44 protein-coding genes and 1 pseudogene (2 of these 45 cut by a window edge) are annotated in these 57,671 nt (G+C 53.8%); 22 read left to right on the plus strand and 23 right to left on the minus strand.

Annotation, left to right across the window (positions count from 1 at the left end):
- From PH605_RS11365 to PH605_RS11385, 5 genes are all read left to right on the plus strand, one after another.
- Positions 1–2,974, plus strand: partial view of an ATP-dependent DNA helicase gene (locus PH605_RS11365; RefSeq protein WP_271040146.1) — the 3' portion only. 602 nt of this gene lie to the left of the window's left edge; 2,974 of the gene's 3,576 nt are visible here — the last part of the coding sequence; its start codon lies off the left edge, out of view; it ends in the stop codon at positions 2,972–2,974.
- Between the two features lie 1,065 nt (positions 2,975–4,039).
- Positions 4,040–4,768 (plus strand): isopentenyl transferase family protein, encoded by a 729-nt coding sequence (locus PH605_RS11370; RefSeq protein WP_077768184.1) that lies wholly within the window; start codon positions 4,040–4,042, stop codon positions 4,766–4,768.
- 38 nt (positions 4,769–4,806) lie between these two features.
- Positions 4,807–5,436, plus strand: a complete 630-nt coding sequence (gene idi / locus PH605_RS11375) for an isopentenyl-diphosphate Delta-isomerase (RefSeq protein WP_010900243.1) — start codon at positions 4,807–4,809, stop codon at positions 5,434–5,436.
- 94 nt (positions 5,437–5,530) lie between these two features.
- The gene (locus tag PH605_RS11380) at positions 5,531–6,121 is read left to right on the plus strand and encodes a TIGR00730 family Rossman fold protein (protein ID WP_142845014.1); all 591 of its coding nucleotides are present in this window, start codon (positions 5,531–5,533) and stop codon (positions 6,119–6,121) included.
- Positions 6,122–6,333: 212 nt separating this feature from the next.
- Positions 6,334–6,954 (plus strand): TetR/AcrR family transcriptional regulator, encoded by a 621-nt coding sequence (locus PH605_RS11385; protein ID WP_010900241.1) that lies wholly within the window; start codon positions 6,334–6,336, stop codon positions 6,952–6,954.
- 221 nt (positions 6,955–7,175) lie between these two features.
- Here the strand turns inward: PH605_RS11385 and PH605_RS11390 are convergent, their stop codons facing one another.
- From PH605_RS11390 to PH605_RS11405, 4 genes are all read right to left on the minus strand, one after another.
- Entirely contained in the window at positions 7,176–8,186 is a 1,011-nt protein-coding gene (locus PH605_RS11390; RefSeq protein WP_010900240.1) for an IS30 family transposase, read from the minus strand.
- 359 nt (positions 8,187–8,545) lie between these two features.
- Positions 8,546–9,001 carry a Rid family hydrolase gene (locus tag PH605_RS11395; RefSeq protein ID WP_111785186.1) on the minus strand — a complete coding sequence of 152 codons (456 nt, stop codon included), beginning with the start codon at positions 8,999–9,001 and terminating at the stop codon, positions 8,546–8,548.
- Between the two features lie 262 nt (positions 9,002–9,263).
- Positions 9,264–10,637, minus strand: coding sequence for an ISNCY family transposase (locus tag PH605_RS11400; RefSeq protein WP_142845015.1), 1,374 nt, complete (start codon positions 10,635–10,637; stop codon positions 9,264–9,266).
- A 127-nt stretch (positions 10,638–10,764) separates the two neighbouring features.
- Positions 10,765–11,766, minus strand: coding sequence for an IS30 family transposase (locus PH605_RS11405; protein ID WP_010900238.1), 1,002 nt, complete (start codon positions 11,764–11,766; stop codon positions 10,765–10,767).
- A gap of 314 nt (positions 11,767–12,080) precedes the next feature.
- On the opposite strand from PH605_RS11405, the gene PH605_RS11410 reads away from it, so the two are divergent.
- Positions 12,081–12,818: a hypothetical protein gene (locus PH605_RS11410; RefSeq protein ID WP_142845066.1), complete on the plus strand. Its 738-nt coding sequence runs from the start codon at positions 12,081–12,083 to the stop codon at positions 12,816–12,818.
- Between the two features lie 6 nt (positions 12,819–12,824).
- On the opposite strand, the gene PH605_RS11415 is transcribed toward PH605_RS11410, so the two are convergent.
- The 8 genes from PH605_RS11415 to hutI form a co-directional block, all read right to left on the minus strand.
- The gene (locus tag PH605_RS11415; RefSeq protein WP_010900236.1) at positions 12,825–14,252 is read right to left on the minus strand and encodes an ISNCY family transposase; all 1,428 of its coding nucleotides are present in this window, start codon (positions 14,250–14,252) and stop codon (positions 12,825–12,827) included.
- A 211-nt stretch (positions 14,253–14,463) separates the two neighbouring features.
- A complete protein-coding gene (locus PH605_RS11420; protein WP_142845017.1) occupies positions 14,464–15,660 on the minus strand; it encodes a DUF3422 domain-containing protein in 1,197 nt (398 codons plus the stop codon).
- A gap of 51 nt (positions 15,661–15,711) precedes the next feature.
- Complete coding sequence (locus PH605_RS11425; RefSeq protein WP_010900234.1) at positions 15,712–15,915, minus strand: hypothetical protein; 204 nt, start codon at positions 15,913–15,915, stop codon at positions 15,712–15,714.
- Between the two features lie 143 nt (positions 15,916–16,058).
- Positions 16,059–16,655, minus strand: a complete 597-nt coding sequence (locus tag PH605_RS11430; protein WP_010900233.1) for a HutD/Ves family protein — start codon at positions 16,653–16,655, stop codon at positions 16,059–16,061.
- Between the two features lie 60 nt (positions 16,656–16,715).
- Positions 16,716–18,401 carry a urocanate hydratase gene (hutU, locus tag PH605_RS11435; protein ID WP_010900232.1) on the minus strand — a complete coding sequence of 562 codons (1,686 nt, stop codon included), beginning with the start codon at positions 18,399–18,401 and terminating at the stop codon, positions 16,716–16,718.
- 16 nt (positions 18,402–18,417) lie between these two features.
- The gene (gene hutG, locus PH605_RS11440; protein WP_010900231.1) at positions 18,418–19,218 is read right to left on the minus strand and encodes an N-formylglutamate deformylase; all 801 of its coding nucleotides are present in this window, start codon (positions 19,216–19,218) and stop codon (positions 18,418–18,420) included.
- Positions 19,219–19,221: 3 nt separating this feature from the next.
- The gene (gene hutH / locus PH605_RS11445; protein WP_010900230.1) at positions 19,222–20,757 is read right to left on the minus strand and encodes a histidine ammonia-lyase; all 1,536 of its coding nucleotides are present in this window, start codon (positions 20,755–20,757) and stop codon (positions 19,222–19,224) included.
- Positions 20,754–21,977, minus strand: a complete 1,224-nt coding sequence (hutI, locus tag PH605_RS11450) for an imidazolonepropionase (protein ID WP_142845019.1) — start codon at positions 21,975–21,977, stop codon at positions 20,754–20,756. The genes hutH and hutI overlap by 4 nt, the downstream gene beginning before the upstream one ends.
- A gap of 86 nt (positions 21,978–22,063) precedes the next feature.
- On the opposite strand from hutI, the gene PH605_RS11455 reads away from it, so the two are divergent.
- The 5 genes from PH605_RS11455 to PH605_RS11475 all read left to right on the plus strand — a co-directional run bounded on the left by PH605_RS11455 (position 22,064) and on the right by PH605_RS11475 (position 27,386).
- On the plus strand, positions 22,064–23,416 hold the full coding sequence (locus PH605_RS11455; protein ID WP_010900228.1) for a formimidoylglutamate deiminase: 1,353 nt from the start codon (positions 22,064–22,066) through the stop codon (positions 23,414–23,416).
- A 190-nt stretch (positions 23,417–23,606) separates the two neighbouring features.
- Positions 23,607–24,602, plus strand: coding sequence for an ABC transporter substrate-binding protein (locus PH605_RS11460; protein WP_161987867.1), 996 nt, complete (start codon positions 23,607–23,609; stop codon positions 24,600–24,602).
- Between the two features lie 61 nt (positions 24,603–24,663).
- On the plus strand, positions 24,664–25,722 hold the full coding sequence (locus PH605_RS11465) for an ABC transporter ATP-binding protein (protein ID WP_010900226.1): 1,059 nt from the start codon (positions 24,664–24,666) through the stop codon (positions 25,720–25,722).
- Positions 25,719–26,570: an ABC transporter permease gene (locus PH605_RS11470; protein WP_010900225.1), complete on the plus strand. Its 852-nt coding sequence runs from the start codon at positions 25,719–25,721 to the stop codon at positions 26,568–26,570. The genes PH605_RS11465 and PH605_RS11470 overlap by 4 nt, the downstream gene beginning before the upstream one ends.
- Positions 26,571–26,585: 15 nt before the next feature.
- A complete protein-coding gene (locus tag PH605_RS11475) occupies positions 26,586–27,386 on the plus strand; it encodes an ABC transporter permease (RefSeq protein WP_010900224.1) in 801 nt (266 codons plus the stop codon).
- Between the two features lie 59 nt (positions 27,387–27,445).
- Here PH605_RS11475 and PH605_RS11480 read toward each other — a convergent pair whose 3' ends face one another.
- Together PH605_RS11480 and PH605_RS11485 are read right to left on the minus strand one after the other, a co-directional pair.
- Positions 27,446–28,354 carry a MurR/RpiR family transcriptional regulator gene (locus PH605_RS11480; RefSeq protein WP_205125157.1) on the minus strand — a complete coding sequence of 303 codons (909 nt, stop codon included), beginning with the start codon at positions 28,352–28,354 and terminating at the stop codon, positions 27,446–27,448.
- Between the two features lie 181 nt (positions 28,355–28,535).
- Positions 28,536–29,180, minus strand: a complete 645-nt coding sequence (locus PH605_RS11485; RefSeq protein WP_161987868.1) for a GntR family transcriptional regulator — start codon at positions 29,178–29,180, stop codon at positions 28,536–28,538.
- 85 nt (positions 29,181–29,265) lie between these two features.
- Between PH605_RS11485 and PH605_RS11490 the strand changes: the two genes are divergently transcribed.
- The 8 genes from PH605_RS11490 to PH605_RS11525 all read left to right on the plus strand — a co-directional run bounded on the left by PH605_RS11490 (position 29,266) and on the right by PH605_RS11525 (position 37,302).
- A complete protein-coding gene (locus PH605_RS11490; RefSeq protein ID WP_010900221.1) occupies positions 29,266–31,392 on the plus strand; it encodes a hydantoinase/oxoprolinase family protein in 2,127 nt (708 codons plus the stop codon).
- Between the two features lie 14 nt (positions 31,393–31,406).
- Positions 31,407–33,035, plus strand: a complete 1,629-nt coding sequence (locus tag PH605_RS11495; RefSeq protein ID WP_205125158.1) for a hydantoinase B/oxoprolinase family protein — start codon at positions 31,407–31,409, stop codon at positions 33,033–33,035.
- 276 nt (positions 33,036–33,311) lie between these two features.
- Entirely contained in the window at positions 33,312–33,560 is a 249-nt protein-coding gene (locus PH605_RS11500; RefSeq protein ID WP_142845021.1) for a hypothetical protein, read from the plus strand.
- Complete coding sequence (locus PH605_RS11505; protein WP_010900219.1) at positions 33,557–34,315, plus strand: ATP-binding cassette domain-containing protein; 759 nt, start codon at positions 33,557–33,559, stop codon at positions 34,313–34,315. The genes PH605_RS11500 and PH605_RS11505 overlap by 4 nt, the downstream gene beginning before the upstream one ends.
- A gap of 26 nt (positions 34,316–34,341) precedes the next feature.
- A complete protein-coding gene (locus tag PH605_RS11510; protein ID WP_010900218.1) occupies positions 34,342–35,181 on the plus strand; it encodes a transporter substrate-binding domain-containing protein in 840 nt (279 codons plus the stop codon).
- Positions 35,182–35,360: 179 nt separating this feature from the next.
- On the plus strand, positions 35,361–36,056 hold the full coding sequence (locus PH605_RS11515) for an ABC transporter permease subunit (protein WP_010900217.1): 696 nt from the start codon (positions 35,361–35,363) through the stop codon (positions 36,054–36,056).
- A gap of 9 nt (positions 36,057–36,065) precedes the next feature.
- On the plus strand, positions 36,066–36,728 hold the full coding sequence (locus PH605_RS11520; RefSeq protein ID WP_010900216.1) for an ABC transporter permease subunit: 663 nt from the start codon (positions 36,066–36,068) through the stop codon (positions 36,726–36,728).
- Positions 36,729–36,765: 37 nt separating this feature from the next.
- On the plus strand, positions 36,766–37,302 hold the full coding sequence (locus tag PH605_RS11525) for a hypothetical protein (RefSeq protein WP_010900215.1): 537 nt from the start codon (positions 36,766–36,768) through the stop codon (positions 37,300–37,302).
- 827 nt (positions 37,303–38,129) lie between these two features.
- Here the strand turns inward: PH605_RS11525 and PH605_RS11530 are convergent.
- Together PH605_RS11530 and PH605_RS11535 are read right to left on the minus strand one after the other, a co-directional pair.
- Complete coding sequence (locus tag PH605_RS11530) at positions 38,130–38,675, minus strand: hypothetical protein (protein WP_010900213.1); 546 nt, start codon at positions 38,673–38,675, stop codon at positions 38,130–38,132.
- A 2-nt stretch (positions 38,676–38,677) separates the two neighbouring features.
- Complete coding sequence (locus PH605_RS11535; RefSeq protein WP_010900212.1) at positions 38,678–39,097, minus strand: DUF3830 family protein; 420 nt, start codon at positions 39,095–39,097, stop codon at positions 38,678–38,680.
- Between the two features lie 1,133 nt (positions 39,098–40,230).
- Between PH605_RS11535 and PH605_RS11540 the strand changes: the two genes are divergently transcribed.
- Positions 40,231–41,022 carry a hypothetical protein gene (locus tag PH605_RS11540; protein WP_193559574.1) on the plus strand — a complete coding sequence of 264 codons (792 nt, stop codon included), beginning with the start codon at positions 40,231–40,233 and terminating at the stop codon, positions 41,020–41,022.
- Positions 41,023–41,396: 374 nt separating this feature from the next.
- On the opposite strand, the gene PH605_RS11545 is transcribed toward PH605_RS11540, so the two are convergent.
- The 3 genes from PH605_RS11545 to PH605_RS11555 form a co-directional block, all read right to left on the minus strand.
- Positions 41,397–41,957, minus strand: coding sequence for a RolB family protein (locus PH605_RS11545; RefSeq protein ID WP_161987869.1), 561 nt, complete (start codon positions 41,955–41,957; stop codon positions 41,397–41,399).
- A 1,352-nt stretch (positions 41,958–43,309) separates the two neighbouring features.
- A complete protein-coding gene (locus tag PH605_RS11550) occupies positions 43,310–43,906 on the minus strand; it encodes a RolB family protein (protein ID WP_010900207.1) in 597 nt (198 codons plus the stop codon).
- 695 nt (positions 43,907–44,601) lie between these two features.
- On the minus strand, positions 44,602–45,006 hold the full coding sequence (locus tag PH605_RS11555) for a RolB family protein (RefSeq protein WP_161987870.1): 405 nt from the start codon (positions 45,004–45,006) through the stop codon (positions 44,602–44,604).
- Between the two features lie 1,297 nt (positions 45,007–46,303).
- Here PH605_RS11555 and PH605_RS11560 point away from each other — a divergent pair.
- Positions 46,304–47,092 carry a RolB family protein gene (locus PH605_RS11560; protein WP_172690492.1) on the plus strand — a complete coding sequence of 263 codons (789 nt, stop codon included), beginning with the start codon at positions 46,304–46,306 and terminating at the stop codon, positions 47,090–47,092.
- Between the two features lie 1,529 nt (positions 47,093–48,621).
- Here PH605_RS11560 and PH605_RS11565 read toward each other — a convergent pair.
- Both PH605_RS11565 and PH605_RS11570 read right to left on the minus strand, forming a co-directional pair.
- Complete coding sequence (locus PH605_RS11565) at positions 48,622–50,910, minus strand: FAD-dependent oxidoreductase (RefSeq protein WP_142845023.1); 2,289 nt, start codon at positions 50,908–50,910, stop codon at positions 48,622–48,624.
- Between the two features lie 357 nt (positions 50,911–51,267).
- Positions 51,268–52,626, minus strand: a complete 1,359-nt coding sequence (locus PH605_RS11570; RefSeq protein ID WP_142845024.1) for a hypothetical protein — start codon at positions 52,624–52,626, stop codon at positions 51,268–51,270.
- 263 nt (positions 52,627–52,889) lie between these two features.
- Between PH605_RS11570 and PH605_RS11575 the strand changes: the two genes are divergently transcribed.
- Positions 52,890–53,714: a hypothetical protein gene (locus PH605_RS11575; RefSeq protein WP_010900201.1), complete on the plus strand. Its 825-nt coding sequence runs from the start codon at positions 52,890–52,892 to the stop codon at positions 53,712–53,714.
- Positions 53,715–55,085: 1,371 nt separating this feature from the next.
- On the opposite strand, the gene PH605_RS11580 is transcribed toward PH605_RS11575, so the two are convergent.
- Together PH605_RS11580 and PH605_RS11585 are read right to left on the minus strand one after the other, a co-directional pair.
- Positions 55,086–55,580: a tyrosine-type recombinase/integrase gene (locus PH605_RS11580; protein WP_010900199.1), complete on the minus strand. Its 495-nt coding sequence runs from the start codon at positions 55,578–55,580 to the stop codon at positions 55,086–55,088.
- Between the two features lie 190 nt (positions 55,581–55,770).
- Positions 55,771–57,671: pseudogene (locus PH605_RS11585) on the minus strand (Tn3 family transposase) (it continues 1,067 nt past the right edge of the window).

A 57,671-nucleotide genomic window follows, 5' to 3' on the forward strand; every position in this document is an offset into this window, starting at 1 on the left:
CGTACCCACCAACCGGGCGGCCCAGGAGCTTCGTGAGAAAGGTCTTCGCGACGTCGCGACGACTTTCAAGGCGAAAGACCGCACCATCGGAAAAAATACCATCGTCGTGATCGACGAAATGTCGATGGCCAAGACGCAGGAGATCGCGCAACTAATCGAGACAGTTGCAAATGCCACTTCCTATCACCCAACCGAAAGGCCGAAACTGATATGTGTGGGAGACGATCGGCAACTGCCCCCTGTTGGACCTGGTGATCTGCTTCCGATTATTATGGAGCAAGCCGGCTGCTATGAACTCGTCCAGCCGCTTCGACAGCTCGACGCGCGGTCGCGAATAGAAACAGAAAAGCTCGGACGTGACATACGACGCGATGCCAAGAGCGCCGTCGGGCACTATCTCACAGCGATCGAACAAATGGGCCTCGTCCATTTCGTATATGCTCCTCCTGGCGGCTCAAACGTCAGGGCGTCAGACCAGATCACTGACCGCATGCTGGAGGAGATGAATAGAGTTTGCGACCGATATCCGGTGGATGATCGTCTTGTGATGGCACACTCCAACAGGAGCGTTAATCGCGCCAATATCGCTCTTCATCAGAGGTTTGTTGACAAATCCGGATTGCAAGACCAGCAAATGAGTGTGTGGTCAAGCGTAATAGATAGTGGAAGTTCGGAATCTGGAATAGATGAGGGTTCGTCGAGACGCGTTCAGCAAAGGATTAATCTCGTCTTGGGAGACAGGATTATATTCAGCGAAAACCGTCTGCAAGCGGACATCCGCAATGGTACTTTTGCAACTGTAGTCGGACTTAATAGCACAGAACCTTCCCGAGCTGAGAATGGCACATCTGCTGGGGTTCGCATTACTGCAAGGCTAGACGGATCTGGACGAACCGTCACTTGGACCGATAGCGAGTTTAAGGGTTTTACCTACGGCTATGCTGCTACAATTTATAAGAGTCAGGGGGCCACAGTTGATCACGCCATTCTCCTCTGTGATGGTGCTCTTTCAGATAAGCTGACCTATGTCGGCCTGACGAGGCATCGCAGTCGTCTCGACGTCATTGCTTCTCCCCTCGTGGCAAACAATGTTGAGGCTCTCAGTGCAAAGCTCACTCAGCAAAGCGCGCCAAATAATTCCATTCAATTCCCGGCGCTCGAACCTGCTGCCTTCCAAGAGCGCTCGTCGGTTTCGAACGCGCACTTGCTAAGGCCGCTCGACCAGATGGAAATCTCTCCAACGACGCCGCTTTCCTTCCAAGGCAGACAAGAAAGCTCCTTCGGGGAGAACCAGCTGCACGAACCATCCACATCGGATGTGGAAATGCCGGAAAGCGCGGACCTTTACCCGAGCGCCATTGACTTCGAAGTTTTCCAGTCTTCTGTCATCACGACTGAAGAGCAAATGCAACCGGAATTCTGCGGGTCGGAATCGACGGCTAACACCTCAGCCCACGAAAGCCACCAAGTCACGATCGCAACGGTAACAAACCTGGGGATAGCGATCGAGAAACGGAAACGAGCGGCGGCAAAGGAAGAAATCGATTCTCGCAAAAAAATGGCCCGTCACTCAGTTAGTTCTGCCGAGGAAGTTGAAGATATCACTTCCCTATTCGAACGATTGAAACTGGCAACCTCGGTCACGAACACAGTTCAACCGACGTATGCGGACGTCGATCATATCATCGGTACTGATGGCCGAGTGGGTCCAATACCGCACCGGGAAGATGATCCGGGATCAAATTGGGAATTGTCGTCAACGAACGCCCCCTCAAACGTCTCAGAGAAACGATCGACCAAAGACTCAGGAGAAAAAAATATGGCTTCGAATGACCAGAAAATGCAAGGCGCTGACTCTGCAGGCAGCGAGCGTCATTTTTCGCAGACTTCCATTGTGGAAGCCCTGCAGGCTGGCGATCACAAGAAGCTCGTGGAAACGCTCGCCGCAACCGGCTCCCTTGTCGAGAAGGCGGACGCCGGGTCGGCGCTGAAAGCAATGGCGGATGCTTACGAAAGGGATATCAAGGCAGATCCCGAAAAGGTCCGCATGCTCTATGCCAATCGGCGCGTTGATGTAGATGCGCTGGCCAAGGAGATCGAAAAACAGGGCCTTGCATCCGGTCGCCTGAGTGGCGACCCTGTCAGCTTCAAGGCGTTCAACAACAAGGATATCCGTTTCAGGGTCGGCGACAGGCTCAGCGTCACCAGCAGCTACAGGAATCTCATTGCCGGTGAAGCCGGCCGGATCGAAAAGATCGAAGGCAAATCCGTTACCTTCAAACCCGATGGCAGCAGTCAGAGCAAGACCTTCGAGGCCAGCACCGGCGAGCCGGGTGACAGGGGCGTCAAGGGCTACAAAATCGAAGGCCCGATGACGGTCATCGGCTCCGCCTATGAACTTACGCGACATGATGACGGCAAACGTGTTGACCAAATCTATCTCTTGAACGACGCTGCCCATGGCATCAACGCCAATGGCGCCTTGCTGAGCAAGGCCGACGAGCGGACGCAGCTTTTCACTTCGCTCAAGGACACCGCCGACAGAGACATCTTGGCCAGGCAACTGGGAAAGCCGGGCAGCGAGCTCTACCAGGACAAATTCCCAGCCTTGCCGGACTACACAGCCGCCATCGATCGGATTGCAAAACGCCAGGAAGTTGTCGCGGCACGTGGCGAGATCAAGCCGATTGAGCGCACCGAAGCGCCCGAAATACCCCAGGTTCAAGCTACTATCGTTGGCGAGACCTCGATCATTCGGTTGCCCGATCGGATAAAAACCAATCGCGAGAAGCCCCAAGAACTTGATGTAGTCTCGAAAGAAGGGCACGAAACTACAGGTAGTCTGAGGCAGAGTGTCCAAGAGAGTAATGCAGCACCAAAACAGACTTCGCCGAAGGCGGCAAATGACGTGGATCGGCTGACACGGGATTTTGACGAGCGCATCCGCGTCCGCGGGGATGGACGTGGACTCTAAGTAAAAGAGGGTGCTCTGTCGCGAGAACGTCGATCACCTTTTCGGAACTCTTTCCAGATCTGCTTGAGGTTCCGTTGCCGGAGAAAGCATTGGCGAGGATTGCTGGGATCCGGCGGACGGCGATGCGATGTGCCGGTTCGGTGACCAATTCCATCAGAGACCGGCCGACGTATGGCCTGCCGAAGTGGAAACGGCTGATCAGCTTGCGAGGCCGAGCTACTTCCCCGGCAAGCGTCGGGTTCGGGGCATTGTTTTCCTCGACCATGGCGGTATTTTGCTGAGTTGCCCGGCTAGGCTTTGGCAGCCTGTTCTTTGAGGTCATGCCGTCACTGGCGATGTCATCGCGCGATCCGCACGCTCGGCGACACGAAACGGAAAGCGACCAGGCAGGGATGCTGCTGTCGTCGCCGAAGCACTCGTCAATATCCGAACTCCCTTATGCCGAAGGCGGCAAAGCAGGAGTTCTAAAAGAAAGTGCTATAACGATCCCGTCAACATCGAAAGCAGTGGGCCGTTCGTCGCGCAGACGGCCGATTTGCATCTGTTTGCCTGGCGCCGCCTCAAAGCGGACTATCGCCCGCCAATGCGCTTTTAGCTCTCCCCGTCAATCCTGAACTTGAAGCTAAACTGAACTCAGGCCGGTGCTGGTTCGATGCTCATTCGCCAGCTCCTGGCCAATCACAACCGCGCTGCCGTCATTCCGGAAAAAGCACACGTGTACCTATTCATCAAGCGCGGCTCTGACGCCAGGAGCCGTAGCACGCGAATTGATGTCAAATGAAACCAAACTGTCAAAGGCGGGAATTTGAATTTCGACATAAATATCAGTACTCATAAATTATTAAAGCACAAATTTAATGTTTCCCCTCATATTGCAAATGCCGAATGCGGTTTGATAAAGTTACTCCACGAACCAATACTATCATACGTCGAAAGCGTTAGCACTTTTACTTCGACATTTGTTCTTTTTGCAATGCGCGCGGCGCAGCCAATGCCGAATGAAGCGTCTTGATCATGAGACCGTGTCGCGTCACCCCCGCTGGTTTTGAAAGAAGCGAGATGCACATGCTTATCTATCTTATCTATGGACCCACCTGTAGCGGAAAAACCGACTTGGCAGTACAAGTGGCCCGAGAAACGGGTTGGCCGGTAATAGCGCTCGATCGGGTACAATGCTGCCCCCAAATCGCTACCGGCAGTGGACGTCCTTTGGAATCGGAACTGCAATCCACCGAGCGAATCTACCTGGATTCGCGCCCACTCGCTGAGGGTGTGATCGATGCAGAGGCGGCTCATCGTCAGCTCATCTCAGAAGTAGAGAATCGCCGGACCTCTCCTGGTCTCATCCTCGAAGGCGGTTCGATTTCCCTTCTGAACTGTATGGCCACGGACACTTATTGGGAAGCCGATTTTAGATGGCATGTAAGGCGACTGCGTCTTGCGGCTCCAGATGTTTTCCTGCCGCGAGCAAGACGCCGGGTGACGGAAATGTTTGCTGTCAAGGACGAGCGCCGATCTCTGCTGCAGGAACTGACGGATCTCTGGAAGCAGGAGGCGCTCCGGCCGATACTGGAGGACATCGACGGGTATCGCTGCGCAATCCGGTTCGCCAAGGAACATGATATCGGGATTCGCGATTTGTTGCGTCTCGATTTGACGCGACAGCAGGCGCTGATCTCGGCCATCGCCGACGAATATTTTGATCATGCGCAGTGGCAGGAGCGCGACTTCCCTGATTGGCAGGAGGGCGGAAACGTTCGCCTCACTCCTCGGGTGGCATCAAACGCTAACTGAGTGTCGGAAGTTAACGTCGCGAAACGAAGAGATTTGTGATGACCCTACCGGCCAATCAATCGCCTGAAATGGTCATATTGTGCAACGAACTCGGGGAGGCCACCGGCACTGCTCCAAAATCCGAGATTCATCATTCCGATACCCCACTGCATTTGGCCTTTTCGGTCTACATTTTCAACGGTGACAACAAGCTGCTAGTGACGCGCCGGGCATCTGATAAGATCACCTGGCCCGGTGTTCTTTCCAACAGTTGCTGTGGACACCCGCAACCTGGCGAACCGTTGACCGAGGCTATCGAGCGCCGGGTTCACGAGGAATTGCGGATACGTGCAGACGACATTCGTCTTGTGCTGCCGGAATTTTCCTATCGCGCTTCAATGACGAATGGGATCACCGAAAACGAGTTGTGCCCCGTATTCGCTGCACATTGCAAAACCTCCGGCGTCAACCCCGATTTGAATGAGGTGTCAGCGTGGGAATGGGTGCATTGGCAATGGTTTTTCGAAAGCGTACAGGCTGAGCGCTTGTTGGTGTCACCATGGTGTCGTGCACAAGTCGACCTGCTCGCACCACTTGGTGCGAACCCATCGCAATGGCCCGTAGCGGAGGAGCGGCGGCTACCAAAAGCTGCCAGAACGAAGATTGACGTTCAACTTAAGGTTTCTTAGCTAAGCCGCTCCCGGGCGTGGAGCTCGTAGGGAGTTTCTCAATTCGGGAAATAGCTGGCCTTCAAGAAGTTCGTTTTCTCAATTGGAGGAGCGTTTGAGATATTGCGTCTTTGCGGGTTCAAGCAACGGCCAAAATCCGGCCTATGTGAGCGCAGCAAACCAACTTGGCAAAGCGATGGCGAGATCGGGCATCGGATTGGTGTACGGCGGCGCTTCGATTGGTTTAATGGGTGCTATCGCGGACGCGGCCCGAAGCGATGGCGGAGAGGTTATCGGCGTCATTCCCCGCGCGCTGGCCGAGAAGGAGATCGCCCACACCGATCTTGCTGATCTACGCGTTGTCGAGACCATGCACGAGCGCAAAGCGCTGATGGCGGCGCTGTCGGATGGTTTTATCGCTTTACCAGGAGGATTGGGAACCCTCGAAGAGCTGTTCGAAGTATGGACATGGGCTCAGTTGGGTTACCACAATAAACCATGTGCACTGCTGGACATAGCGGGCTTTTACAAAAGGCTAGATTCCTTTCTTGATCATGTTGTTGGCGAAGCATTCTTGACAGCAAGTCATCGCAACATCCTCCTCGTCGAAGAGGACGCCGAGGTGCTCATTTCTGCCATGGCAAATGATAGTGCCACTTTAAAGTCACGTTCAGAAGAGAGCGATTTTAGGCGACTCCGACGCTAACTGCGCGCTTTGCAGGTTACCTGAAACGTGTTGTCCAAAAAGCGAGATGGCACTACGAGCGCTGGTTCCCCCTGTGTTGGCTCTGTTTATTTTGTAACGAAATTGCTGTGGCAAACCGTAGCCGATTTCATATTTCTTGTTTCTCGCGGAATGTCGAGCTGAAAAACGTTCATCGAGAGGACTGATGCGATAGGCCACAGGGGAGGTGATGCATGAGAAGGACGTCGGATGAGGCTGCAGCTACCCGGAGGCGGATTTTACGCTCTGCCGAGGCTGTGTTTATCGAAAAAGGATACGATGAAGCCTCCTTGCAGGAAATTGCCGCCGAAGCGGCCGTAACAACCGGCGCCATCCAGTGGCATTTCGGACAAAAAATGCACATTCTATTGGCCTTGCGCGATGAGTTATGCTGGCAGGCAAGAAAGCTCGGCAGGCTTCACGACGCAGGGATGGTTGAGAAGCCATTAAAGGCAGTCGCCGAGTTTGCCACATCAGCCATTAACTACTTTGCCGACAATGAAAACTGCAGGCGGATTTTCCAGATCTATGATAGGAAAGTCTCCGATACAGTGGCCTTCCATAATGAAGACCGCAAGTTTCAGCAGGAGGTGCGGGCTACGTTAGGGAACGTTTTTGGATCCGCAGAGACGAGGAAGGAATTACTAGCTCCTTGGACCTCCGACACTGCGGCATATACCTTTTGGTTTGCAATGCGAGGAACGTTTCAGACCTGGCTGGAGGACGATTCGACGTTTGACTTGAAGTCCGATGGCATGCGTATCGTTCAAACGATGCTTTCCTCGTACCAGCGCGCCGATTTGGTCACTGGATAAAACAATCGGAGTTCGCTCGCTTTTCCTCATCGCCCAAGCGTTTTCCGATACCGCGGTTCAGCACCGGTGACTTCATTATTTACAGCTTTGGACGTTGCGGTTGATAAGTCTCACGGATGAAGGTTCCGGCTGGGCCAGGTGTCACTAAACATCCTGGACCAGTCCAACAAGATGCAAAATCACCAATCGTAATGTTATAAGAACTTGCAGGGCATCCGAAGCTAACCGGCATGCCTCATCTGCGCGAGAACTTTCTTGCGGAAAACTTCTGCAGGCGTTCGATAGCCAAGGCATTTGCGCGGCGTTGCGTTGAGCCGGCTGCAAATTTCTATCAAGTCCGCGTCGGTGACCGTGAGTGGGTCGACTTCTCTTGAAAGCCATTTCCTCACCCGGCGGTTGGTGTTCTCGACAGTGCCTTTTTGCCACGGAGATTGTGGATCACAGAACCAGGTTTGCGTACCGATGCTTGCCTGAAGATAGGGCCAATCAGTGAACTCTGTTCCGCGGTCGAACGTGATCGATCGGCGGGCGAGGTGGGGCAGGGCTTGCAGAACACGAACAAGGCCATCCATGACGGGCCGGGATTGCCGGTCGTTGTTGCGTAGGAAGATTGCAAAGCGGCTGACCCTTTCTACGAGCGATGTCACGTTTGCCTTCCCAAACTTCTTCCGGAACTGGATGAGATCGCATTCCCAATGACCAAATTGTTTGCGCTGGGCAACAGCATCCGGCCGCCGCAAGATGTTGAGGTCTGGACTAAACCGTTGTCCGTGCTTGCGTCTTGCATGTCGTGGTCGCCGTCGAGCGCGATGCTCTGGAAGATGCCGCCACAGCTTGATCCCATGCCCATCGGACGAGTACGCAAACTTATAGATCGTCTCGTGACTGACCGAAATCGGATGGCGTTCCAGGCGCATACGGCCAGCGATCTGCTGCGGCGACCAGCCATGCATGATGCGTTCGATCACCGACTGCCGAACGTGCGAGAACCGCACCAGCTTGCGTAGTTTCGCACGTCGTTCGCACGACATAGCGTGCGCAGTCACGCAGTAATAGCCGGTTAGATCGGGCACGACCTTATCGACAAAAGTGTTGCGTTTGATCTCACGAAAGATCGTTGAGCGATGCCGGCCGAGCTGCTCTGCGATGACACTAACAGTCAGCCCGGCCGTTCGCCAGCGGGCTATCTTACGACGTTCATCAAGATCAATGTGGGAGTAGGTGTGTTCCATTGCATCTTCCTTGTGACTGATAACCCATTGGTATCATTCGCAAGTCGCACTTCAAGCTTGAACCCACCCCCCTACAAAGAATGTCAAAGCTGATTAGAGGCGCGACGTCTTCAGCCATTTAGAAATGCGACACTCAGCATCGCCGCTGGCGCTGACGGCAGCCCCCGATCCGACCGGCTGGGCCGGGTTGCGAGGGAGGAGCGGGGGCGGGTGAGGGACACCCCTTCGGCTTTAGCTTCCTTCGATCGTCACCCCAGAGGGAGACGATCGAGGAAGTAACCACGCTGCCGTATAAGGCATAGACTTGCGCGATCTTTTTGACAAACCGTGCTTTTCTATCTGAGAACCCGCACCGCCATTTAACGGTCCACGACCGCTCGGAACGTGATCTCAACGAGCTGTTGGGGAAAGGCGAGGCGCGTCACACCAATGATGTTGCTAGCCAGCTGAGGGAGATCGGAACCGTAGACTTTTTTCCGGATTTCCGAGGCGGGGCCGAAGGCTGCATCGACGTCCAGTACGTAAAGTGTCTCTTCAACCACGTCATCGAAGGTTGCGCCGAATTGTTGTAGGAGGACGCGGGCGTTCTCATAAGTTTGGCGAATCTGAGCTTCCATGGTGTCGAACGAAACTGGCTTTCCAGCGGCATCGATTTCGGCAGGTGCGACCAAATTCCCTTGGCTATCGTGGCTCAGCTGACCGGAAACATAGATCGTATCCTTAACCTTGACCGCTTGTGCGTAGCCAAATGCTTTTTCCCAGGCAACGCCGTGGTTTGCAGATTCAACGCGGGGTCTGTTTGCTTTGTTCGTCATCGTTGGCTCCTTCGAGAAATGTTTAGAACCCGAAACTGAACGAGTTTGACTGTCTCGTAAATTGCAATAAATCTGACGAGTGTATTGCGTTTGACGCAATGAACGGAGTCTTCTTTGTTGACCACGCGATATGGTGGGCGATGCGCTATTTCTGCGGATTGCTCGTCCGGCCAGATATGATGGTCTCTCCAACAATCTTGATTACGACGTCTTATGACAGCAATGGGCCAGCTGCAGTCTTCCGCTTTTGGCCGGAAGTGGATCATTCAGCCGCATCTATTTGAGCAAGAGCCTTTTGCCGTCTCGCAATGACGTCCGGATCATTCATGAAATCCGTGCGCGGACCGGGTTTGCGGCCTCTCGGCTTGTAGCCGATCTTCTCACTGTTGGTCTTTGGCGCAGGTGCGTGGTCTCGATCTTGCTGCTCTTTGATGTAGGCCAGCACTTCGCCGAGACGCTTGTTCTCGACCACAACCGCATGGGTCACGCGCTGGTCCTTATCGAATATCTTGTAAGGCAACGAGTGACCTTTCCATCGAATATCCAGTCGACCATCAGCGTAAGCGTATGTCTCGACATACTTTCCAACTACGCCGCGCGTGACGTCGTTCTCCTCAAGCATGATGCGTTTGCGCTCATAGGAGAATGAAAGCTGTGCGCCGACGTGTCTTTGCTCGCGTTTGCAAAGCACGTCATTCAGCCTGCTTGGCGCCAGATTGACAGGCCGATGGAGGTTGTCGGGGCGGGTAGGGGTCACCGCAAAGCGGTCATTGTATCGCTCGATGAAGGCTGGCAGAAACGCATTGCCGGTCTCCATGTCACTGATATTGGCAAGCCTCAATTCCTTGACCAGCCGATCCTGCAATGTCCTGTTCATACGCTCGACGCGTCCCTTGGCCTGGCTGGAATTGGCGCAAAGGATCTCGATGTGCAGCTCCGATAGCGCGCGACCAAACTGCGTCATGCCTTGCCCGCCCTTGGCGTCTTTCCGGGCGACACGAAAAACGGAATGTTTGTCGGAGTAAAAGGCGATAGGTGCGCCATGCTCTTCAAGGTAAAGCGAAAGCGCCTCGAAATATGTGAAAGCGCTCTCCGACCGAACAAACCGCAGCTGCATCAGCTTTCCGGTCGCATCGTCGACGAAGACCAATAGCGAGCAGGCGGGCCCACGATCCTCAAACCAACGATGCTCGGAGCCGTCTATCTGGACCAGTTCACCATAGGCCTCTCGTCGCAACCGCGGCTGATGAAACGTCCGCCGCTGCTTCCTCGAAAGCCATAGACCGGCATCCTGCATCCACTTGCGCAAGGTCTCGCGTGAAACCGTCACGCCGTGCTCTTCCTGGAGCTTCTCGGCCGCCAGCGTTGGCCCGAAATCAAGGTAGCGTTCTCGCACCAGCATCAAAACATAATCACGGACGCCGGTGGCTATTTTATTGTTTGACGGCCGACCGATCGCTTTATGCCTGATCGAGGCAGCGCCGGCAGCCTCAATACGACCAATCAATCTCTGAATATGCCGGACGCTGATTGCCAGTACATGCGCCGCTGCGACAATGGTCATGCGGCCATCAACGACTTTCGACAAAACCTCGATCCGCTGCAAATCGCGCTCGCTCATGGTGATCAATCCCATCTGCATCTCCCAGACGTCAATCAGGTCCGGGGAGTGTGACATTCCAACTTTGCAGAAACACGACACTTTAACTTTGCGGTGGAGAACCTAACCCAAGTGCATCATGGCCGTTTTGGAGGGTAGGGCATCAGCCACTTTCGCGCAAATAGGCAGCAAAGGCTTCGGCGGGGGTGCGGTATCCGAGGCATTTGCGCGGCTGTGAGTTTAAATGATGCGCCAACTCGGTCAGCTGTTGCTGGGTAACTTTGGCAATATCCGTGTCACCAGGCATGAAGCGTCGGATACGTTTGTTGGTGTTCTCAACGGCGCCTTTCTGCCATGGCGCGCTGGGATCGCAGAACCAGCTCCTTGCGCCGATGCCTTCCTCCAAAGCCCTGAAGCCGCTGAACTCCGTGCCGCGATCGAAGGTAAAACTCCGCCGCGCCAGTGCTGGCAACGGCGAGAAGGCATGAACGATCTTATCCATGATCGGTCGCGAATGACGGCTGTTGTTCTTGAGCATGACCGTATAGCGGCTCTTGCGTTCAACCAGTGAGGTGACATTGGTCGGCCCAAGCTCCCGCTTGAAGATCAGCAGATCGCCTTCCCAATGTCCGAACTCGGTTCTATTGCCAATAGAATCAGGTCTTTGGGATATCTTGCAATCGGCCGGGAAGACGTTGCCGCGCGGTCGGCGAGAGCCTCGAGGGCGACGCTTGCGACGTGCCTCCGGCAGGTAGCGATAGAGGCCCAGACCATAATCCTCCTTGCAGTAGACAAAGCGATAGATGGTCTCCGGGCAAATGCGAACGGGGTTTGCGCTGTCTTCGGCAAGGCGACCGGCAATCTGTTCCGGTGACCAATAGGCCTTTAGGCGGTCGATGACCAGCTCGCGCAATCTTGGGTGCCGCCTGAGCTTGCGCAGCCTTCGGCGCCGCTCCTTGGCGATGTCATCGGCGATCGTATCAAAGTAGCCGGTGTACTCGGGAAACTCGCGATCATGGAACGTGTTGCGCTTGAGCTCACGGTAGATCGTCGAGCGGTGACGTCCAAGCTGGCGAGCGATCTCGCCAACTGGCACCTTTCGCTCTCTGAGATGATAAAGACGGCGACGATCGGCGAGGGTGAACTGCTGATAGCAAAGCGACATGCCAAAACCTCCAAAATGAAGCCATTGAAATTACTGGCATGTCGCACTTGGAAATAGAATGTACCCGGCTACAAAGAATGTCAAAGCTGGATAGGGCTGCGACGTCGCCGGCCAGTTAGAAACGCGACACTCAGCATCGCCGCTGGCGCTGACGGCAGCCCCCGATCCGACCGGCTGGGCCGGGTTGCAAGGGCGGAGCGGGGGCGGGTGATAACATTCCCCTTTGGCTTTAGCTTTCTCACTAGCAATTGTTCTTTTGCCGCTCGATACTCGATGGCACCTGCATGGCGCAGGCGAGGGATCAAAGCCGTACGATGCTTCCGGAAATCAAGTTGCAGGGTGACGTCGACGTCGCCGCGCTGTCACCCCTTCTTCGCGGCATGCTTCTTTCTGTTGCCTATGCTGACGGTGAGGGTGGCATAGGATTGACGGCAACCGGCGCCATGAACCGCAAGTTCGTGCATTGGGCCGCTGTGCACTTCCTCTGGCCAGGATTCACAGCCGAAGACCTCTACAGCATGAACAAGGTGCTCAATGAAAGCGACATGCCGCCGCTTTGGGTCGTGCGCGACATGGCCCGGCATCTGAAGCTTCTTCGCCGGAAAAAGGATGTGCTGCTGCCAACCAGACGCGGCCGGGAGTTTCTGGTGAACCCGCAAGCCTTCTTCGATCTCATCGCCACGGATTATCTCTATTCGTATGTCCACACGACCGATCGCAAAGAGGAGGTGCGGGCGCGGTTGCGCTGGTGGCGCATGTTCCTCAATCTGCTCAATATCAAGGCCAGAGAAGGTTGCACGCCAATGGACGTTGTGAAGATCCTCTATCCAGACCTGGCGCCTCAGCCGGACACCGAAATGACCCTAGAAGCCTGGGAGTTGAAATCCGATCTCCAATATGGCGTCTTTCGACGCTTGTGCTGGCTCGGTTTGCTCTATGAGGCACGAGAGGGGCTCACGCTTCTCCAGGACGGATCCTTCTACAAGACACCCCTTTGGGCAGCTTGCCTGCAGTTGGAATCGGATACGCAAAGCGACATTGGCGTACATTGACGCTCTTTATTCCGCCGCTGGCTGCCTCATCAACGCCTTCTCCCGCTTTGCAATGACCTCCGGATCATTCATGAAATCCGTCCTCCGGCCCGGCTTGCGGCCCCGCTTCTGATAGCCATTGGCTGTGCTGCCGTCCCGAATGCCGAACATATGATCCGTCTGGCCGGTGCGCCTGGGACCGCTCCTGCTCCGCTGTTGTTCACGCTCTGCCTGCATCTCGGCGACGATCGACAGCATGTCGTCCAGTCGCTTGTTGTCGACGACCTCCGCACGATGCACCGAGCGCAACGTGTCGAAGATCCTGTAGGGCAGGGCAAAGCTCTCGTGCATGATCTCCAGTCGCCCGTCCGGATAATCGCAGACCACGACCTTCTGGCCCGCCAGTGGCCTAGAAATCTCGGTCGGATCGAGAATGAACAGCACCTTGTCGTAGCGTAGCGTCAGGGATTGCGACAGCGTGCGGACTTCCTTGCGGCACATGGCACCATCGAGGTTCTCATGCTCGGCCAGCGGCCGGTGCATATCCTTCGGATTGCGCGGTGGCTTGCCGAAACGAGTGTTGAAATCCGCAATGAACTCAGGTGCATAGGCATTGGCAGCCTCGATCGTATCGATGCCGCGAAGCCGCATCTCCTTGACCAGCCGATCCTGCAATGTCTGGTTCGCACGTTCCACACGGCCCTTGGCCTGCGGGGTGTTGGCGCAGATGATGTCGATGTTCAGTTCATAAAGCGCCCGGCCGAACTGCGTCAGACCGCTTGTCCTGTCCTTCTTCGAGGGATGCGTCGATCGAAAAACGCCGTGCTTGTCGCTGTAGAAAGCCAGCGGCTTGCCCCATTGCTGCAGATAGGCCTTCGTTGCATGCAGATAGTCGAACGTATTCTCCGATCCGGCAAAGCGCAGATGCAAAAGCTTGCCGGTGGCGTCATCGATATAGACGAGCAGGGCGCATTTGGGACCGCGATTCTCGAACCACCAGTGATGCGACCCATCGATCTGCACCAGTTCGCCAAAGCAGTCGCGCCGACCGCGCGGCTGGAAAACCCGTTTCTTGCGTTCCCGGCGCGAGACCCAGATGCCAGCCTCGGTCATCCATTGCCGCAGCGTCTCCTTGGCGACCGAGATCCGGTGCAGCTCGATCAGCTTCTCGCGCGCCAGTGTGGGACCGAAATCCAGATAGCGCTCGCGGATTAGATCCAGCGCCGCATTGCGAAACTCTTCGGTGTGGCGTCGGTTGCTCGGCTGCAATCGCTTCTTGGAAACGAGGCCGGCTGGACCATCCCGGTCATAGGCCTGCAACAACCTGTGGACCTGACTTCGACTGAGGCCGAGCAGTTCGGCAGCCTGGACAACGCTCAGGCGTTCGTCACGGATCTTCTGGATGACTTCGAGGCGATGCAATTCTTTCTGCGACATGGTGATCATAAAGGACATGACGACTCCGACTGCTCGTGGTCTTGACCAGGCTGAAGGTCGTCATCCTTGCTCCCAACGTTGGTTTTGACCAGTGCGTCGAGAGGCGAGACTGTCGCATCTCTAACTGGCCCAACTGTCGCATTACTAAATAGCCCTTACAAAGAACTGTCGCATAAGTTTAATTATGGAACTGAATGACATCGAATGACGCGTTTCCCATGGACCAGAGTCAAGGTCGCTCCGACAAAGCGTGCTTGATCCGGATGACCGCAATAGCTACCGCTGCAATTATAATCGGAAGAGACACGAGCATCACGACGGGACTTAGATGGTATCCAGCGTGGTCCAACGTCTCGAAGAATACCTTTATCAGGCTCAGTAGGTAGTAACTGATGGCTATAATCGAAAAGCCTTCGACGGCCCTCTGGATCCTCACCTGAGTTTCTGCCGTCTGGGCCATTGCTTGGATTTGCACAGCATTCTGATACTCGATCTCGACCTGGATCCGCGTTTGTAGAAGGTCGAGTAGATGCATGGCTGCATGCGACAGTTGATCGAGACGAATGGCCGTTGCCTCGCACGTTCTGACCGCCGGCTTGAAGCGGCGCGCAACAAACACGCCGAAGCGTTGGAAGCCTGAAACATGGGTCTCTCGCAGTTCAGAGATCCGCTCTTCCACGATCTTTGCATAGGCGGAGGTTGCGCCGAAGCGATTGCGGGTCCTTGCTGTCTCCGAAATAATTCTCGCCGATAACGTCGAAATGTCGTCGAGGAGTTGCTTGTGTTCGGTTGCGGGCAGGTCCTGGTTTCGGTTCGTCAACTCGACGAGCTTACTATCGAAATCCTTCAACTGAGGCGCAAGCCTGCGAGCTTCTGGAAAACCAAGGAGCACCATGGATCGATAGGTTTCAATTTCACAAATCCGTCGAACCATCCTTCCCAAGCGATATGCGTTCAGGTCATTGTTGAATAAGAGGACTCGACTCGAAAGGTCAGACCTGACCCGGAAATCAGAACAGACTTGCGCTGCGCCACCGCCGATTGATGAAGCGGCTGTATCCGCAAACTCAAACGTCGAAAGACTGGAGCCGAGCTCGGACGGAGGACTACCCAGAACAAGGATGCCGAGCCGGCAAATCAGTTGCGGCGACTCTATCGCAGCCAACGCAGATACCTCCGCAAGACCCAAAGTCAAGGTCGGCCAAGCCGAAAGGGTTTCCTCGATTTTGGTGACGCGCGTGATAGTAACAAACTCGGTATGGTGCTCAATCTGGGTCCGAACATCGTCGTCCCCGCTTTCCATCGCCACCGCGCCATGTTGCCGGTTTTGGTCCGCATGCATAACCGCGACGTGCTCCACAATGGCCGGCCCGGCGAAGTAGATAGACGGGCGGGCATGAAGCTCAGCATTGAAATCCGATTTCATGGGCTCGCGTTCGTGTCAGCAGATGGAAATAGGACATCAGAGCACGAAAGCTCATTCGTGTCGCGTCAATGAAAGAATTTCCAAGGCTTCGCCGACAGATTTCGCATTGAGGCTGAGAATTGCCCGATCCAAGCGGACCTCAACCAGCTCCCTTGTTATTCCTTCGAGCAAAGCGATGTCATCAATGGACTTCCCATGGGCAATCCACTGCAAACACACGATCTCGAACGGTGATTGGAGCAAGCGTTCAGTCATCACAGATGCTCATCCATTAAATGACAATAGGCGGGGCCTGGGATCGGGTCACATGATTCCCGTTTACAAAGCTGCTCTGTCGATCTCCATGCACGGCTGCGCGGCAGTAGCCCCGACAACGTTGTTAGTATGATCGGCCACCGTCAACTGACCGCTGCTCTCGTACTCACTGATACAATTGGTATGATCTTCGCCAGCAGCAGCTTCATCGGCCCGTCGGCGAAAAAAGGCGCAGTTTCTCCGGCTTCAAGAAGAACAGAATCTAGATATCCGAGAGACGTTTCATCGAGTCCGACTTCATTCGTAGTCAGAGAGATCACAAACATCGGCACGTGGAAGGAGCCGAGTTCCTGAAGATCAGACAATGTAACTCGCTGCACCTGCAGGCGAAATCGGTTCCGCTTTGCCATCATATTCAAGTCAGTGATCGCCCCTGCGACTAGCTTTGCGGAAGTCGCCTTGTCTCCGGGAAACGCGTGAGGCGCGGAAGACGTTGTGATATGGACGTCCTCCGCGCCCTCGACCGAAAGAGTGATGCCACCGCCGCACAGCACGCTTATCGTCCGGTCGATTCCGTCGAATATGGAAAATGGCCCGTCCTTTGAAACTGTTGCCATACTAATCCGCCAATCGAAATCTTCGACGGACGCACTCGGTGGATAGACCGCGATCTCCGTAGTTTCACCGCCACCGTTTTTCCAAGGCATGCGTTTGTAGTCTGCGGCACGAAGAATTTTCATATTCTGGCGACTCCAGTAAGGGGCCGGCACACGAAATTGTCGCATGCCGGTTTCTGATGTTCAGTTCCCGAGAATACCGGGAAGGCGCAGGCCCTTGTCCTTTGCGCAGTCCAGGGCAATATCGTAGCCCGCGTCAGCGTGGCGCATCACGCCAGTCGCCGGATCATTCCAAAGAACACGCTCCAGGCGCTTGGCCGCATCGTCGGAACCGTCAGCGCAGATGACGACGCCCGAATGCTGCGAGAAGCCCATGCCAACGCCGCCGCCGTGATGCAGCGACACCCAGGTTGCGCCCGAGGCGGTGTTGAGAAGCGCATTGAGGAGCGGCCAGTCGGAGACGGCGTCCGAGCCGTCCTTCATCGCTTCCGTCTCGCGGTTCGGCGAAGCGACAGAACCGCTGTCCAGATGGTCGCGGCCGATAACGACCGGAGCGGAAAGTTCGCCATTCTTGACCATCTCATTGAATGCCAGAGCAAGGCGATGGCGATCACCGAGGCCCACCCAGCAGATGCGTGCCGGAAGACCCTGGAAGGCGATACGCTCCTTCGCCATATCCAGCCAGTTGTGAAGGTGCTTGTTGTCGGGCAACAGCTCCTTCACCTTGGCGTCGGTCTTGTAGATATCTTCCGGATTGCCGGAGAGCGCTGCCCAGCGGAACGGACCGATGCCGCGGCAGAAGAGCGGGCGGATATAGGCCGGCACGAAGCCCGGGAAAGCAAAGGCGTTTTCAAACCCTTCATCCTTGGCGACCTGGCGAATGTTGTTACCGTAGTCGAGCGTCGGCACGCCGGCATCCCAGAATGCGACCATGGCTTCGACCTGGATCTTCATCGAGGCGCGCGCGGCAGCCTCGACGGCCTTCGGGTCGGTTTCGCGCTTGGCCTTGTGTTCGGCAACCGTCCAGCCGATCGGCAGATAACCGTTGAGCGGGTCATGGGCCGAGGTCTGGTCGGTGACGATGTCGGGACGCGGGCCGCCGGCCTTCATGCGCTTGACGAGCTCCGGGAAGACCTCGGCGGCATTGCCGAGCAGACCAACGGACTTGGCCTCGCCCTTGGCGGTCCATTCCGCAATCATCGACAGTGCCTCATCCAGCGTTTTTGCCTTGGCATCAACGTAGCGGGTGCGCAGACGGAAATCGATGCGGGTCTCGTCGCTCTCGACAGCAAGGCAGCAAGCACCTGCCATGACGGCAGCAAGCGGCTGGGCGCCGCCCATTCCACCGAGGCCACCCGTCAGGATCCACTTGCCCTTGAGATTGCCGTCATAGTGTTGGCGGCCGGCTTCCACGAAGGTCTCGTAGGTGCCCTGCACGATGCCCTGCGTGCCGATATAGATCCACGAGCCGGCCGTCATCTGGCCGTACATGGCAAGGCCCTTCTTATCCAACTCGTTGAAGTGATCCCAGGTCGCCCAATGCGGCACGAGGTTGGAGTTGGCGATTAAAACGCGCGGTGCATCCTTGTGGGTGCGGAACACGCCGACCGGCTTGCCGGACTGGACGAGCAGCGTTTCTTCCTCGGTCAGCGTCTTCAACGTCGCGACGATCTGGTCGAAATCAGCCCAGGTGCGGGCGGCGCGGCCAATACCGCCATAGACGACCAGCTCGTGCGGGTTCTCGGCGACATCGGGGTCGAGATTGTTCATCAGCATGCGCAGTGGCGCTTCGGTCATCCAGCTCTTTGCATTGAGCTCGGAACCATGGGGCGCGCGAATTTCGCGGATATTGTGACGTGGATTGGTCATTGCATATTGCTCCCGATTATTTCTTGAGATCGGGCGCGATGCGCTCGATCTGAGTGAGAATGTTTTTGAGATGGACACGCAGACGGGCAGCCTTGGCTTCGTCATAGGCGAAAGGTGGTGCTTCCTCGGCGAGGTGGGTCGACTGGGCAAGCTCCATCTGGATTGCGTGAACCCCAAGATGCGGCTTTCCGTAGTGTCTGGTTGTCCACCCACCTTTAAATCGACCGTTCAGCACGCGCGAATAGCCGTCGGCGTTTCTGACGACATTGACAGCGGCTGCCTCGACGCGTGTGTCGCAGGTCGTTCCGTTGTCAGTTCCGATATTGAAGTCCGGAAGAGCACCTTCGAACAGGAACGGGATGTGCGACCGGATCGAATGGCAGTCGTAGACAATCGCGACGCCGTGGATCGCCTTTACGCGCTCGATCTCCGCCAGCAGCGCAGCGTGATATGGAGCGTGGAATGTCGCCAAGCGATCCGCGACGTCCTGCGCGGTTGGCTCAAGCCCATCTTTCCAGATGGGCTTTCCGTCAAAGTCAGTTGTGGGAACCAGTCCCGTGGTGTTCTGGCCGGGATAGAGGCTGGTTCCTTCCGGATCGCGATTTGCGTCGATCACGTAGCGATGGAATGTTGCACGAACCGTCGTGGCATCTGCGAGCAGATCATCGTAGAGTTCGTGGATATGCCAATCGGTGTCGGCCAACGTCTTCCCGGTGTCGTTCAGACGATCCCATATGGCAGCGGGCACCTCTGTTCCGGTATGCGGCAGGCCGATAACCACCGGAGAGGTTCCCTGACGGACCTCGCAGACCTCCATCGCTTAAGCCTCCAGGACTGGAAGGATGCCGGACGAGATAGCAGAAACCAGTGCGCCGCTGGCTACGACCTCAATGGCCGCCTTCAGATCGGTCGCCATATAGCGGTCATCTTCGAGGACCGGGACAGCCGAACGCAGGACAGCCGCCGCCTTCTCCAGTTCAGGGCTCGTCTTGAGCGGACCGCGCAACTCTACGCCTTGGACGGCCGCGAGTGCCTCGATACCAAGGATGCCGAACAGGTTGTCCGTCATCGCCAGAAGGCGGCGTGCACCATGGCAGGCCATCGAAACGTGGTCTTCCTGGTTTGCTGAGGTGGGCGTGGAATCAACGGACGCCGGATGCGACATCTGCTTGTTCTCGGACATGAGCGCCGCGGATGTTACTTCGGCAATCATCAGGCCGGAGTTCAGTCCCGGCTTCTTCGAGAGAAAGGCCGGAAGGCCATACGAGAGGGCAGGATCGACCAGAAGCGCGATACGGCGCTGAGCGATCGCACCGATTTCGCAAACGGCGAGAGCTGTCTGGTCAGCCGCGAACGCGACCGGCTCGGCGTGGAAGTTACCGCCGGAAACAACTGAATTATCCGACAGAACGAGGGGATTGTCAGTCACGGCATTGGCTTCAATTTCCAAAGTGCGTGCGACAGAAGCAAGCAGATCGAGGCATGCGCCGTCCACCTGAGGCTGGCAACGAATGCAATAGGGATCCTGCACGCGCTCATCGCCCTCGATGTGGCTTTCGCGAATTTCGGAACCCTGGAGCAGATTGCGCAGAGCGCTACCTGCATCAATCTGTCCCTTATGGCCACGCAGGGTGTGAATATCGGGATGGAAGGGTGCCGAAGATCCCATCGCAGCGTCGGTCGACAGGGCGCCGGTGACGAGGGCCGACTGAGCGGCGCGGTGGGCGCGGAACAGACCGGCCAGAGCAAGCGCCGTCGAGGTCTGTGTGCCGTTAATCAGCGCCAGCCCTTCCTTGGCGGCGAGTACGACCGGCGAGAGACCTGCTTTCGCGAGGGCGTCCTTGGACGGCATCTGGACGCCTTGGTAAAAGGCTTCCCCTTCGCCCATCATTGTTGCCGACATATGAGCAAGCGGCGCAAGATCCCCAGATGCTCCTACCGACCCCTTTTCGGGAATGACCGGTATCACGCCCTTTTCGAGCATGCCTTCAATTAGGCGGATGAGTTCGATCCGCACGCCTGACGCGCCGCGTCCCAGCGAGATCAGCTTCAGCGCCATGATCAAACGTACGACATTTTCAGGCAGCGGTGCTCCTACGCCACAGCAATGGGACAGGATCAGGTTGCGCTGGAGTGTTGCCAGATCAGCCGCATCGATCTTGATCGAAGCGAGCTTTCCAAAACCCGTGTTGATCCCATAGACTGGAGCGTTGCCGGCGGCAATTTCGGCAATTCTGGCAGCACCTTTTAGAACGGCTGCATCGAAGCTCGGATCGAGCTTGGCGGAACCATTGTTCCAGTAGATGTCTGCGAGGTGGTGGAGCGGAACACTGCCGGGGCGGAGGACAATCGTCATGTTGATACCTGCTTACCTTTGAATACGCGTGAATGAAGGGGATTGAAGCCGATCCGGTAGACCAGCTCGGCGGGGCGTTCGATGTTCCAGATGGCAAGGTCAGCCGATTTTCCGACTTCCAGCGTGCCGGTTGTGTCGAGGATGCCCAAGGCTCGCGCCGCTTCTCGCGTCGCGCCGCAAATGCACTCTTCAACCGTCAATCGAAACAGCGTTGCTGACATGTTCATCGTCAGGAGCAATGAGGTCAGCGGCGACGTGCCCGGGTTGCAGTCGGTAGCGATTGCCATCCTCACACCGGCATCACGCAGTGTCTGGATCGGCGGCTTGCGGGTTTCATTGATCGCGTAGAAAGCGCCGGGCAGGATGACGGCGACTGTCCCGGCCTTCGCCATAGCCTCGGCGCCTTCTTTGTCGAGATACTCGAGATGATCTGCCGACAGCGCGCCGTAAGATGCCGCCATCTTGGCACCGCCAAGGTTAGAGAGCTGCTCAGCATGTAACTTGACCGGTATGCCAAGCACCTTGGCATGGTTGAAGACCCGACGCATCTCGTCAACGGTGAAGGCGATGCCCTCACAAAAGCCGTCAACGGCGTCGATCAGTTTTTCGGCGTGCCCCCTGTCCATGCCCGGCAGTACGACGTCTGCGATGTAGTCAGCGTGCCGACCTTTGTATTCCGGTGGCGTCGCATGGGCTGCAAGATAGGACGTGACGACGCGGACGGGGCGGACCTTTTCAAGCGCGCGGGCGGCCCGCAAAATGTTTAGCTCGCCCTCGATGGTGAGCCCATAGCCTGACTTGATTTCCAGCGTCGAGACGCCTTCTGACAGCAGTGTGTCGACCCGCGGCAGGGAGGCCTGTACCAGCTGATCGACGGTAAGCGCGTTGGTCGCCTTGACCGACGAGACGATACCGCCACCTGCGCGCGCGACCTCTTCGTAGGTCGAGCCTTCAAGCCGCATCTCGAATTCCATCGCCCGATCACCACCGAACACGATGTGCGTGTGGCAATCGACAAGCCCCGGAGTGATCAAGCGGCCTCCGCAGTCGATCGTCTCCGCGTCCCGATCGTCAATAGAAAGGGCGCTCGCGGGTCCGACAAAGGTCAACCGCCCTTCCTTTGCGACGATGACTGCATCGTTGATTATCTCGGCACCTGCGATCGCCGGATAGACGCGTGCATTTATCCAAATGCGTATCAACTTGGAGGCTCCGATCATTCAAAAAGTGGTTGCTCGTTTCGATTATGTATATATATATTCACTCACCAAACAAGATGGAAAATTTCATTCATCGAAAGAAGATCATGAAAATCATTCACGCAGATCACGCCCTACTCCCATCCGGATGGGCCAAGAACGTCGAGATTGTCGTGGAGGAGGGCCGAATAATCTCGGCAGAAGCCCAGCGTGCGAAGCCGGATGCCAGGGCCGAAAAACATGCATTTCTAGTCCCGGCGATGCCAAATCTTCACAGCCACGCCTTCCAGCGTGCAATGGCCGGGCTCACCGAGCTGCGAAGCAACGGAAACGATACATTCTGGAGCTGGCGGACAGTGATGTACCGCTTTGCGCTGTCCATGACACCGGACCAGGTTGAGGCCGTTGCGGCCCAGCTTTACATGGAAATGCTGGAAGCCGGGTTCGGACGGGTTGGTGAGTTTCACTACCTTCACCATGATCAGAACGGCGGCGAATACTCCAACATCGCAGAAATGGCCGAGCGGGTCTGCGCGGCGGCTACGCAAACGGGCATCGCGATGACATTGCTGCCTGTCTTTTACGCCCATTCCGGCTTTGGTGGCCTTCAACCGTCCGAAGGACAACGCCGGTTTATCAATTCGGTTGACAGTTTCGACAGGCTGCTTGATGCGTGCCGCGCAATCCAGAACCGCCTCCCCGGCATGCAACTCGGGATCGCGCCACACAGTCTTCGTGCAGCTACACCGGATGAACTGAGCGCTATCCTCCCTCTCGCGGGCAACGGACCAATCCACATCCACGTCGCGGAACAGACAAAGGAAGTGGAAGACTGTATCGCATGGTCGGGCGCGCGTCCGGTTGAATGGCTGCTAGCAAACGCTCCGGTCGATCAGCGCTGGTGCCTTATCCATGCAACACACCTCGAGAACCGTGAAGTCAACGGGATTGCAAAGTGCGGAGCCGTCGCAGGCTTGTGTCCTATAACGGAGGCCAACCTCGGCGATGGGATTTTTCGCGCAGAAGAATTCATTGCGGCTGGTGGCACCCTCGGGGTGGGGTCAGACTCCAACGTACTGATCAGCATGTCTGAGGAATTACGGATGCTGGAGTATTCGCAACGGCTGCAAAACCGCAGTCGTAACGTGATCGCAAATCCCGGCGCATCGACCGGCCAAAGATTGTTCGAGCTCGCTCTCCAGGGAGGTAACCGCGCCCTTGCGGCAACCTCTCGTATAGCGTCCGGCTCACCCGCCGATTTCATTTCCTTGGCGGCAACCGACCATCCCTGGCTGAATGAGCAATCGGTGCTCGACCACTTTATTTTCGCCGGGAGCCCAAAACCGAATTGCGTCTGGGTTGGAGGGGAGAAGCTGGTGGCAGACGGTCGCCACCGGTCCCGCGATCAGCTTCAAAAGCGGTTCAAGACTGTCATGAACGAGCTCTTCGCTAAGCTTTGACAACTGCGGCCTGAACAGAAATTCCAGGAGAAAGGTCCTCGAATAGCTGAAGGCCACCTCCGCTCTCAAGGTTCCTTGACGCGGAGAATGGCATTTTGCCACCACTCAATGTATGAAAGTTTTCATCTTGCTATTCTTATGAAATCTTCATACATTAAATCCGCAACCCAGCAAAATAAGGGGAACTCACGTGAAGAGACTACTTTCTGCAGCGGCTATTTCACTCGCGCTCGCCAGTTCGGCGCTTGCGCAGTCCAAGGAACTGGTTGTCGGCGCTTTCGGTGGCGCTTACACCGACGCGATCAAGAAAAACATCGCATCTTTCGAAAAGGAAAATGACGTCAAGGTGACGTTCGTGCCCGCTTCGGGTGCAGACGGCCTCGCAAAGGCGATGGCGAAAGAGCTCGATGTCGTACATGCCGACATGGCGTGGGCTTACCGCGGCGAGGCACAAGGCGCTTTCGAGAAACTCGACCCTTCGATCGTCACCAATCTCGCCAATCTTTATCCAAAGGCCCGTTTTTCCGAATATGGTGTCATCACCAATTTCGGTCAGTACGGGATCGCTTACAATCAGAAGGACGTCAATCCAGCGCCAACCTCCTGGCTTGATCTCTGGAAGGATCAATATTCCGGCGCCGTGACGACTGCCGGCTTCGACGCCGCAAACATTGAGCTTCTGGTGCTGATGGCCAAGCTCAACGGCGGCAGCGAGGACAACATCGATCCTGGCTTCAAGAAGATGGCGGAGCTCGGCAAACACATCAACGTCTTCTACAGCCAGCACCCTCAATTGCTCGACCTGTTCCGGACGGGCGAAGTGGTGATGGCGCGCTGGTTGCGCGGCCGTGTCGACTGGGCCAACAAGCAGGGCGTGGCCCTGAACTTTGCCGTACCCTCCGAAGGCGCCATCGGGCTGGTTTCGACCGTCCATGTCGTCAAGGGACGCCCGAACACCGCGCTCGCAATGAAGTTTGTCAATCACCTGCTCACCGCTGAAAGCCAGAAGACCTATGCGACGGACCTTGGCTACACGCCTGCCCGCGCGGGCCTCGATCTGGCTGGAGTTGACGTGCCCTACGGTGATCAGGTTGTGAACTCTCTCCTCATCTCCGATTGGAAGAAAATCGTACCGAAGATGGACGCCTGGAAAGAGCGTTGGGAAAAGGAAGTCGTCGCCCGTTAATTGAAACTATCGCCCGGCGAACCTATCGCCGGGCTCCTTCTATACTGAAAGTGGTGACGCAATGGGTGAGATCAGCGTAAAAAATATTTCGAAGAGTTGGGCCGACTTCAAGGCGCTCAACAATATCAATCTCGATGTACGGGAAGGCGAGTTTCTCTCGATCCTTGGTCCATCCGGTTGCGGCAAGAGCACGCTGCTGCGAATTATTGCCGGCCTCGAGAGCCCCACTGACGGCGACATCGTGATCGCCGGCAAGCAAGTGACCAACGATCCGGTCTGGAAACGCAAGATCGGCTTTGTTTTCCAGAACTTCGCTCTCTGGCCTCACCTGACTGTCTTCAAAAACGTCGCCATGGGCCTTGAGCTGCGAAAAACGCCGAAGGACGAGCTTCAGCAGCGTGTGACCAAAGCCTTGCGGATGGTTCAGTTGGAGGCCCTCGCTGACCGCCTTCCATCGCAGCTTTCCGGTGGGCAGCAGCAGCGCGTAGCGCTTGCGCGAGCAATTGTCTTGAAACCCGATGTCTTGCTTCTGGATGAGCCGCTGAGCGCGCTCGACAAGAACCTGCGACAGGATATGCAGGTGGAACTTAAGGCACTCCAGCGCACGCTTGGACTGACAACTGTTTTCGTCACGCACGACCAGGAAGAAGCATTGTCTCTTTCAGACCGCGTTGTCGTGATGAACAGAGGTGTCATCGAGCAGCTCGACACGCCGGACAACATCTATAACAAGCCGGTTTCGGAATATGTCGCGCGCTTTGTCGGAGAAGCCTTCTTCTTCAAGGGGGAAGTCACCGGCAGCAATGAGCTGGTACTGGATGGTGGAAACGCGGTTGCCGTGAAATCGGATGTGCCCGCAGCGGCCGGCAAGGCCGTTGCTTTTGTCCGTCCCGAATGGGTTTCGTTGAGCAAGCTTGAGAGCCAGCTCAATCCGGAGGCTCTGCGCGGGACCGTCGAGCGATTGATGTTCTTTGGCCAGTCGAGCGACTACATCGTTCGTGTCGGCGATGAACAAATGCGCGTCAAGCGCCACAGCGGCGATGCCGCACTCGCCGAGGGCGATACGGTCGCAATCAACTGTATCGCCAGGCTGCTTCCAAATGAAGGGAGAAGCCAATGAAAAAGCCCGGCATCCTGTTTTTGCCGGCGATCACAATTCTCGCCGCTTTCTTCATTCTGCCGCTTATCTGGGTCTTTGTTCTCAGCTTTATGGGATCGGGCCCCACTGGTGAGGTGCTCAATGCATTCACCCTGTCGAACTACGCTCGGTTTCTCGGCGACAGCTATTACCTCAACGATCTGCTCTGGCGTACGATCCGGATGGCTGCAATTGCGACGGCTTTTTCCGTCGTCATCGGGTATCTCGGCGCATTTCTGATTGTTCGTGCCGAGCCGCGCATTCAAACCTGGCTGATCCTGCTGGTAATGCTGCCGCTGTGGGTCAATCTGGTCGTAAGAACCCTTAGCCTTATGGTAGTTCTCGGCCGCACTGGCCCTGTGAACCAGTTCCTTGTCGCGATCGGCATCACGGACCGTCCTTTGGCTCTCCTCTATACCGAGACATCCGTGATCATCGGCATGATCCAGGTCGCAGTCCCATTCGTGGTCATGTCGATCTATGGCGTACTGCAATCCATCCCGCGCCAGCTTGAGCATGCGGCCATGACGGTGGGCGCTCCTCCGGTACAGGCGTTTCGCCGCGTCACGCTCCCGCTCAGCATGCCCGGCATTCTTGCCGGATCGGTCCTGGCGTTCGGCATCAATGTCGAGTCTTTCGTCGTGCCAATCCTGCTTGGCGGCGGTCGTGTAAGATTCATGAGCGTTGCGGCTTATGAAACGGCGACGGTCTCGAACAATCTTCCATTCGCGGCGACGATCGGGGTCATCCTGCTTATCGTCACAATGGTTATGCTCGCGGCGTACCAGTGGGCAATCCATTCCGCCAACCGGCAGCGCCCAGCAGTCTAGAAACGAGGGATCCAGATGCAGAAAACTCTCTTGGGCACGTCCCTTTGGTACATAGGAACAGTGCTGTTCTTTGCCTTCCTGCTTGCGCCGCTGCTGATCCTCATTGCGGTGTCTTTCAATCCGACCTCAATGGTCTTCCCACCCCAAGGTTTTACGCTCAAATGGTATGGGACTATCTTCGACAAGCCCGACTTTCTATCGGCGGCCGTATCAAGCACGATCCTTGGGGTGATCACCGCAGTGGCGACGACAACTCTCGGGGTTTTGGCTGCGATAGGCCTGCAGCGCTACACCGGGGCAGCGAAGCCGATCGTCTCTTCGCTACTCATGTCGCCGCTGTTCATTCCAGCCGTCATCGTCGCGCTCGCGCTCTTCCAGATCATCTTTATTATGGGGATTGGTAACAACATCTGGGTCTTGCTAGCGGCTCATATCGTCGTGACAATTCCCTACCCCGTCAGAAACGTGATGGCTCAGATGGAGAACTTTGACGTTCGCCTCGAGGAAGCGGCACTTAGCGTCGGCGCAACGCCGGCTCAGGCACTCCGTCGCGTGACGCTCCCTCTCCTAAAGGCGAGCATCATCCCCTCGTTGATCATCGTATTCGTGCTGTCCTGGAACAATTACACGGTCTCGGTTTTCCTTGCGAACAAGGACTGGACGACACTGCCGCTGCAGTTGCGGGCTTATCTGCAATATGAATACGAGCCGTTCGTCGCGGCGATGTCGACGATCCTCATCATCGCCTCGGTCATTCTGTTGGTAATCGTCGACAAGACGGTTGGCCTAGGAAGTGTCAGAAAACCAGGGTCTTGATACGATTAAGCTCGGCCGTATTTCGCGGCCGAGCTACCAACGGACTTTATACCTACCTGCTAGTTCGCGAACACCTTGCGACGTTTCGACGAGCGATCAATAGCGTCAAGTCGCTTTTGCGCAGCACCATTCATATTGGTGCACATCGAGTCCAAGAGCACTGAAACCAGGGCCGAGGCCGCCGCGTGAGAGTCGAATACCAGTCGACTGTTCACCCTTGGCGTCAGCAGGTAGTCGGCAATTCCCTCGTGATCTGTAAACCCGGCATCCGTGACAAGCGCGATCTTCATCCCGGCGTTACGCGCAAGTTCAACGGCTTTCAAAGTCTCGCGCGGATAAAGCGGCATCATGAAGACGAGCATCGTGCGCCCGCCGGCCGCATAGCATTGTTCAATCTGATCCTCGATAAGTGAACCGCCGGATGCGAGTAAACGAATATCTGGGTGAACTTTCGCGGCGAAATACGCAAACTGCGTGGCGAGACCCGCCGATGCTCGCAGGCCGAGGACGGCAAGTGGGCGAGACGCGGCCAATGCCTTACCAAATTGATCGATTGCCTCCTCATTCGCAAAACCTTGGGCGAGCTCCGTCAGGTTAGCAGCCTCGGCCAGTAATGCGGCTTGGTACCGGTTAGACTGTCCCTCTGCAGGAACATCCGGGCCAGGCTGTGCGGTCCGCAAGAATTTCCGCATTTCAAGATATCCATCGAACCCGAGCGCGACCGCAAAGCGGGTTACCGATGGCTGGCTGACATTCGCCAGTTCGGCCAGTTCCATGCTGGACAGGAAGCCAAGTTGAGCACTGTTCTCAATCATCTGCTGGGCAATGCGACGATGTGCCGGCGTCAACCGCTGACCTGCCGACCTTCGCTCGATCTCGGCGCGCAGCGCTTGTCGATCAGCAGGCTGCAGGCTGGACGAGGCAGCGGCCGTGTCCTCGTCGATAATCGCAACACTGTCTTCCGTCACGAAAGACCTCCAGGAGTCTTAATGTATCAAAATATTCAGGATTCAAGCTAACGTATAGACCCGTTTTGTTTCGAACGCAAAACGCATAGTCGACGAAAGCCCCGATTTACCCGAGTTTGAGCATGTTTCAGGCACGCACCCAACGCTAGGCGCTCATCTCTTCTGCTGTAACGATCGTCTATCAAGAACCGTGGGGCAACAGCGAACCCAACGCATGTCGGCGGACGAGCGCTGCCAAGCCTGAGCGATCCCCCTTTTCGAGAAGGGTGATCATCTCGAAATGTTCTTCCGCAGAGCGATGAAGCATGGGCGCATTGTTCTTTTCACGTTGCACCGCGACAGGAATGCGGTCGCGCAGGTCAAAGATCAGTTCCACAATGTCACGATTACTGCAGGTCCGGAGCAGTTCTTGGTGAAATGCGCGATTGGCGGTTTCCTGATCGGCCGACGTACCCGTCGTGACGGCAGCCTTAAACTGGTCCGCCAACGACCGCAGTTCCGTCAGACTTTTGGCGTCGATCGTGCCGACAACCATCTCCACCGCAGCGACTTCAAGCACCGCTCTGATATTGATGATGTTGTTGAAGCGCTGGAGATCGAATTCCTTCACTCGATAACCACGGTTCGGGAAGAGCTCCACATGCCCACGCTCAGCCAGGCGCTCCAGCGCCTGCCTGACCGACAAGCGTGATACGCCGTACGTCTTTTCCAGATCAATCTGCTTCAACCAGGAGCCAGGGCTAACTCGCCCTATGTTGATGTCGCGCTCGATCTGCAGTGCGAGATCTTTTGTACCGGCTCCGGTGTTCTCACTATTCAATTTCACGCTTCGCATCGTCTGAATCGCCTGCTCATCATAATTTATCCAATACCTCAAATTGAGACCATTGACAGCTACATTTTAAGCGACCATGATTGGCGCCAATCATGGTCATTATACAGCTACCGGGGAACGCGTGAAGAGCATGACAAACTCAGATGCTAAGCAATCCACATATCGAATTGGCGTCGATTCAGGCGGTACATTTACCGACATTTGCGCTCTTGATGAGCGGACCGGCACCTTCACCGTATGGAAAGTCAGCAGCACGCCGGTGGACCCGTCTATCGGGATCACCGACGCAGCGAACAGCATGGCGTCGCTTTTGAACGAGCGTGATGGAGTTGCACCAAAATTCAGCTTCTTCGGTCACGGCACAACAGTTGGAACCAATGCGTTGATCGAGCGCCGCGGCGCACCAACCGCGCTGATCACGACAGCCGGCTTTCGCGACGTCCTGGAAATCGCCCGCCAGCGGCGTCCTGAGCTTTACAATCTGCAGACAATGCGCCCCACACCGCTCGTGTCGCGCGATCTTCGTTTTGAGGCCAACGAGCGTGTGCAGTTCGACGGAACCGTCCTGAAGCCGCTCGATGCGGATGAGGTTCGCGCGCTGGCCGACAAGATCCGGGCGTCCGAGGTGAAGGCGGTCGCCATCTCCTTCCTCTTCAGCTTCCTCAATCCCGAACACGAACAGCAGGCAAAGGCGATCCTCGAAAGGGAACTGCCTGGCGTCTTCATCTCCATTTCATCGGACGTCGTTCCGGAATTCCGCGAATATGAGCGTACATCTACCGTCGTGATGAATTCCTACCTCGGTCCGATCATGCGCAGCTACATCGACCGCCTCCAGGGCAACCTCAAGGAAATGGTTCCGGCTGGCATCATGATTACCCAGAGCAACGGCGGCCTGATCGGGGCAAACGTTGCTGCGAACCAGCCCGTCCGTACGGTTCTTTCCGGCCCGTCTGCCGGCGTTATAGGCGCGGTCGAGATCGGCCGCCGGATCGGCAAGGGCAACCTCATCACATTCGACATGGGCGGCACGTCCGCCGACGTTTCGGTGATCAGCAATTTTTCCCCGCGCTACAAGCCGATGGCGAATGTTGACGGTTTCCCGATCAAGATCCCAATGATCGACATTCATGCGGTCGGTGCAGGTGGCGGCTCAATTGCCCGTAACGACCACGGCCTGATGAAGGTTGGTCCACGCAGCGCAGGCGCCAATCCCGGTCCGGTCTGCTACAATCTCGGCAATCTGGAACCGACCGTCACCGATGCCAACGTCGCGCTTGGGATCGTCAACCAGAAGCATCTCTTGAACGGTCGCATGAAGATCGACGCCGAAGCCTCACGCGCTGCCGTCGTCCGTCTCGGCGAAAGCCTCGGAATTAGTGGTGAGCGTGCAGCAGCCGGTATCCTTCAAGTCGTGACGGCCAATATGGTCAACGCCATCCGGGCGATGACCGTCGAGCGTGGCCTTGATCCGCGCGATTTCTCGCTGTTCTCCTTCGGCGGAGCCGGACCTGTCCATTCAGGCTACCTGGCCCGGGAGCTGGAGATCAAGGAACTGATCATTCCAGCGTATCCGGGCGTCATGTGCGCCGTCGGCCTGTTGACCAGCGGTCTGCGAATGGACTTCGTGCGTACGCATTACCACGCCCTGAGCCCGACCTCCGTGAACGGCCTACAGGAACAATTCTCAGAACTGTCGCAGCTCGCTGCCAAATGGTTCGAGGACGAGTCGATCGCTACTGAGCTTAGAAACGTCAACGTGGCCGTCGATCTCCGTTATGCCGGTCAGGCGTACGAACTGACCATCCCTATCGCTGACGCGAGCGGGAAGTCCAGCTACGAAGAACTTGTCGCCTCCTTCACGAACGCGCACCAGGAACGTTACGGATATACGATTCCGGAAGAAGGCATTCAGATCACCGCAGTTCGTGCTGAGGCCTTCGAGACACTCGGCTTGGAAGCCAAGGGCGTTTCGGCGCCGAAGGCGGACGCTGCCATCAATGCCATCGAATACCGCGATATCCTCGATATCTACGACATGAAATCCTACCGCACCCCCGTCTATGCAAAGACCGAGCTGCCGCAAGAAGTCGAGATCGCAGGACCCTGCGTCATCGAGCAGATGGACACGACGATCTACATCCTGAACGGCCAGAGCGCCGTCATTGATCGTCAGTCTAACGTCATCGTCAAAGCCGGTTGATGCGAGGAGGTACTATGAGCAAGATTGACCCGATCACCACCGAAGTCATTTCCAAATACCTGCAATCCGTCGTCGACGAGATGGGCAGCGTAATCATCCGCACGGCGTTCTCGACCAACATCAAGGAACGCGAGGACTGCACGACGGCGATTCTGAATGAGAAGGGCGATCTGGTTACGCTGGCCGAGCGCATTCCGTTCCACCTCGGCTCTCTGCTCGGGATTGGCAATTACGTCCTTCAGCACATCGATATCGACAGCCTGGAAGACGGCGACGTCTTCATCGGAAACGATGCCTATCGCGGTGGCGGCACGCACCTGAATGACATGGTCTTGATGCAACCGATCTTCATCGACGGTCGCTATGTCGGCTGGGCCACCAACCTCGCCCACCATTCGGACTTCGTCGATCGAAGCCACAAACACATTTTTCAGGAAGGCCTGCGTATCCCGCCGATCCGGCTTTACCGCAAGGGCGTGCTACAGCAGGACGTCATGGATTTGATCCTGCTGAACTGCCAGGTTCCACGCGAGCGCAAGAACGATTTCGCCGCCCAGATGGCCGCAAATCGCCTCGCAATTCAGCGTTATCGTTCGCTTTGCGAGCGCTATTCACTGGCCACGGTCAAGGCGGTCGAAGCCGAGATCATGGATTACGCAGAGCGAAAGACCCGTGAGAGCCTGCAACGCATCCCGAACGGAACCTATCGCTACAGCTCGCGCTTCGACACGAACCTTATCGACGACATCCTCGATCTCAATGTCGTGGTCGAAATCAAGGACGGTTCAATCCACTTCGACCTCTCGAACAATCCCAAGCAAGTCGATGCTCCGATCAACATGGTCATCACAGCGACGCTTGCAACGCTCTATTATTGCGTCAAGACGCTGGTTGATCTGGATGTCCCGCCGAACTCGGGCTTCCACCGAGCCATCAGCGTTTCCGCAGAGCCGGGCTCCATCCTGAATGCTCAGGAACCCGCAGCGGTCTACAGCCGAACCGACCTTTCGACCCGTATCATCGACATGGTCTTTGCCGCACTCCAGCCGGCCATCCCGGAGCAGGTCATGGCAGCTTGCACTGGCGGCGGCCTGGTTACAATCAGCGGAACTGATCCTCGCACCGGCCGCTTCTATGTCTACAACGATATGAACGGCGGCGGCATGGGAGCTCGTTTCGCACTTGATGGCATGGACGGCACCCAGGTCCATACGACGAACACCGGCAACCTCCCGGTCGAGGCACTGGAGCTGGAGTTTCCTCTCCGTGTCGAACGCTACGAGTTTGTGCAGGATTCCGGCGGTCCAGGCCGAAGCCGCGGAGGAATGTGCTTCCGTCGAACCGTGCGCGTTCTCGGCCACGACGCAGTTGTCCATGCCGGCGGTACAAATGCCATTCTCTCACCCTTTGGAATCGATGGCGGCCAGCCCGGTCAGGTTTGCCGTGTCGAGCTCAGCAGTGGCAACAAGTTGACCAAGCGTAGCGGAAAAATGAAATCCGGCGACACGGTCACGATGATTGCTGCGTCCGGCGGAGGCTATGGTCCTGCATCTGAACGCTCGCGCGCGAAGATCGAAAAGGATCTTCGCGAGGAAAGGATCTCGCTTGCGGCAGCAAAGGAACAGTACGGCTACTCCGACTGAGAACGCGGAAGTACCAGCAATCTAAATGCGGAAATGGCGTGATTTCATGCCATTTCAGACCACCTCGCAATGACGAGGAATTGAATTCGGCCTGACAGGCGTTGGAACGAGCGGATGGAGGCCTAGTGGCCTGAAATACCACGAAATCAGCGGGTTACGACAAAGAATTAGGCGAAAAAAACAATGCCGAAACTTTCACCAAGCCACTTGCGTATGAATTAATTCATGCAATAGTTGCTTGTAAAGATTTCATTCAAAAAGAAGTGGGAACAGAAAATGACGTCGATAGACGCGCCAGAATTCAACTTCCTTCCGACGCGATTTTCGCTGGAATCCTTGCTGGCCGGCCCTGTTGATCCGAGCTGCGCATGCGAGGTCGTCACTGACGTTGATGAACCTGTTTGCAGCGGTTTCGTCCCGCTTGCAACGCCGGGAGCCGCGCACGCCCTCCTCAAACAGATCGTTTCAGCCTTGATCTCCCGTGTGTTACGCGGGATCGGCGCACTGGGAATGGCTATAAGATGACCACCATTATTTCTGCCAAGGGATTCGCGAAGTCCTATGGCGACTACAAAGTTCTCCATGGCTTGAGCGTTACCGCCAACCGTGGCGATGTCATCGCGATCATTGGAGCGTCAGGATCTGGAAAGTCGACATTCCTGCGGTGTCTCAATCTCCTTGAGATGCCCGACGCCGGGGAAATCAGCTTTGCCGGCGAGACTGTGGACATCGCGAATTTCTCCAAGCTTTCAGAGCGGGAGAGAAACCGCCGCATCTACGAACATCGCAAACACATCGGCATGGTGTTTCAAGGCTTCAACCTTTGGTCTTCGAAGACGCTGCTGCAGAACGTCACGGAGGCACCGATCCATGTCCACAGACGCGACCCCAAGGAATGTAAGGAACAGGCCTTGGGGCTCCTGGAGACCGTCGGACTTTCCAGGTTTAAGGACGCCTATCCGAAACAACTTTCGGGCGGCCAGCAGCAGCGAGCCGCGATTGCGCGCGCGCTGGCAATCAACCCGTCGCTTATTCTTTTCGATGAGCCAACCTCGGCTCTCGATCCTGAACTCGTGGGAGAGGTTCTCCAGGTCATGCAGAAGCTCGCTGAAGCAGGCACCACCATGCTGGTTGTCACCCACGAAATGTCTTTCGCTCGCAACGTCTCCAGCAAGGTCATCTTCTGCGAGGGCGGTTCGATCGGGGCTCAAGGTACGCCGAATGAGATTTTCTCGGCGGACCAGCCGGCGTCCTTGAGAAAGTTTCTTTCCATCGCATAGCACCAGTCAACGAAAGGGGAATGAAAATGAATAAACTATCTGGAATCCTGACTGCCGCATTGATGACGGTTGCAACGTCAGCCATGGCCCAGGAAGGCGAGCTTCGCGTCGTGACCGAGGGCGGATTTGCGCCCTGGAACCTCACCGATCCCTCGGGTGCCGTGAAAGGCTTCGAAATAGACTTCATGAATGCTGTCTGCGGGGAACTGAAGATGAAGTGCACCTTCACTGCCCAGGCCTTTGACGCAATGATCCCGGCTGTCAACGACGGCAAGTTCGACGCAATCGTCGATGCGCTCGGCGTCACTGCGGCACGTAAGGAAGTCATTGACTTCTCGACGCCTTATGCCGCCCTTTGCTATTCATTCGCCTCTGTGAATGCCGACGTAAAGAAGAAGCTTCCGTTCGAAGACCGGATCGAAATCTTGACTGACGCAAACCTCGAGGCAAACATGGCGCGCTTCAAGACTGCGTTCGAGGGCGCAAAGGTCGGCACGCTTGCGTCCGGCACGTCGACCCGATTTATCGCGAAGAACCTCGCAGGCGTGGCGACGAGCCCCTACAAGACACCGGCCGCCCGTAACCTCGACCTCAAAGCTGGCCGCGTCGACATTCTGCTCGCCTCCAAGGACAACCTGCTCGCGCTCAAGAAGTCCGACAACATGACGGACCTTGAACTCGTCGGGCCGTGCTTGCGCGGCGACCTGTTCGGCTCCGGTGCGGTAGCGGTCGGGTTAAAGAAAGGTAACACCGAGCTCAAGAACAAGATCGATCCGGCAATCAAGAAGCTTGTTGACAATGGCACTGTCAAGAAGCTGTCCGAGCAGCATTTCGGGATCGACATGAGCCCGGTCGGGCTCCAGTAATCGACCGAATTTCGAGATGCTGGAGGCCGTTTAACAACGGCCTCCGCTCCTGCCTGAAGCGAAAAAAACTGACACCAGAATCCGCGTGGGCGCAGATTGGGCAACGTCATGGAAAACTCAGTCAATTTAATTGGCGTGAGACCTTGCGTGTGACTGACTTGCGCGTGAGGAGACCGAAAATGACGTGGCTCGAACCAGATCTCCAACTTGCGATCCAATGGCTTCCATTCCTGATGGCTGGAGTGCTAATGACATTGGTCCTAGCGTCGGGCTCGCTTCTGATCGGTCTCGTTATCGGCGGACTGGGGGCCACTTTCAAGGCCCGGCCTACCGGAGTTATGCGCTCCCTGACGCAGCTTTACACGACGATTGTCCGCGGCGTTCCGCAGCTCATCATCGTTTACTACTTTTACTTCGGGCTCAACGCCGGTATCCGCACCCTGCCGCAGATCCCTGGCCTCCCTTCACCGTTGGAACTACCAGTGATCTTGGTGGCATTCCTCTCCTTGGGCTTCATTGTCGGCGCCCTCGCCGTCGAACTGTTTCGAACGGCCTACGCAGCCGTGCCCCAAAGCGAGGTTCTTGCGGGGGAAGCCTTCGGCATGCCTCCGTTCATGCTGTTTCGCCGGATCCTATTCCCTCATATCGTTCGCTATTCATTGCCTGGCCTCGGCAATATTTGGATCGGACTTCTGAAAGATGCGTCGCTGATTTCAGTCATGGGTGTCACCGAGTTGATGCGATCGACCACCGTTGCTGCGGAATCGACTGGAGAACCGTTCCTGTTCTATCTGCTCTGCACGGCACTTTACCTGATCATCACCATCGCGTCCGGCGGAATTTTTGCCGTCCTTGAACGCCGCTACACTGTGTGAGGCCGGCATATGACCTATCTTGAGATCGCATCTGAAGTTGCGCGCGGCATCCCGGTCTCTCTCGGGGTCGCAGTTGGCGGTATCGTGATCGGATGCGTGCTGGCATGTTTTCTGGTGATGGCGCGCCTGAGTAGGAATAACGTTTCGAGGTTCCTTTCCTGGATTTTCCTCGAAATCATTCGCTGCATTCCGATGATTGCGCTGCTTTTCCTACTCTATTACGGCCTCAGCCAGTTCAGTGCGGTACGATCAAGCATCTTCTGGCCGATCCTTCGCGAGCCGCTATGGTGTGCGATAATTGCCCTATCTCTTAAGGCTTGCGCCTATATCTCGGAGATTTACCGCATAGGCATCATGTCTGTGCCTGAAGGCGAGATCCTTGCAGCACGGAGTTTCGGTTTCAAGGGTTTCCGGCTCTATCGGTCCATCATCGTGTCCCACGCAGCGCGCATCGTGCTTCCCGCTCTAAGCAACGAGTTTGTGGTTTTGATCAAGGCCTCGTCGCTGGCCTCTCTGATTACGCTGATGGACATCACCGGACTGGCGTCGGGCCTCGCAAGCGAACTGTTTCAGCCCCTACCCGCGCTGACAGTCGCCGCAATCTACTATCTCGTTTTCAACACGCTGGTTTTGTCAGCATTCCAGCATCTCGAACGGCGCCTCGCCATTTGAAAGGGGTGCGGCATCCAAACACGGGAACATTGGGATCATGCAAATTACCGCTGTCGATCTCTACGAGATAAGAATTCCCTATCGCCGCAATCATACGCTCAGCTCTGGCCCGTTGCATGGCGCGAACTCGATCATCATCAGGCTCAGCACTGATGAAGGAATATCGGGCGCTGGTGAAGCATCCATCCCGGGCGGCGCCGGCTGGAGTGAGGAATCCGCCTCGTCTGTGCGCATGGTGATCCAGGAATACCTCGCACCCGTCATCATTGGCCGGGATCCGCGGAATTGTTCCGAGTTCGCATTGGCGATGCGAAAGGCTGTTCGTGGCGATCCCTTTGCCAGAGCAGCACTGGAAATGGCCTGCTCCGATATTGCAGGGCAATCGATTGGTGTTCCTGCTGCCCAATTACTGGGTGGGACGCAACGGCAGACAGTTTCCATCGTTTGGTCTTTGGAATCTGGCGTCGTCGATCAGGAGATCGAGGAGGCACTGAAGGTCAGCGAGGACTTTGCCTACAAGGACGGCTGCGTCAATATCCCGGCAGGTACTAGTCTTGGCGTACAAGTGGACTGAGACAAAGTGAAAAAGCTCTCCGCTGCCTGATCGCTGCGCCGATGTATTTGACGCTCGCAGCTCTTCCGACACAACCGTGCTTCGGGTTTGCAGAACATGAAAGGGCCAACGTCCGATTCTATAGGCCAATCGGCAAAGGGGGCGATCGATGTGATCGCGCCCCTGCCACACCACCCGGCATGCGGGTCCGCACCGGGAGGTTCTTGAGATTGAGGTTTACGCGAGTCTGGGCATTCCGAGTTGGTCTGCCCATTTGATCGTGAGGACGGTGTTGAGGAGCTTGGCGCTGTTGCGCCCAGCGACGGGAGTTTCCCGCCACCTGCAGCGCCACATCGAGCCTCGCTCCTCTTGCCATCAGTTCCCGGAAGATCGTCCCGCCTCGTTTCCATTGCTTGAGTTGGACGGCCCTTAGACGATGGCGCATTCACTCGTCCAGCGCTTGCCAGACCGACGGTGTTTGCGCCAGCCGGAAGTAGGCTTTCCATCCGCGCACGAAGATGCGGCAACCGTTCCGCCACCGCTTTGAGGGAGCGCCCCGTCACGCGCGGTGTCAGTTCGCGAATGCGCTCCTTGAACGCCTTGATGGCCTTGCTGGCCACCCGTCGCTTGACCACACCCCCGGCTCGCCGGAAGGCATAGCCGAGGAATTTGCGGCCGAAGACGCTGGCAACGGCGCTCTTGGCCTCGTTCACCATCAGGTGAAGCCGGCCATCGCTCGCCATGACCAGCTTACGGTGGGACTTGCACCCACAAGAATGCGCCTATGCTGGGCGCACAATGAAAAACCCCGGCTCGAAGCCGGGGTTCCTATGCGTCCTGGGAGGATTTTAGAGCGCCATGACCAGCTTGCTGATCGTCTGAACTTCTGCCGGCAGACGGTGCGGGAATGCAACGCCGAGGTTCCACGGGAAGATGAAGTGGATCCAGCGGTGCATCCGGATGACGTAGGTCATCATGGCCCCGGTCAGTTCGACATACTGCTCCTTCGTCTCAAGCGTATCGAGAGCATCGGAGTACATCTGGCCGATTTCATGCATGTTCGTGAGGCCGAGGTCCGTCATGAACTCGAATACGTTGAACGTGCCGGTGAGGAACTCGCGGGTCAGGCGGTTCATCGTGGCGAGTTGCATGTCTTCGTACTGCGAAACCTTGAGGAAGCGATACATCACGTCGGCGCCGACGAGCATCATGTAGGCTTCGAGGTGCACGAGAACGGTAAAGGACTGCTCACGCGTACCTGCGCCGCTATCGATCACGCCCCAGCGAATCTTCTGGATTTCGGTCGGCTCTTCGAACCAGACGCGATCGATTTCCTTTTCGATGATTGCCTTGGCTTCTTTCCAGTTGCCTTCAAACTTCTTGATCCCGGACATGATCAGGCCCTCCGAACATTGATTTCGATGACGGTGCGACGCGGCAGAGCAACGGTGTGCTCGTAAACGATCTCGCCAAGTTCCTGGAGGATCGGGAGGTCTTCCTCGAAAACTTCAGCGAACTTGTTGACGTTCGCGCTCTCGGTGATTTTTCCATAGGTCAGGCAGATCGTCTGGCCAGGCGCATAAAGATAGACGGCGCCCGGATGGCGCTGAACCATGTTGCTGCGGCCGAGATGGACGATACGGGTCGGCATCCAGATCGCTTCACCGGAAATGACGACGTGGCCGAGGACGCTCTGCAGCGGAAGCTGGGCGAGAACCTGCTCGACGACATCCGGGTTGTCCTGGGCCAAGAGTTTGGCCCGGAACGATTTTCCGACGCTTGGAGCGTCGAAGATCAATATTTCAGAGGACGGCATAGAAGGCTCCCTTTCAACCTGAATACAAACTTGCCATGCATCTATGTATGAATACTTTCATTCGTCGTGTCAACGAATGAATAATTTCTCTTACGCGGTAGTCGTACGTGCGTATTCATTCGAGCCGGGAGCAGGATCTTGGGTGCTGCGCTCGGTAGCATGGGTTCATGGAGATCGAAGAGCACAAGATCCACGATGCCGTTATGGCTGACGCTGCATAACAGACGTTGTGCTTGGAGGGGCGTCGCCTGGGTTACGACGGACGAATTGGCTTCACAAGAAGGGGCGACCCAGTCAACAGGTCGGCGGGCTACCCCTTTAAGTCGACGTCGTTGAGGCGGCAAGACGTGACGACGGAGAGCATGATGACGGCACGATGGGCCTTACTAGCAGAATGGGCATAGCTCCGTGTGACGTGGGTGCGTTACACAGCGTATATAGACTCAGTTGGGACAATTAAATTTTTGAAGAATCCAGGGAACCCATTCACGAGTTCACGAGCCAGGGTTGACATCAAGCAAGCTATAAACAGACGAAGGCACGAGGGCACGAGGGCACGAAGGCACGAAGGCACGAAGGCACGAAGGCACGAAGGCACGAAGGCACGAAGGCACGAAGGCACGAAGGCACGAAGGCACATTACTTTAGAATATATCCTGTCAAACCTATTCGTTAATAGGGACGTCGTACCTACTTCCCTTCCAGCGCAGCAAACAGTAGGTCTGAAGGCAGGTGGCTCGTTAGGTAAATTGGCAAATTGCACGTTGTCGGCTGAATAATTTAGAGCATTGCGGGGCCCTCTTTTTTGCATTTTTAAATTTCAGCAAAGCTGGCATGCGGGGCCTCTTGCTCAAACAACCCTTATATTCTCCACTTCCAAGCCAACAAAGCTCAAGTGAATTCGACATTGAGAAAATCCGCAACTCCAGGTTCTTCAAATGTCTCGCTCCCCCCACATCGAAATCGACGTCGCTGGACGCACCATACGTGCGAGGTTAATGAGGGAACAAAATCCCCAAGTGGTGGATCTTGTTTACTCTCATCTGCCGGTCACCAGCTTCGCGCTTCATCCAAACGTTTCGGGGGCGGGCTTCTTATTGCCTACGATGATCACTCACACAGGAGAGAGCTACATGGTTAATCGCCACCCAGGAGCGGTCTATTTGTATGCCCCAGGACAGTCAATCGTCCTCACATACGGCGATACAAACGAGAGCGCTCCCGTCAACAAATTTGCTGAGGTTTTCGAGGAAGACATGCCCGAACTTATGACGATCGGAAAACTTGTTTATGACCAAACTCTTGCAAATGTTGAGCATAAAGTAATAGGTGCCACAGTCCGACTGGCCGGGCCCCACGACTTTATTTCGACAGAGCGGCCCCCGCTTGATCCCTTGGAGGTCGTAGGCGGATGGCGAAAAGCAGAAGCAATTTTCTTGACCGAAGCCAGGCGCGCGCTCTCCGGTGAGCCCGCTGATATCTCTTCTAGCTTCTCAGGAGTTATCCCCAGCGGGATGGGAACGGGGGGAAACCTTCTTCCAGTTTGGATGCATCAATGGAGCTACTTGATGACGGATGGGCCAAACACGCTTTATCGATTTGTTACCGACACGCAAATCCCCGATATGACACTCCCAATCATGGTTGAGCTCTCCCGCAATCATTTACTGAGGCCTTTTAACCATTTCGACTTTTTGGGGGACCTCGGCCTCACAAAATTCAAGACATGGGGTGCGATCTATTCTGCTGCACTTGACGACCTGAATTCCCTTGCAGAGTTCAAGAGACTGACAATCGCCCTCCTGACGCTAGTGAATCTCTTTCATCGAAGAGTTCAATTGCGTTTTCCGTTTTATCTTGGAAAGGCTTTTTTGCACGGCGGCAAATATAGCACTCGGCTCGACCAGGATGAAACTGACTTTTGAGCGGTACTCAAACGATAGCTTAAATATCTGCTTTTCATTTCAATCGGCAATAATTTGCATGTTCCCGGCGTTTGCGTAAAATAAGAGTCACGGTACCGTGACAACAATACTATCACCTTTGTATCTCTATCTTAATTCATGCGTTAAGCTTACAATATTCGGCTTATATTGTTGATTTATGGTTAGTTTCGATATTCCTCCACGAGAAATTGATGGTTCTTATTTCGATTCAAATTTTTTTTGAGGTGATTTTTTAGAGCGAAAAATCAGGTGACAAAATAAACATATTATTGATTATAATGAGACAAAAACACAGAGAACTGTAATACTGTAAATTACACAGAATACCACAATTTATTTAACGTTATTATTAACTAAAATACACTCTTTCCAGCACATACAATCTCTTCATACTTAAAAAACATATCGCTCTGATCCTCTGGCTGACGCTGCCGGGTAAAGACATCGAAGGGGCCACACTCGCCGTCCACTGTGCGTACCGATATCTCACCGGTCTTCTCAAAACAATTGCTGGGGAGGAACGCCACGAAATAGTCGCAACAAGCAGATTGAAGAGATCCAGGTGCAGCACCTCCACAAACAATGGAGTTAAGTTTCTCAAACGCCTCGGCCCTTGTAACCCCAGGCAGATATGGTGGAAGCGAAGTAATTTTCGCGACTGAATTGCCACTGTTACAAACGAGGATGCGATTCTTTACACACAAGTCTGCTATTGGTTCATCCATATACATAAAAAGAAGCTTGTCGACCGTCACAGATTGATCGAGATCCGCCACCGCGTAACCGTTGCTTTTCCAGAAGTCGAGATCATCGCGGTAGTCCCGTAGCGCCGCCTCAAGCTCGGCCCTCACATCCGGACCCAGGACTGTAACGAGAGAAATGCCTTCCAATTGACGCTCCAACTCATCTGCCATGCTCATGCTTTAGCAGGATTAGTGTTTTGTTCCTCCAGCTGTAAATTCTCTTCTGATCACTTTAGAGCAGCTGGAACCTATTTAAACACCTGGCCTCCTCCTTGTTGATTTCTGCGAACTTTTCGAGATGCGAAATAGATAAAAAATGAAATAAAATCTCAACCGGGCGTATCCGAATCTGTCAACTTGACTTTATTGGGGAGAGAACCTCTCACAAAGCATCATAATCAAAGCAGCCACACTTTCGATATTAGTGGAAGTTATTGGTGGTCCCGCAGCTCAGCCAATCAGGTAAGGATATAGTGAAGCGATGAATTCGATACGCTAGAAAAGGAAGCATTCCATTAGCAATCGAGTGGCATCCGCGTCAGTCTCTCGTGCCCAACCCAATTTCAATGCTTTTTGGATATTATTGACTGTCCTAGTGGACTGCCATTTTTGAAGGCTCTTCTTCCGCCACGGGATTATATTCCATTTCCACTAAACTCTCTTTTGAATATTAAATTTGGCCTCAATCGAGATCGGTTGGAGATCAATGCTATAAAGATAGGTTCAAGGAATTGGAAAACATGTTGAGGATGTCCTGTTGATTGGGCGCCGATAGTCAGGACGGCATGCTCACCGCTCACGCGATTCCAGTAACTCCCTTAGCAGCTGTCATGCTCACCGCCGTCTGCCGACGGGCAAATATGTTCTTCTGCCACCCTCGCTTGAAAAAGGTGCGCTACCGTTGTTCAGCAACCTTCCCAATGGTTATGGTCAACGAAAGCTACAACAAGAAGCACAAGGTCCGTTACAAGCCACCCGCCTTGAGTCCCCTGCGACCGCATTGTCCGGCAAGGTCGTCGTGCTCGTCACCTCGACGCCAGTCAATTTGGAACACCTGAGCTTAGCTTCGGTGCTACCGGCAAGTCACTCAACTTGGCTACAATCTGCGTGCTCTCTCAAACTCTGTCTGTATTATTTACGTATAACTGGCCAGCGGATATCCCAATAAACGCTGTATCCACCGTCTTTGTTATCACGTTGTACCCTTTGATATGTTATCAGATATTAAATAAATAATTTTATCATTATGTTATTTCAATAAGCACACGCCACTGTAATGCGATTGATTACCCAATAATATATATCATGATCATGTAACTGCCCATCGAGCGCACACAGCGCTTATATTATAGATATTCAAAATATAACATATTTTACAATAGCACTTGATAGCATCATCCCGTTATTTTAACACAATAACGTAACCGACACACGGGAGAACAAGCGAAACATGCATGATCTTAAGTCATGTAAGATAATACGAAATATAATCGAAACCCCCGTTGGATAAGCGGTGCACTGCCCTATTCCAACAGGACCTTGCCAATTGCCAGTATGGCTTCATAAGCTAAGGGCCCATCCAGTTGTCTGCTATAAATCTTGCAAAGTCCTTCGCCGCCATTTTTGGTGACAATTTCGCAGCTCTGATAGTCGAAATTTTCATCTGGCAAGATCGCCACAAAATAATCCATGTCTGTTGGATCCAGGTACCCTCCTCCCGAAACGGAATTGTGGATCTCCCTTAAAGCAGCGAGAGAGACATTTGTCTGATAGGGAGGAACGACGCACGATATCAGATCTCCCTCCAAATGCTCCTCGCACACGAGATGCTTGTTCTCCTTGCAGGCTTTAGCCACGGCCAGGGAGGTAAAGACGAAGGACAGAGGATACTTAAACCCGGCCGGATGCAGCCCCATTTCTGCATTGTCGACATGGACTGCCTCCACATGAGCCACACGCTCAGTTGCAGATGATATATAGTACTTTAACGTCTCTGTTTGTACAGCCTTGTAGGTTTCCACCACATTAACAAGCTGAGCCTTCAGTCGAGTGGGCTCCTTGATAAAACGAAAATCATCGACATGAAGCCGTTGAGAGCTACTGCCGAAATAACGAGCCATTCAACTGCCAGTTTAGGTTAACTTGGCAAAATGCATGGGAAGCAGAGGTATTTAAAGGTGCTTGGTCACTAGTGTCAGCAACGCAAATTATCTGACTTATGAACTTTTCTTCCGATTATTACTCCAAGGCCACATTGTTTGTAAAACGTTTTCCATTTGCTACAGAAATTATTGAACAATCATGAAGGCGACACTTTGGCGTATTGCGGCTATTTTGTTCAAATAATCAAGGATTAAAAGTCTTTCCTCTGACTTCTGGTTTCTTTATGTTGAATTTGCTATGTGACTTTTTAGAGTGGGCTAATTTTCTTGTCTTTATTATCAGTTTTCAAGGAGAACGAGTTTGCCTGGTTTAAACATGTCGGCACTCCTATCGAGATATTGATAGCTAAGTTTGACAAATTAATCATCTATTGCGGCATTGTGGGCCAGCTTCGGTCATATATTGCGGCTATGTGAACTATTTTCTTTAATACACAAATAATTAAAAACATAAATGGAAAAGGTAATAACCAAATCTCGAACAGGCAGGTTTCATTTCAAGCAAACAACCCATTCATCGGAAGAAAAAAGAACAAGTGCATCAATGGCGCAGGTTACATCAACCAGATCCATGATGTTTATTACATTTATATTTCTAGCGTGAAACAGGTACCACCTCCAGCCTCTGGGCACCGTCAGAACAGCTACTGCCATCACTCCATTCCAAATTTGCATTCGCCATGCCTCACCAACGCACCAGGTTCGAGCCTGAGCTGGTTGCTGGCATAAAGGTCGAAGGTCAGAGACTTTCCCTTTGTTGAAGTTAGCTCCATCTGCCCATCCAGCTTGACGAAGTACCCGGGGACAGAAAGTGCGGCGAAGTAGGCGCTCCGGATAACATCCTCGTATCCAAAGAATCCTGATGCCTGCCTAAGCCCCCTGCACACCTCACCGAGACTTACATCTTTCTGGTACGGTGGAAGATTGGTGATGAGCGCGCCGTGCCTGGAATTGTAGGGCAAAGACCCTCCATAAAAGCATCGCATCATCGTCGGGCAGTCGACGTAGAGGTACAGTATCCCAGGGTCTTGGCGACCGCCCTCTTCGTCAATATCCATCGACTGGCCCTCACCCGGCTCCGTCAGGGGGGTCCGCTCCTTTGAGGCGCTCTGGATGTGTTTCTTTAGCTCATCGCTGGACGATACGTCGCCTACCTTAAGACTGGAAAAGAGAGCACATAGGTCAAATTCCGCCATGTTAGCAAAGTAGGAAATAATAGTGGCGTGCACCCAGAACTGGAAGCATCATTCCTTTTATAGATGCTTTTGCTTATATGATTTGAATATCAGTTAGGTATAGCTGCAAAACCCAATATTCATAAATTATACGACTATAGATGTTCCACGTCTCACATTTGTAAAATAATTATAGACCGGCACGTGTCTGTACTTAAAATGGCCTTTAAGGGTTTTGCATCTTTGCAAAAGCACGGGTGGGAATAGGTTCTGCTGTCCAATAATGGTGTCACATCGTCAATAGCATCTTTCTTTTTCCTTTAATTATGGTCGCACGCGCCTACCTTTATTTATGTTGCGAAAAGGCACTACTTTTTCAACCTGTGCACCACGTTAGGCCTGTCTGCACCACACAGGTGTCGCTTTTCCATGGGATCTCATTCAAAGCACTTAACTAGCCACGACTCCTTCTTTTAGATAAATGCTATTTCGGCCCATTTTGATTTTTGGGCCCTAAAACGATTGATGGGCTTCAAATCTAAAACTTGTATCAGGATGGCACCTATAGCAAGATCCGAATGGACTGTTTGCCTGGCGTGGCAATATTAAGTCGTATAGGTCCAAAGTGTATTTAATATTACAATTGCTATATAATCCACATTTTATTGGCATAAGAGTAATTGCGTAATTGAAATAAATTATTTGTATGGGCAGACATATGCACTTTCAAAATATAACACATATATCAATAGATTTAATTGATATTGTCGGCAATAATTACATCTTAATTATAAATAGCATCGAGAGTGCAACCATAAACACGTTTTCCCGTGCAGCTTTCACGAAATCCTATATTCGGCCAACTTTAAGCTCTACCCCACCCTCCTCATTTCATGTATCTTTTAGACATACTTTCACTAAAGCCAAACAAAAAAAACAAAAAAGCTAGGCCCACTACTATGACCTCGTGACCAATCAAGCGGGCATTATTTTTCGCTTGATCCAGGTTTTAAGGCCGCCATGTCCGAGCATCGATTTTGATGCGATGGTGATTATTGCCAGATTGCCTCTGGCTTTCCCGACCGGAGACTGTGCCTGATTGGTGCCACTTGCCGGCGGTGCACTTTAAATGGCACTGAACTTGCCGTTATTCCATAGTTATCCCCAACCTCACATCACAATGGCTCCTCGATCACTATTCCTTCAACGCTTTCAACCACGAGATCTCACAAAAGCCTGGAACCAGCTTAACTTGTTCGATGAGATCCAATTTGCTTTTTTAATCTATAGCCAAGTCTATAGCAAAACTCTCATGGATTTCCAGAAAAGGTGGGCCCAAGGCGTGCTTGATTTGGAGGAAAACGCTCCGCCGGTGGTCATACTTAAACAACTGGCCCATCTTCTGAAAAACAAAGTATGTTATCACCCTCCCATGCTTGTCGATCACCCGGATCTTGCCAGAGAAAACGACCGACATGTATTTGTCTATCTATCTCGCGAGAAGATGCAGAAAGTACTGGAGGAAAAATCCATCACGTTTGGATTGGAGGCCGTGCTGGCGACCACGATGCAACCCTATCGTAGCGACCTCGTCCTCCAGGAGATGGTCCGTGCTCACAACATTGCTTGGCCGCACCGCCGCGTGGAAGAACCTGATCTGGAAGGCTTTATCGCCATTTTTGCAAGTACCTTGTTCATTCACCTGCTGGAGTTAAAAGTGACAAATGTGTACGGCAGGGAGGTAGCCTGCACCTTCTTCGTGCGGCAAGGCACTGGAAACCGCTCCTATGACGTCATTGCTTGCGGCATCACACAGTTCACCAAAAATGCTGGCGTGATGCCACGACCGGCGGTACCGTCACCGGAGCCAGACCTCACCCTGCGGCTCTCGGGACCCAACCAGAAACGTGAAGAGGGTGATATGAAGCCTGCTATAGTAAATCTGAAGAAAGAAACCTCGGCGACTTGAGGTCCCCTGCAGGCCACCTTTAACTATAAGTTTGGTAGGATTTCCATGTTTTCCGGCGTAGCCTATGCTCCTGTTAGGAGTTGTGTAGCGTACGCTACGATGTATTTTACTTGTGTTGAAATAAATTATTACAGCATTATTTCTGCCGCCAATTTTCAGAAAATAGGCAAATCATTTCGATATTTATAGAGGTCTCACACAATACTGATAATGCTTTTACATTGATATTGTTACAAAGGCGCCTTAACAGACAATAATATTCCAAACATTACAAATCGCCATAGAGAGACGTTAAAGTACTATATAGAAAATTAAAAACAATCGCACGGTGGCTCGCAACTTATTGTACCAACGAGAAAATAGCCGATATCATCTCCGGCGGAGAGATGAATCGAAATTATAGAGCCACGTGCGTATTAATCCCGTAGGTTTGTTTAGAACTGCGTATTAACCCCGTAGGTCTGAATATTCCGGTCCAGCGACAAAGCGTCCCCTCGTAGCAATTCCGTGATCATTGACCATCACGGTAGGCCCAGGAGAAGTTATAGCCAGAGGAGTGACGCTCAGATCATCAAGCTCTGCAATTTGGTCAGGGAGGAAATCGCCCGGCGACACACGTTTGGCCTTCTTCTTCTTGACCTTAGCCCGCCGAAATAGGTCGGAGACAACGAGCGAGGCCTCTCCAAAGGTCTGGGCCATTCCGACAACGTTTATTCCGGCTAGTTCCATCCTGAGAATAAAAGAAGTGCTGTTAGCAAAATAGATTTCTTGCAAAACGAAACAAACATTTAGAACTTACAGCATTGAAGCATTACAGCATGATCTAAATAATTCATTCTTCTGGTGAAGCGATCTATATAGGACGTTAACAAATGGCTGGCCGAAGACTAAGAAAAAAATAGTAGCAGGCCCACCGCCGAAAGTAATGGTCGTTGTAGACCCTATGCAATGATGAAGCATTCTTTTTTTGTTTGGCTGTTAACCTTTCTCCGTTGATTGCGGATTTTCTTTCAGCCTGCTCAATTGGCAACATTAAAGTCTTGTGAAAAGGAAATTCAAACCGAAGGTGATAGTGACCCCTTAGCTCGTCCAAAATATATGCAGTCCTAATTAGCGGCTAGTGGACCCCAAACGGCACAGTGGCGAATGCAAGTGGGGCGGCTGCCAATGACGAATGCAGTGACCTCATTGGGGTTAGTGGGAATATCTCGAATTGCGTGGCCGGCTAGTGTGTCAAGGGGCCCGCTATTAGCTGTCAAGATGCGAAAGCACGTGGAGACAAGCAATCACGAAGGTATTTCTCTGGAGATGTGAAGACTTTAATGTCATCGATCAAGGCGCTAATGGTCACAGATGGAAATTTTTGGAATCTGATTAATGTCATTTTAAGCCCACTCAAAGAATATTTTTTAAGCAGGATTCAATCAAAAATAAAGGAAAAACATTATTATTCATGGAAAACTAAGTTGAGCGCCGCTACTGCAGCTTACAGGCTTACGGGATTAATACGCACTAATACATTAATATACTCAAGCAGGAAAATATATTTTATTCCAATCCAGGGGATGGAGTGAAGATAGTGTCCCGCCGGTGCTGCGAATGACGGTGCAGGCCGTTATGATGCCCGTCTTAACCTGCTCTTCGAACAAAGCTCCGTTTACGCAGTCCTTACTGTCAATCTGGCAAACTGCCCCATGCTCCATTAACGGAGAATCATACATATGCGGATCTTGGCTGTACTGACATTTTTTAAGAGAATTTTCCCTCCATAAAGAGGCCCTGAAACCATCCTTCAAGTGGCCGTCGAAGACATATTCTTCATAATCTTCGTTGACTGGAACCAAATGACAAGCCAATTCAGGAAAGACAGCAGCAAGTTCTCTGACTAAATCCAAGCACCTTCTCTTCTTCTCATCGGACTGGAACGGGCGGGATAGATAGTCGTTCATTTCATAATGAAAAATAACAAGCCCCTCTCCCGATGGCGATTCGATGTCAATACAACAGAGCTCACGGACGAGCCCATCCGTCCAGATCAAAGCTGGGATATCGTCATCAAGCCAGAATTTTTGCTTTGTGATCATGAAAAGTGCTGCGTTAACAGTAGCAGACGAGTTTCCAGCGGGGGCTTCGATATCATAGCCGACACAGGTCACATGGCTAACCGGAGTGATATTAGTTGCATCGGGCCCACCTCGCCCGCCAATGATGACCTGGTCAAAAACGCGCGAACGGCCATCTTTCATGCATACCTTCACTTTCCCGCCCTCCTTGGCTAGTCCACGCAGGGGGTCAAAATGGAATCCTACTTTTCTCTTGAATATCTCAATGCGCATCAGAGCCTGCAAAAGATGAACCCCTCCAACAGAGATATGCTGGTCCTCCTCGTACCCATTGATTATCCAGTCCAGGACTGTCGAAAACAGTAGGGTGTAACAGGAAGAAACTCGGCCGCCGCCCAATCTCATCATCCCGAAAGCAGCAAAATCAGTTGTTTGCCATGCCGCCCCACCAGGACTCTCGACACCGCAGCTGAAGATCTCGACCAGAGCGGCATGGAAAGTGAAATTATCAAACTCCCTGAGCCAAGCCCGCCTTGCTTCCGAGGCTTCTTCATAACGCCGACCTCTCAGCATGGAAAAGATATCCATCGGAGCGATCAGCCTCCTGCCGTTCCGTTCACACCCGTGGTATAGTAGTTTCTCCCACCCTGCAGATATCCGCTGGAATTCACCTGGTGGAGCTTGTCCAGCCGGCCATTCGTAACGTTTTTTCCGGAAGTAGAGTGCTGTGTGATCGCTGCCGGCACAAGGAAAACGAAGGCTGGACGGAATTCTAAACTTATCCAGATAGTATGACAGACAAACTTGGTTGCCGGAGATGGGCATGACACCGAATGACGTCAAGACCTGGCGAGCGTCGCCGTTTGGCATCGGCGATACACCCAAACTCCGAACCTCATCTACTGGGGTAAAAAGGGCTATTTCCCTGACGCCAGCGTCAAGTAGTTCTGCAGCAGCAACAAGGCCAGAGAGCCCACCACCTACGATGGCGACACTAGGTAGTGGTGTGCCTTCCGGATAATGCCCCACACCATCATTGGCATCGCGCTCATGGAGGAAAACCTGATAGTCGTACCGCAGATCGAAGCAAGAAAGATCCTCATTGTAGTTCACTGGCTGATGCAATGCGTTGTGAAAGAGCACAGACCCTATTGCAACTATGTCGTAACGGCTGAAGCACTCAGCGGGACGACGAAAGAAGCGGCAGGTTGTTTTTAATCCATTTCGCCCATGCACATCACATGTACCCTCCTCAACAAATAGGCTGCTGAGTTGGATGGCAATAAAGCACTGCACGTCTGCAATGCTCGTGTGACTGCCTGGACAAAAACTATTGTGGGCTCGAGACATTTCCTGCAGTGAGAGGTCACTCACGTAGGGCGGGATCATGCAAGCAAGGACGGCGTCGCCAGGTTGAGCAATGCACTGGTTCTCAACAAAGTGGCGCAACCTGCGGTACGACGTATAAATGAAGACCTTCGTGCGACAAGGTCTCAGCACTTCCAGTGTGCCTGTTCGGGGACCATGAAGGCAAGGTTCAATCTGGAACACCAGAGCCATGTCTTCTATGGCTTCTGCAAATCCGTGGTCGAACACCCAATCCGTCCACCTTTGCTGATATTGTAGGAGTTCATCGCAAAACTGGTCATAGCAGACAAAGGCCCGAGAAATTGCTCGTTTCAGTTTGGCCGCACTAGGTAGACCGGTGATAGCAAACGGGGGGAAACGGGGGCGGTTATAGGGAAGATCCATCATGTAGATATGGAGTATTGAGAGAATATAGAATTTCCTTTTGTTTATAGAAGGCGTGCTTTGTTAATGTAAATCTGGATTTAATATATATAAATTGAAACTATTTGCCGGAATTATCTTTTTATTCTGATGTACACGTAAATGGCGACATGTCATTGAAATTCAATAAAGCTGTCTCACTAGACAACATCAACAATTAAATAGATGAACGAAAATTCAAAAAAAGTCGGAAAATTACGGCCTAAATTTATTCAATTTCGAACATGCAATAAGATTGACAAACGGAATTCAACATACAATGGCAACACAAATATCAAACACATTAGAAACTTCCGTTACTGCTTCTGTTTTGTATCGTGCTCATAATGTCCTATCAATTAAGCCAAATACATCTTTAACGCTCGCAATTTCATTATCATCGCTTCCATCGTCTTCCAGGAATTCGGCATAACTTTCGAGCATTTTAGCAGCAGCATCGAGGATCAGAACACCAATTTCATTGAACTCCTTACAGGGATGTGGTTCCCGGAAAGTTATATATTGGCTGCAGAAGCTCGCTCTGCTGATATCGCGGGGCTCAACCATTGTCCGGGCGTCGAAAAGACCGAGAACGTATTTTTTGACAACCTGGGGGTCGACGAGTTCAAACTGACTTTCATTTTCGAGGGAGAAGGCGGTGAGTGGAAGTCCGTCTTCTTTGGCGGCGTAGCAACGGCTGGCATGGTCGCAGAAGAGACAAAAAACATCACTCAGCGGGACGGAACAAAGATCAGTCCGTTTGAAAAAGGTGGCGAGTGCAGCAGCGGAAAGATTAAGACAAGATGAAGGGCCTGTGTGAAGACCGAAACTCGTGCCCCAACCAGCCCTATATACCTGCTCCCCAAGGCGGTGAAGCACCTCCAACGCGCGGTGTGACTCGACATCCACTTCCAGACACAGAACCTTGTCACACTGATAAACTACCGTCCCAGGTTTATTGGCGGCAATTCCGAAGACCGTACTGCCAAGCAATTCTCTATCCCGCTCGACCAAGCCGAGATGGGTGAAATCGGCGGCGGCAAGTTTACTGTTGTCGGGGACCGGAGCGAAGAGAAGTTCAAATTTGGACCTGGGCGGACGTGGACTTGGTCTGCGAATACCGTGCTGCTTCCAATGACTTTTCAATTTCTCTGCAGTCACTGTGCCATCGCCTTTCATAAAATTGTAACTCTCTATCATTCTGGCTTCGACAAGAGCTCCAGAACTCGCAAACTGGAGGGTGAAATGGACAGAAACCGGAGAGTTGCTGGAACTCATCCTCGGCTGAATGAAGATGTATACGATGGCACCTTCTCCAATATCCTGAGCAACTTCTTTCTCGATCTTTTCACGGACAGCATGGCTGATCCCGTCGGAAGTGGCTAACATAGCACTTGCTATGTCGGGGTGGCAGATTGCGCACTGGTACCCTATTCCGAGGTCTCGCACTGGAGTTTCACCGGCGGCGACGGCAATTCGGTGATTTAGAGCAGGCATCCGCCGAATGACGTCGCCGAGGCCTGTCACTTTTTCGGCATCCATTGCAGCAACGACATTACATATGCCGCTAAGACCTCTGGCGACAGCGGCCGTAATCACATCTACAGGATCATGCAAAATCTGCAGCGCAGCGAGTTCTCTCTTCCAGTTACCCTCCGGGAAGGCGACCGCGGCAGCGCACATCGCGTCGCTGGCTGGCATGGTAGCAAGGCAAAAAAGGCAAGACCTTGGAAAGGGAGAGGTGGATGATTGGCGGTGTTTATAGGAAGTCAACGGGTCTGCAGGTCTACATCGACATAATCCGGCCTTGCACGCAAACATTGTCAGCCTGGCCCCACATTGATAATGGCTGGCCAACTAATCCCTGCTAAGAGTTATTTCTCTCTCCAAAAAGTCAACTAATGCTTGCCGCGCTGCGTTACATTTAAGGCTTCATTCAGATCGTATTTACACCAGCTTTGAATATGTCTCTTGTTGAGGTCATTCCGGATATCGCGGAACGGGTAGCACGCGGTCTTACGGATCCCTCTCTCCGGGTTCTGCTCGCCTTCGATGGTGATGGCACCGCCTTTAAGCAAGATCGAAACCGTCAGTGCTGGGAAATTAATCCTGCCATCGATATCATCGACAATTTGACCAAGATCGCCCGGAAGGGACATTACCTACTGCTGACGTCCGCTCGCCACTGCGGCGAAATCGCTGCTTCGCCCTTCAAAGACATTCCAGGTATTGATTTTCAAGGGAATGACGGAACGGTCACAATCTTCAAAGGTCAACGTTTTGAATCCGTTCCCCTGCCCAACTGGAGCCGCATTCATGCGGTTATGGAGAGCGAATTTGGCGGCAACCCAGAAATCCGCAACATTCCGATGGAGCATTTCTATGGCTGTCAGATGTGGGACTCTCATCCACGTTACCAATCGGCCGGAGATCTGCTTTCATCGCTTCTTCCGCGTGTAGATCATTCCTGGGGACGCACTTTCCGGGCGACCGCAGTACCCGAGGGTCATTGCGTTATGCCCGAGGAAACGCCAGGCAAGCGCAAAGGCTATTTTGCTTATGTCAATCTACTCCCTCGTGAGATCGGCCTACATATAGCGTGCGGCAACGGCGAAAACGATAAAGATATGCTGACCGCTGTTGGCAACAAGGAGAATGGTATCGCGTTCTGGGTCGGTACCCGTGAGACGAAGCCCACTGGAACCAACGTCTTCGCCATACCGAATGAGGATGCTCTCTCTGCAATTCTTGGCGATCTCGGCGTGTTGTTGCCCGATCTGAGCAAGTGATCGCTCCGATCTGCCGCTGTTCTATTACATCCATAGTCACCGTAGGAAGGGAAAGAAGTCATAATTGCTTCAGTTGTTACTTAGTTTTTTCTATTTTAGTGTCTATGATCCGCCACTCCGGCGACTATTTCAATACACAACGCCAGAAATAATATAATATCTCCATGAGCCACTGCATTATTGAATAAATAACTATGGAATCTTTTTCACCGAAAATTATTTATATTTTATATACCTTATTTAATTAATCAATAATTCAGAATAGAATATTTTTAATATAAATTCTTTCAACATCATTAAGTACTTAAGACTCCCGCCGGATAAGTATTCATTATTACAAGAATCCTTTTTAGAAAAGCTCATATTTATCTGGCAGCCTTCCCAAACTGATGGAAAACGATATCCTTTGCCAGCGCAAACCGTTCCTCGTGAAAGGCACATGTTGGCCCGAGTGGAAGCTCGAATGGGATCTCCCAAATGGTGTCACGGCGGATGAGGTTCTCGCCCGGCACTCGGTACCGAACCTCCTTGAACGTCTTGAAGAGACTCTGCCTCTTCAAGTCATCGAACACAGAGGCATGTATAATCTCGGAAAGCGAGTACAGGAATGCACTGAAACGTCGTTGCTCGCTGCTCTCGGAGAGATAGGCAGGCGCAATCTTTCCGAGCTCGATGCCGCACTCAGCTCTGACGATGTGCCCATCGCCTCTCACGACTTCAACTTGTGGCGAGTCTCCGCTTTGCCCGACCAACTCGTACGGCATAGTCGGCAGATGTATTTGTTCTTTTTATAAAATGTTAGTAGTGAATATTATTGGCGCCCTTTCTAATTGCTCCAATCTGCTTGTATTTCCTATTTAAATAATTTGGAAAATAAGTGCAGGCTCACGTATTGTTGCACGGCGACGATTGGCGATAAAATTTTCACCTTTATTATTTAAAGGCGCGGATATTATTATTATTATTTTAATATCTTAAACAAAAATTGTAATTAGATAGGCTGTATTAATCACTTTTAAACATACCCGGACACCATCTGGTAATATAGCAAAAACGTGCTCGAAAATCGCTTCAAAGCTCTTGTACTTAGCTCGTTTACACCACAATATATCCTGCCACCCCACATAAGGCGACATCGTGCTTTGCCTTGGGTCCCACCCCACATAAGGCGACATCGTGCTTTGCCTTGGGTCGCTTATGAGGTGCGCCATGATCAAGAGCGATGATAGCCGCAACCTATTCGCGACCTTTTCATGAGGGAGCACGTTTCGGTAATATCTTGAAGCAAGGCCCGTTGTAAGGCGGTTTTGTTCGTTTGGAGACCTCGGGCGGTTGGCAGGAAAGTTCTGATGACAGTGTACGCCACTTCGCTTATTGAACTCGGCTGTATAAAACCAGGCATTGGGCCAAGACACTGCGCTGGAGACGGATATCATCGTCGTTTGCGCAACCGCTGACGGCTTGCACGTCGGTCAACTTCTTCCGGTCACGACGCTCCACCGCCCTTAAGAGGCGGTCCATAAAGTTGAGCGCAACAAATCGCCGATTGGCGACGCTATAAATGCTGGAGGCCCCTAAGGGATGTCGAGGCGCCTGCATCCGGAGGAAAACCTCTCGGCACGACGACGGCGGGCGGACTCTGTCCACGTAGCGTGCCAATGCTTCCGCAACGGAGGGCACCAGCGGATAGATCTGGGCTTGTCGGCGCTTTAAGCGGAAAAGCCAAAGCGTTCGCCCCGCCCAGTCGATTTGGTCGAGCCGCAGCGCGGCTACTTCGCCGCGCCGCATACCATATACCGCCAGCAACATTAGGATCGCGCGGTCTCGGATATCGCGGGGCCGGTCGGTATCGACATCAGCCAACATCTTTTGAACGTCCGACCAGTCTGGGGCATATGGCAGAGATTCTTGTCGATAGAGCCGAGGCCGCGATATTGACGACACCAGGCGGTCTGAGCACCAAGCCTCTTTTGCCGCATATCGAAGAAATCCGCGCAAGGCTGAGACGATGTATGGCCCCTGAACATTAAAGGGGCACAGATATACGGTAGGCGGATCAGACCGAGAACGGCAGAGGGCGAAAGCCGGAATCGTCGAGTGCCGGCTTCTCCTCCCATATGTAATCGCCGGTGAGGTTCACGTGCTCCCAGGTGAGCGGCGACAGGCTGGATAGCAAATGATCAGGCACATGCTGGCCGCCGGCATGCAAGGCATCGACCACACGGCCGGTATAGATCGTGTTCCAGTGAATGATGGCGGTGACGACCAGGTTGAGGGCGGATGCCCGGATTGAGAGGTTTTCGTGGCTGCGATCGCGGAAGCGTCCGAGGCGATGGAGATTGACCGCACGCACGAGGCTGTTGCGGCTTTCCCCTTTGTTCAGCTCTACCGTTGTCGTCTTTCTCAGATCCTCGTCGTTGATCCAGTCCAGCGTGAACAGGGTTCGCTCGATCCGGCCCATCTGACGCAGTGCCTGGGCAAGACCGCTCTGCCTGGTCGTCGCAGACAGCCTTTTGAGCATGAGCGAGGCGCTGACGGTGCGGGTGCGCAGCGAGGTCATGAGGCGCAGAATATCGTCCCAGTGCGCCCGGATTAAGTCGGCGTCGATGCGATCGCCCATGACATTCTGGAGAATGCCATACTGTTTGCCAGGTCCGAAGCCATAGAGGCATCGGCCGTCAAGATCGGGAATTCGCGGCACGAAAGCAAAGCCTAGCGCATGGCAGAAGGCGAAGACGAGATCGCTGACCCCGCCACCATCGACATGATGGCGAACGATGTCGAGGCCGGCATCCGTTTCGAGAAGTGCGTCGAGAACATGGATGGCCTCGCTCGCCGTGGCGGCAATTATCTTAGTATGGAATGGAGCATATCGTCCCGAGATCGCCGTGTAGAGCTTGATGATTGGGTTGGTCCCATAGCGGCCGTTGACACCGCCGGCAATTTCGCCGCCATCGCCGAGATGGATGTGTTGCCCATCGGAGGATGATATTGTGTGGGAACCGAAGATGGCTGCGAAAAGAGCGTTGTGCTGGGCCTCGACGAGGCAAGCGAGCGCCAGCGTGAAGGTTTCCTCCCTAAAGTGCCAGATTGCCATCTGCTGTAGCTGGCGGCGTGTGATGCCGGGGCAGGCCAGCGCCATCTTCGAGAAGCCGAGATTGGTGGCCTCGGCAATGAGCGCGGCATAGAAAATACGCATGTCGCCCGGCGTTCTCCCTGTCTGGAGATGCTCGAACAGCGAGCTGAAGCCGGTCATCCGATCCACGTCGGCGACAAGATCTGTCAGCCGGATAGGCGGCATGCTGCTCGCCACTCTCCTTGCGAAGGCGAGTGCGGCTTCGGTCTCGACGGTTTTGATTGCAGGCACGCGCAAACCCTTTGCTCCAATCCGCGTGTCGCCGCGACCAGCCTCCAGCCGGCTTGCTGCCTCACGCAATTTTTGATCGAGCGCTTCAGCTTTCTGAGCGAGATAGCTCTCGACATCGACCGGAATGGCGACGGGAATGCGGGCCTCGGCCTTGATGATGGCGTAAGTCTGCTGCGAGATCATACCCTCATCGAGCGCACGATATGTACGGGAGCCTCTGACCCAGATCTCGTTGGCAGCGATCCGGTTCTTCAGCTCGACGATGACGAAGAGTTCCAGCATCCTGCGATCGACCGAGCCGTCTGGTGTCCTGATCTCCTTGCTCCAGCGCTTATCGACCAGATCGAGTGCGCCTTGCATCCAGGGCACCTCTGAAGAGCGACGGCGGTTCTTTACGCCAGCCTTCATCTGCACCACCACGCTGATAAAATCACGGCTTTGACGATTACCCTCGAATGTAAAGGCCGCCAGGAATGGAGCTACAAAGCGACGGATACGCATATATTGCGCCGGCAGATAGGCGATCAGATCGTCGTCCTTGCGGGTACGAGACGCTGCCTTTGCAGCCGCAGTCGCCTGCATCAACTGTT

The organism is Agrobacterium sp. CFBP 3001, from assembly GCF_027871605.1.
Taxonomy (GTDB): domain Bacteria; phylum Pseudomonadota; class Alphaproteobacteria; order Rhizobiales; family Rhizobiaceae; genus Agrobacterium; species Agrobacterium leguminum.

Coding starts and splice junctions, on each gene's coding strand:
- PH605_RS11505 (WP_010900219.1), top strand. CDS start 33,557: ATGACCACCATTATTTCTGCCAAGGGATTCGCGAAGTCCTATGGCGAC.
- PH605_RS11560 (WP_172690492.1), top strand. CDS start 46,304: ATGGCTCCTCGATCACTATTCCTTCAACGCTTTCAACCACGAGATCTC.
- PH605_RS11510 (WP_010900218.1), top strand. CDS start 34,342: ATGAATAAACTATCTGGAATCCTGACTGCCGCATTGATGACGGTTGCA.
- PH605_RS11490 (WP_010900221.1), top strand. CDS start 29,266: ATGATTGGCGCCAATCATGGTCATTATACAGCTACCGGGGAACGCGTG.
- hutI (WP_142845019.1), bottom strand. CDS start 21,977: ATGATCGGAGCCTCCAAGTTGATACGCATTTGGATAAATGCACGCGTC.
- PH605_RS11540 (WP_193559574.1), top strand. CDS start 40,231: ATGGTTAATCGCCACCCAGGAGCGGTCTATTTGTATGCCCCAGGACAG.
- PH605_RS11470 (WP_010900225.1), top strand. CDS start 25,719: ATGAAAAAGCCCGGCATCCTGTTTTTGCCGGCGATCACAATTCTCGCC.
- PH605_RS11570 (WP_142845024.1), bottom strand. CDS start 52,626: ATGCCAGCCAGCGACGCGATGTGCGCTGCCGCGGTCGCCTTCCCGGAG.
- PH605_RS11550 (WP_010900207.1), bottom strand. CDS start 43,906: ATGGCTCGTTATTTCGGCAGTAGCTCTCAACGGCTTCATGTCGATGAT.
- PH605_RS11415 (WP_010900236.1), bottom strand. CDS start 14,252: ATGTCCTTTATGATCACCATGTCGCAGAAAGAATTGCATCGCCTCGAA.
- PH605_RS11520 (WP_010900216.1), top strand. CDS start 36,066: ATGACCTATCTTGAGATCGCATCTGAAGTTGCGCGCGGCATCCCGGTC.
- PH605_RS11475 (WP_010900224.1), top strand. CDS start 26,586: ATGCAGAAAACTCTCTTGGGCACGTCCCTTTGGTACATAGGAACAGTG.
- PH605_RS11385 (WP_010900241.1), top strand. CDS start 6,334: ATGAGAAGGACGTCGGATGAGGCTGCAGCTACCCGGAGGCGGATTTTA.
- PH605_RS11390 (WP_010900240.1), bottom strand. CDS start 8,186: ATGGAACACACCTACTCCCACATTGATCTTGATGAACGTCGTAAGATA.
- idi (WP_010900243.1), top strand. CDS start 4,807: ATGACCCTACCGGCCAATCAATCGCCTGAAATGGTCATATTGTGCAAC.
- PH605_RS11535 (WP_010900212.1), bottom strand. CDS start 39,097: ATGCCGTCCTCTGAAATATTGATCTTCGACGCTCCAAGCGTCGGAAAA.
- PH605_RS11530 (WP_010900213.1), bottom strand. CDS start 38,675: ATGTCCGGGATCAAGAAGTTTGAAGGCAACTGGAAAGAAGCCAAGGCA.
- PH605_RS11525 (WP_010900215.1), top strand. CDS start 36,766: ATGCAAATTACCGCTGTCGATCTCTACGAGATAAGAATTCCCTATCGC.
- PH605_RS11500 (WP_142845021.1), top strand. CDS start 33,312: ATGACGTCGATAGACGCGCCAGAATTCAACTTCCTTCCGACGCGATTT.
- PH605_RS11420 (WP_142845017.1), bottom strand. CDS start 15,660: ATGAAATCGGATTTCAATGCTGAGCTTCATGCCCGCCCGTCTATCTAC.
- PH605_RS11555 (WP_161987870.1), bottom strand. CDS start 45,006: ATGGATATTGACGAAGAGGGCGGTCGCCAAGACCCTGGGATACTGTAC.
- PH605_RS11395 (WP_111785186.1), bottom strand. CDS start 9,001: ATGACGAACAAAGCAAACAGACCCCGCGTTGAATCTGCAAACCACGGC.
- PH605_RS11410 (WP_142845066.1), top strand. CDS start 12,081: ATGCTTCCGGAAATCAAGTTGCAGGGTGACGTCGACGTCGCCGCGCTG.
- PH605_RS11425 (WP_010900234.1), bottom strand. CDS start 15,915: ATGACTGAACGCTTGCTCCAATCACCGTTCGAGATCGTGTGTTTGCAG.
- PH605_RS11565 (WP_142845023.1), bottom strand. CDS start 50,910: ATGATGGATCTTCCCTATAACCGCCCCCGTTTCCCCCCGTTTGCTATC.
- PH605_RS11465 (WP_010900226.1), top strand. CDS start 24,664: ATGGGTGAGATCAGCGTAAAAAATATTTCGAAGAGTTGGGCCGACTTC.
- hutU (WP_010900232.1), bottom strand. CDS start 18,401: ATGACCAATCCACGTCACAATATCCGCGAAATTCGCGCGCCCCATGGT.
- PH605_RS11495 (WP_205125158.1), top strand. CDS start 31,407: ATGAGCAAGATTGACCCGATCACCACCGAAGTCATTTCCAAATACCTG.
- PH605_RS11370 (WP_077768184.1), top strand. CDS start 4,040: ATGCTTATCTATCTTATCTATGGACCCACCTGTAGCGGAAAAACCGAC.
- PH605_RS11515 (WP_010900217.1), top strand. CDS start 35,361: ATGACGTGGCTCGAACCAGATCTCCAACTTGCGATCCAATGGCTTCCA.
- PH605_RS11405 (WP_010900238.1), bottom strand. CDS start 11,766: ATGTCGCTTTGCTATCAGCAGTTCACCCTCGCCGATCGTCGCCGTCTT.
- PH605_RS11455 (WP_010900228.1), top strand. CDS start 22,064: ATGAAAATCATTCACGCAGATCACGCCCTACTCCCATCCGGATGGGCC.
- hutH (WP_010900230.1), bottom strand. CDS start 20,757: ATGACGATTGTCCTCCGCCCCGGCAGTGTTCCGCTCCACCACCTCGCA.
- PH605_RS11400 (WP_142845015.1), bottom strand. CDS start 10,637: ATGGGATTGATCACCATGAGCGAGCGCGATTTGCAGCGGATCGAGGTT.
- hutG (WP_010900231.1), bottom strand. CDS start 19,218: ATGGAGGTCTGCGAGGTCCGTCAGGGAACCTCTCCGGTGGTTATCGGC.
- PH605_RS11575 (WP_010900201.1), top strand. CDS start 52,890: ATGTCTCTTGTTGAGGTCATTCCGGATATCGCGGAACGGGTAGCACGC.
- PH605_RS11545 (WP_161987869.1), bottom strand. CDS start 41,957: ATGGCAGATGAGTTGGAGCGTCAATTGGAAGGCATTTCTCTCGTTACA.
- PH605_RS11580 (WP_010900199.1), bottom strand. CDS start 55,580: ATGTTGGCTGATGTCGATACCGACCGGCCCCGCGATATCCGAGACCGC.
- PH605_RS11430 (WP_010900233.1), bottom strand. CDS start 16,655: ATGAAAATTCTTCGTGCCGCAGACTACAAACGCATGCCTTGGAAAAAC.